Origin of the sequence: Bradyrhizobium sp. 35, from assembly GCF_023073215.1 — a bacterium.
Lineage (GTDB): Bacteria > Pseudomonadota > Alphaproteobacteria > Rhizobiales > Xanthobacteraceae > Bradyrhizobium > Bradyrhizobium canariense_D.
Genome location: NZ_JADPJC010000017.1, coordinates 282,241 through 337,893, shown reverse-complemented (window position 1 = coordinate 337,893; position 55,653 = coordinate 282,241). Strand labels below are relative to the sequence as shown.

Here is a 55,653-nt window from a genome sequence, read left to right as displayed (position 1 = left end):
GAGCAATCCATCTTCCGCCTGTTTGCCGAATGCTGCGCCGTCGCCACGGCCTCGGGTTTTGAGCCGCGAGCGCCTTTCATCGAGTTTGACCGCAAGCTGTTCACGACCCCGGATTCCCCGCTCAAGGCCTCGATGCTGCGTGATATCGAGCGCGGCTCGGTCACCGAGGCGGAGCATATCCTCGGCGATATGGCCAACCGGGCCCGTGCACTCGGCATCGACACGCCCCTGCTGGATCTCGCCCGGGCGCATGTGGCGGCTTATGAGATTGGGCGGCAACGAGCGGCCAGCTAACCCGCTCCGATCAGCGGGATCGCTTCATCCCGCTCATACAGATACAGCAGGCAGCGCAGTGCCTCGCCGCGCTCGCCCTTGAGTTTTGGATCGTCCTTCAGGATGCGCAGCGCCTCGTCGCGGGCCTGCGTGATGAGCTGGCCGTGCACCTCCGAGCGGGCGATGCGGTAGCCGGGCAGGCCGCTCTGGCGCACGCCGAGCACATCGCCTTCGCCGCGCAGCTTCAGATCTTCCTCGGCGATCCGAAAGCCGTCGGTGGTCTCGCGGATCACCTTCAGCCGTGCTTTCGACATCTCGCCGAGCGGCTCGGAGTAGAGCAGCAGACAGGTCGAGGCCTCCGAGCCGCGCCCGATGCGGCCGCGCAATTGATGAAGCTGGGCGAGGCCAAAGCGTTCGGCGTTCTCGATCACCATGATGGTCGCCGCCGGCACGTCGACACCGACCTCGACCACGGTGGTCGCGACCAGCAGACCGATCTCGTGGGCGGCGAACTGGCCCATGACGCGGTCCTTCTCGGTGCCCTTCATCTGGCCGTGGACGAGGCCGACACGGTCGCCGAAACGCTTTTGCAGGGTTTCGAAGCGCTTGGTCGCATTGGTCAGGTGCTCGGTACCCTCGGCCTCGGATTCCTCGACCAGCGGGCAGATCCAGTAGACCAGCTTGCCGGATTCGAGCGCGCGGCCGATGCTGTCGGTGACCTCGCCGAGGCGGCTCATCGATATGGTGCGAGTTTCGATCGGCTGGCGGCCGGCCGGCTTCTCCCTGAGCTCGCTGATGTCCATGTCGCCGAAATAGGTCAGCACCAGCGTGCGCGGAATCGGCGTGGCGCTCAGCACCAGCACGTCGACGGCCTCGCCCTTTGCCGTCAGCGCCAGCCGCTCGCGCACGCCAAAACGATGCTGCTCGTCGACGACGGCGAGGGCGAGATCGCTAAAGATCACGTCGTCCTGGATCAGCGCATGGGTGCCGACGAGCAGGTCGATCTCGCTGGCTTCGAGTTGTGCCAGCAGGTCACGCCGCTCCTTGCCCTTTTCGCGGCCGGTGAGGATCGCGACCCGCATGCCCGCGCGCTCGGCGAGCGGCGCGATGGTCTTGATATGCTGACGAGCCAGAATTTCGGTCGGCGCCATCAAGGCGGCCTGCTTGCCGACCTCAGTGACGGCAGCGGCGGCCAGCAGCGCGACCACGGTCTTGCCGGAGCCGACGTCGCCCTGGAGCAGGCGCAACATGCGCACCGGCTGTTGTAGATCATTGGCGATGGCGGCTGCTGCGTCGCGCTGGGAGGTTGTCAGCGCATAGGGCAGGGCATCGATGATTTTGTTGCGGAGGTGCCCGTCGCCGGCGTTGCGCACACCGGCCGGGCGTCGCAATTGGGCGCGGATCAGGGCAAGCGCAAGTTGCCCGGCCAGGAGTTCGTCGAAGGCGAGGCGCGACCAGAACGGCTGGTCGGGCAGAATGTCGGTGAGCTCGACCGGCTGGTGCACGCGGGTGAGCGCCTCGGCGATCGGCGGGAAGCCGCAGCGGCGCAGCACCTCCGGGCTGATCCATTCCGGCAGTGCCGGGAGCTTCTGCAGCGCCTGCGCGACCGCACGGCGCAGCGAGCCGAGTGCAAGGCCCTCGGTCAAGGGATAGACGGGATCGATGCCGGAGAGTTTGGAAATCGCCTCCTCGTCCAGCACCCGGTCGGGATGCACGATCTGCGGGATGGCGTCGTACATCTGGAGCGTGCCGGAGACGAAGCGCTTCTCGCCGATCGGCAGCAGCTTCTCGACATAGCCGGGCTTTGCGCGGAAGAACGTCAGCACGACGTCGCCGGTGTCGTCGCTGGCGTAAACGAGGTAGGGCGCGCGCGCATTGCGCGGCGGGGGCGGGCGGTGGCGGTCGACCGTGACCTCCAGCGTCACCATGGTTCCCTGCACGGCGTCGCGGATCTTCGGCCGGGCGCGACGGTCGATCACCTGGCTCGGCAAATGCAGCAACAGATCGACCAGCCGCGGCGTCTCATTGCGGCTGAGCAGATATTGCAGCAGCTTGTCCTGCTTCGGACCGACGCCGGGCAGGCTGGTCACGGGGGCAAACAGCGGGTTGAGCAGGCTGGGGCGCATCAGGCGAATCTAGGACCGTTTTCGCTCGTCATGCCCGGCTTTATGCCCGGCATCCACGTGTTTTTTCGTGCCCCTGCGGGGCAGCGGGCCATGACAAATCGAGGGCTGACAGGGCCCGCCCGAGTGGCTATATCACCCCGGCCCGGCACGTCCGGGCTTTTGGCGTTTGACTGGAATTGAGACATGACGGGAACGACACGATCGAGCAACGGGCTGGACGACCGCCGCAAGCGGCTTCTGTTCCGCTGCTGGCACCGCGGCACGCGCGAGATGGACCTGATCCTCGGCCGGTTCGCGGATGCCGAGATCGGCAATCTGTCCGATGACGAGCTGACGCAGCTCGAGACCCTGCTCGAAGAGGCCGATCCCGACCTCTATGCCGCCATCACCGGCGACAAGGTGCTTGCCGCCGACGTCATCGGCCCGCTGTTTGCGCGCATCAAGGGGTTTCCGATCGCGGACCGCGACGTATGAAGCAGGGGATGAAATCGCCGGCCGAGCTGCTCACGCCCGGCCGCGCGCTCACGCTTGCCAATGTTGCCGAGGGTGCCGAGGGCCTCGTCATCTCTGATCTCGCGCGCGCCATCGCGGCGCGGCCGAAGAAGCCGGCTGTCAGCCTCGCGGTGATCTGTCGCGACGGGCCGCGGATGCAGCAGCTCGAACGTGCTCTGCAATTCTTCGCGCCCGATTTGCCCGTGCTGACCTTCCCGGCCTGGGACTGCCAGCCCTATGACCGCGTCTCGCCGCATGGTGGCGTCCTCGCGCAGCGCCTGACGACGCTGGCGCGGCTGGCGTCACTGACCGGTAGCGACAAGCCGCTGATCGTGCTGACCACGGTGAACGCCGTGGTACAGCGCGTGCCGGCGCGCGAGCTCGTCGCGGCGCAGGCGCTGTCGGTCGCGCCCGGCAACGTCGTGCCGATGGATACCATCATCGCCTGGCTCGAGCACAACGGCTACAACCGCTCCTCGACCGTGCGCGAGCCCGGCGAATACGCGGTGCGCGGCGGCATTCTGGACCTGTTTCCGGCCGGCCTGGACCAGCCCGTCCGTTTCGATTTCTTCGGCGACAGCCTGGAATCGATCCGCACCTTCGATGCCGAGACCCAGCGCACGCTGCTCGACATGCGCGCGCTCGATCTCGTGCCGATCTCCGAATTCCAGCTCGTCACCGAGACCATCCGCCGCTTTCGCATGGGCTACGTCGCTGAGTTCGGCGCGCCCGAGCGCGACGATGCGCTCTACGAGGCCGTCAGCGAGGGCCGCCGCCATCCCGGCATGGAGCATTGGCTGCCGCTGTTCCAGGACCGGATGGACACGCTGTTCGACTATCTGCAAGGAGCTTGCGTCGCGATCGAGCCGCAGGCCGAGGACGCCATCCGCGAGCGTTTCAAGCAGATCCTCGATTATTACCAGGCCCGCCGCGATGCGATGGAGCATCCGGGCGGCGGCGCCATCTATAAGCCGCTGCCGCCTGACAGGCTCTATTTGACCGAGGAGGAATGGGGCAAGCGCGAGAGCGGGATGCCGTTGGTGCGGCTGACGCAGTTTTCGGTGCCTGCTGATGGTATCAGCGTGGTCGATGCCGGCGCACGCAAGGGACGAGACTTCGCCCCGGAGCGCAACGATAACAAGGTCAATGTCTTCGAAGCCGTCGTCGCACATGTGCATGGGCTACTGACAAACCGCAAGAAGGTGGTCATCGCGCTCTGGACGGAGGGCTCGAGGGACCGCATGACCTCGATGCTGCGCGATCACAAGCTCACCCCCGTGACCAGCGTCAACAGCTGGCGCACGGTGCAGGCGACCCCGCGCAACGAGACCATGCTGGCCGTGCTCGGCCTCGAAAGCGGATTCGAGACCGACGAGATCGCTGTCATCAGCGAGCAGGACATCCTTGGCGATCGCCTGGTCCGACCGCGCAAGGCGAGCCGCAAGCTCGACAATTTCATCTCGGAGGTGACGAGCCTCGCCGCCGGCGACATCGTGGTCCACGTTGATCACGGCATCGGCCGCTTCATCGGCCTGCAGACGCTGGACGTCGCCGGCGCGCCCCATGACTGCCTCGAGCTGCATTATGCCGCCGAGACCAAGCTGTTCCTGCCGGTCGAGAACATCGAGCTGCTGTCGCGCTATGGCTCCGACCAGACCACGGTCGAACTTGATCGTCTCGGCGGTTCGGGCTGGCAGACGCGCAAGGCCAAGCTCAAGAACCGCATCCGTGAGATCGCGGGCGAGCTGATCAAGATCGCCGCCGAGCGCCACCTCCATGAGGCGCCGAAGCTGCCGGTGCAGCCGGGCCTCTACGACGAGTTCTGCGCGCGCTTCCCCTATGACGAGACCGAGGATCAGCTTGGTGCGATCGAGTCCACGCTGAAGGACCTCGAGCTCGGCCGTCCCATGGACCGGCTGATCTGCGGCGACGTCGGCTTCGGCAAGACCGAGGTGGCGCTGCGCGCCGCCTTCGCGGTGGCGCTCGAAGGCAAGCAGGTCGCGGTCGTGGTGCCGACCACGCTGCTCGCCCGTCAGCATCACAAGACGTTCACCGACCGTTTCAAGGGTTTCCCGGTCCAGGTCGCCCAGGCCTCCCGGCTGGTGCCCGCCAAGCAGCTCAATCTGGTCAAGAAGGGCCTCGCCGACGGCTCGGTCGACATCGTCGTCGGCACCCATGCGCTGCTCAGCAAGTCGATCAAGTTCCGGGATCTCGGCCTGCTGATCGTCGACGAGGAGCAGCATTTTGGCGTGACCCACAAGGAGCGGCTGAAGCAGCTCCGCGCCGAGGTGCACGTGCTGACGCTGTCGGCCACGCCGATTCCACGCACACTTCAATTGGCGCTCACCGGCGTGCGCGAGCTCTCGATCATTGCCTCGCCCCCGGTCGACCGCCTCGCGGTCCGCACCTTCGTCGCCCCGCACGACCCCTTGATGATCCGCGAGGCGCTGCTGCGCGAGCGCTATCGCGGCGGCCAGGCGTTCTACGTGGTGCCGCGCATCGACGACCTCGCCGAGGTCAGGGATTTCCTCGACAAGAACGTGCCGGAGATGAAGGTCGCGGTCGCGCACGGGCAGATGCCGCCCGCCGTGATCGAGGACATCATGACCGCGTTCTACGACGGCAAGTTCGACATCCTGCTGTCGACCACGATCGTGGAATCCGGCCTCGACATCCCCAACGCCAACACGCTGATCGTGCATCGCGCCGACATGTTCGGCCTCGCCCAGCTGTATCAGCTCCGCGGCCGCGTCGGCCGTTCCAAGCTGCGGGCCTATGCGCTGTTCACGCTGCCGGCGCAGCAAAAGATCACGGCGCAGGCGGAACGCCGGCTCACCGTGCTGCAATCGCTGGAGACGCTGGGCGCGGGCTTCCAGCTCGCCTCGCACGACCTCGACATCCGCGGCGCGGGCAATATCCTGGGCGAGCAGCAGTCCGGCCATATCAAGGAGGTCGGCTTCGAGCTCTATCAATCGATGCTGGAGGAGGCGATCGTCAACCTCAAGGCTGGTGTGTCCGAGCCCGCGGCCGACCGCTGGTCGCCGACGATCACCATCGGCATGCCCGTGCTGATTCCGGAGGATTATGTCGGCGATCTCTCGGTGCGGCTGTCACTCTACCGCCGGCTCGCGGACCTCGACAGCGAGGAGGAGATCGAGAACTTCGGCGCCGAGATGCGCGACCGGTTCGGCGTGTTGCCGGACGAGGTGCGCTATTTGTTCAAGGTCGCCGCGATCAAGGCGTTCTGCCGCCAAGCCAATGTCGGCAAGATCGATGCCGGTCCGAAGGGCGCCGTCATCGCCTTCCGCGACAATTCCTTCGCCCATCCCGACCGGCTGGTGAGCTTCATCCGCAGCCACGGCCAGGCCGCGAAGGTGCGGCCCGACATGAAGGTGGTGTTCCTGCAGGACTGGGAAACGCCGGAAGAGCGTCTGGCCGGCACCACCGAGATCATGCGCCAGCTGGCGCAGCTCGCGCAGAGCAAGAAGGCGGCGTAGAGGTTTCCGGAGGCGGCGCGAAACGACGCGCCGCACTCGGATTCCCGAACAGCGACATATGATCACTTGCGCAATGATCGAACAGTTGCTAGGTTCGGTCTATCGAGTTTCGGCCGAACGACTTGGCCTCGCCGCTGAAAAGCGCGCCTGACTGACGACCCTCCCTCCAGATCTCGACGACACCCACCGCGCTTCTGAGCGCGGCTAAACGTTTATCTATCTTAAAGGACGATCCCCATGACGACGGGAACTGTGAAGTGGTTTAACAGCCAAAAGGGCTTCGGATTCATTCAGCCGGACGAGGGCAGCCAGGATGTCTTCGTTCACATCAGCGCCGTTGAACGCGCCGGCATGAATACCCTCAACGAAGGGCAGAAGGTTTCTTTTGAAATCGTTGCAGATCGCAAGACCGGCAAGTCTGCTGCTGAAGATCTGCGCGCCGCATAGGCTGTCGCAATCCCAATGACGTTGCTTTGACCACGGATGTACTGGCAGAGCTTCTGATTTTTTGACCCGCGACCGTTTACCGGCCGCGGGTTTTTTGCGCCAGCGGCCGGCCCTCGCGAATGAGAATGCGAACGGTGCGTTTCGCGTAAAGCTTCCACATGTGAGCAGTCGAGCTCCGACGGCAGCGAGCGCTCGCGGATGATTACGACGCCGCCCGCGATGCCTCGGCCGACAGCCGCCCAAGCAGCGACCTTGCCGTATCCGAGGGCGACAGCGAATCCACCGAAACGACGGGATCGCTGCGCATCTCGTGCTTGCCGTTCGACGTGTGCCGCATCACCGCGGAGAGGCGGCGGGCGATCATGTGGGCGGTGCGGAAGTCGGTCTCCGCGAACACAACGACGACCGAGCCGTCCTTCTGCGCCACGCCAAAATCCATCTGCCGCATCAGCCGGCTGAGAATGCGCGCGGCATCGAGCTGGGCTCGGGAATTGCCGGGATCGAAGGCAAAGCGTGCGACCGAGAGGCCGCCGCCGCGGGCCAGCGTCTGCTCGACCGCCTTGGCAAAATCACGCGCAAAAGCTTCCGCCGTGAGCAGGCCGCTGCGCGGGTCGAGCCAGCCGCCGGCATCGATCGAGCGCAGCGTACGGCTCAGCTGGGCTTCCATGGCGTGCTGGCGGATCAGGGGCAGCGCGTTGGCGGCGACCTTCGCCGACTCGCCAGGGATCAGTTCAAGATTGGGCAGGTCGTAAGTCTGCGTCAACTGATGCGCAGTGACGACCACGGGCAGGCTGCGGAACCGGGTGTCCTCGGCGAGCACCGTGAGAAAGGCATCGGTCACGCGGGGGGTAAAACCTTCGGCGAGCACGACGCCGTCGAGGTCGCGGGTGTTGAGATGCTTGGCCGCTGCCTCGATCGAGAGCGCCCCGATCACGCCGACGCGCTCGCCGAGCGCGACGGAAAGCGCGGGGTAAGCCGCGCCGCGGCCGATCAGAAGCACCGTGGCATCGCGAACGGGATCAGCCTCCGGCAGCGCGACTTTGACCTCTGGCAGCCGGCGCAGCACCGTGGCATGGAGCGTGCGAATCCGTAGAGCGGCGCGAAGCCGCGCGATCAGGCGTTCGGAATGGCCGGCGCGCGAGGAAGAGAAGGGCAGGACGTTGTGCGGGAGCGCGCCCGCCGCATCCAATGCCACGAAGGGAAGGTAAGGGGATTGCTCTGCGATCTTGCTGGCGAGCGGCGCCAGATGCGGCTCGTGCCCGGCATGCATCGCGGCGAGAACCGCGGCCGGCTGTACCTCTTCGACCGCGCGCGCAGCGCCGGCCCAGCCGGTGTCGATCACGGGAAAGAATCGCGCCTCGTCCAGCGCCGCAAGGAAGGTCGGCCGCTCGCCATTGGACACAAACAGGATCGGGCCGGCCTGGGACATCGAGAGACTCTGATCACGCGACAGGTGCCGCGCAATCTACTCCGGCCGCCTTAATGCAGCGTCAATGGAACGGTCGAAACTACGCTTAGACCGGCCCGGAGCGGTCGCGAAAAGCTTCGACCATCAGGGGGTTAAGCCCGAGTTCGCTGAGCGCCTCGCGGGCGCGGGCATTGTCCTGGGCGCGGCCCGCGAGCCGGTGACCAGAGAGCCGGTCAGGCAGCGCGGTCAGCAGGGCGCCCTGGCCGAGCCGTCGCGCCCATTCCTGGAGGTCGTTGGAGAGGAAGCGGTAGCCGCCGACGGCCATGATCCCGGAGGGCGGCGCGGTGATGCAGATCGCGCCGCTCGGACGATCGAGCCGCGCGGCATAGCCGGTATCGACATAGTCGCGTGGCGGTTGCGCGATCAGGGTGTCGCCGACCGGCGGCGGCGGGGCGTAGGCCGCGATCGGCACCATAGGGCCGCGCAGCCCGAGCGTGCCCTTCGGCGTCAGCAGAATCTCGCCGGCGATCGACGAACCCGACTGCTCGCGCGGCGCGCCGTGCGGTCCCGGCATCACCGGCACCGGCATGCCGTCCTCGCCACGCCGGGCGCCGAACAATCCGGCCTCGCCGAACAGATAGACGTCCGTGAAAGGCGCATGCGGCGCAATCCATGCCTCGCTCGCCGACACCTGCTCGGGGGCGCGCCACAGGCCGATGACGTTGCGCAAGCTCGGCATCCGCGCCGCCAGCTCGGAATCGCCGAGCCGCTGGGCGAACTGTGCCGGTGCGATCAGCACGTCGCATTCGTGCGCATTGATCTGCTGCTCCAGCACGTCGTTCTCGAAGGGGTGATGCAGCGCCAGCGTGCCGCCGCACAGCAGCCACACCGCGAGCGAGGAGGCGAGCCCTGCGAACGACATCGGCGTGAACGCCGCCATCACGGTTGCGCCTTGCCTGATGTCGGCTTCCAGCGACATCGCGAGCCCCCCGGCGATCAGGCTGAAATGCGGCCGCGGCACCGGACGAAAGCCTTCCGCGGTGACGTCGAAGGAGATCATCGCCGCCTTGCGGCCATCCTGAATCACGGCGCGCGCTGTGCCGGGCGGACGGGCCTGCACGTCGTCGAGCGAGGCCATGCCTTCGGGCAGGTTGGTGCCGAAGCCGCAGACATGGCGAATCGAGAAGGCTTCCGCGGCCGCGTGCATGGCGAGATCGGCATAGCTGACGCCGTCGACCGTGCTCATGGTGACGATGGCGCGCGCCGCGGTACGATTGAGAGCGGCGGTCAGTTCGGCATGGCGCCAGAGCAGCGGCAGCACGGCGACGACAAGACCGGCGCGATGGGCGGCGAGAACGGTGAGCACGAACTCGACCGTATTCGGCAGTTGGATGGCGATGACGGAATTGGCCGGCAGGCCTGATTCGACGAAATAGGCGGACAGCGCCTGGATGGCGATGTCAGCCTCGGCATAGCTCATCCGCCGCGGCTCGTGCCCGGTCACGCGGAACTTGTTCAGGGGGTCGAGCAGAGCGGTCGCGTGCGGCTGCCGCATCAGCGTGCGCTGAAACAGTGTGTCGAGCGTCGGCGATACGGCTGGCTGGTTCACGGCGTCACTTTGCTTGATGAGCTTGCGGCTGCCCCTTCGACCACCAGGTCTCCGGCAAATAGCCGGACAGCGAGGTGGCCTCTGGCCGTTCTATCCGATTCCAGCGCGCGATCCATTGCTCGGATACGTTAAACAGGGGGATTGTATAGAAACCGGAGATCAAAGCGCGGTCGAGCGCCCGCACCGCGGATACGAAATCCGTGTGTTCACGGGCTTCCAGCAGTGCGGCGATCATCGCATCGACCGCGGGATCCCGGGCCCCCATGTAGTTGCGGGTGCCCGGACTGTCGGCGGCAGCGCTCCCCCAGTAGAAATATTGCTCGTTGCCGGGCGACAGGGACTGGTCCCAGCGGTTCTGGATCATGTCGAATTCGTAGGCGAGCCGGCGCTGGTCGAACTGCACGGGATCGACCGATCGCACGCTGGGCTCGATGCCGGCGCGCCTGAGGTCGCGCTGAAAGGCAAGCGCGACGCGTTCCTGGTCGCGGGTCGTGACCAGGATCTCGAAGGTGAAGGGCGCCTTGGTCGCACGGTTGCGCAGCACGGTGCCGTCGAGATCGTAGCCGGCCTCCAACAACAGCTTCAGCGCCGCGCGCAGCGTGGTCCGGTCGCGGCCCGAACCGTCGGTCACCGGCAGGCGGTAGCTGCCGTCCATGATGTCAGGCGGGATCTGCGCGGCGAACGGCTTGAGCAACTCGCGCTCGCGCGCATCCGCAGGCTTGCCATACGCTGAGAGGTCCGAGCCGGCAAAATAGCCGGCGACGCGCGAGTAGAGGTTGAAGAAGTAGTTGCGGTTTACCAGCTCGAAATCGAACAGCAGCGTCAAGGCCTGGCGCACGCGGATGTCGGCGAATATGGGACGCCTCGTGTTGAACACCAGAAATTCGGAAGGTTGCGGCACGCCCGGCTTGAAGGTGTCGCGGATCACGTCGCCATTCTTCGCCGCGGGAAAGTCGTAGCCGTCGTGCCAGCGCAGCGGCTCGTGCTCGATGCGGAAATCATAGAGGCCGCGCTTGAAAGCTTCGAACTGGCCGTTGGCCTCGCGAAAATAGTCGAGCCTGATCTCCTCGAAATTGTAGAGCCCGCGATTGATGGCGAGGTCACGGCCCCAATAGTCGGGATTGCGGGTGAGCGTCACGCTGGCACCGGGCCTCACGGCGGTGACGCGATAGGGGCCGGAGCCGACCGGGCCCGACAGCGTCGTCTCCTCGAAAGCCGCGACGTCGACCGCATGTTTCGGCAGGATCGGCATCAGGCCGAGGATCAGCGGCAGTTCGCGGTCATTGGCTCCCGCAAGGTCGAAGCGGACGGTGAGGGGATCCGGCGCCTCGGCCCTTGCCACCTTGCCGTAATATTGCCGGTGGTTTGGGCGGCCGTGGTCGCGCAGCAACTGCCAGGAGAACAGCACGTCCTCGGCGCGGACCGGCTTGCCGTCGGAGAAGCGCGCGCGGGGATCGATGTGGAACGTGACAAAGCTCCGCTCGTCATCGGTCTCGACCGATCTGGCGAGCAGTCCGTAGAGCGTGAACGGCTCGTCATTGCCGCGCGCGAGCAGACTCTCGACCACGTAGTTCCGGACCGGCTGAACGGCCAGTCCCTTGACGATGAAGGGATTGAGGCTGTCGAAGGTGCCGAGAACGCCCCAGGTCAGCCGGCCGCCCTTGGGGGCGTCAGGGTTGACGTAAGGCATGTGGGTGAAATCGGCTGGCATCGCCGCCTTGCCGTGCATGGCGATGGCGTGGGCTTCCTCGGCCCCTGCGCCGCTGGCCGGGAGCCCAAAGGCGAACGGGAGCCCCAAGGCGAAAGCCAGGACACAGAGGCGGACGCAAAGACCTTCAGGACGGCCCTCGAGAAGGCGCTGGAACATGAACATGTGGACACGTTGATTCGAAGACCGCAGGCCTGAATCCTATCACAGGGATTTTCCCGGGGGCGCACGCCGACGCGCGGTCAAAGGCGCTTGTCGGCATTGATCTTTTCGTCGGCCACGTTAAGAAGGCACGCAATCGCGCAAGAGCGCCGAGCCCGTCACTTATCTGCCTCATTTGACGGGGAGAGAGCCGCGCCCAACGCGGCCAGGCTCGGTGCGTCGAAGCGGTTCGGGCACTTCCCGTTCAGAAAGGGTTTTCCGCAATGAATTTCCGTTACTTGGCCGCGTCCGTCCGGCCGCGCGGGCGACTTCTCGCCTTGTTGACGGCGACGGCGTTGGCCGTCCCGTTTGCCGCCGAGGCCCAGGCTCCCGCGCCAGCTCCGGGCACGCCCGCGCCCAAGGCGACCCCGAAGGCCGCTCCGAAGGCTGCCCCCAAGGCTCCGGCGCCGGCCGCTCAGGCACCGGCCCAGCCGGCACCCGCCCAGGGCGCTCCGGCGCAGGGCGCTCCAGCGCAGCAGGGCGCGGCCCAGCCGGCCGATCAGCAAATCCAGCTGATCTACGCCCCCTGGACCAAGTTCTGCCTCAAGGGCCAGGACGCCAATGCCAAGCAGGTCTGCTTCACCGGCAAGGACGGCCGTATCGAGTCGGGCCAGCCGGTCATCGCGGCCGTCATCATCGAGCCAGAAGGCGAGCCGAAAAAGATCCTGCGCGTGACGCTGCCGCTCGGCATGCAGTTGGTGCACGGCACCCGCATCATCGTGGACAACAATCCGCCGTTGCAGAGCCCGTATGTGATCTGCTTCCAGAACGGCTGCATGTCCGACTACGAAGCCACGCCCGAGTTCATCAACAACATGAAGAAGGGCCAGAACCTCGTTGTTCAGGCGATCAATGCCAACGGCGCACCGCTGACGCTGCCGCTGCCGCTCGCCGGCGAATTCCAGAAGGCCTATGACGGCCCGCCGACCGATCCGAAGGTGTTCGAGGAAACCCAGAGGAAGCTGCAGGAAGAGCTCCAGAAGAAGGCTGAAGAGCTGCAGAAGAAGCAGCAGCAAGCGCCTGGCGCCGCTCCGGCCGGACAGAAGTAATCAGGGATCAATCCCGCACATGAAAAAGGCGCTCGGTTCGAGCGCCTTTTTTGCTGGCCAGTTGATGGCTTCGAAACTCAGTTCAGCGAAGGATTGCGCGGGCGATAGCCGGTCTTGTCCTTGACGAAGATCTCGGCGACCTGGGAATGCCGGACCGGCTCGCCGGAATCGTCCGGCACGAGATTCTGCTCGGAGACATAGGCGACGTATTCCGACTCCGAGTTCTCCGCGAGCAGGTGATAGAACGGCTGGTCCTTGTGGGGCCGCACCTCCTCGGGGATCGACAGCCACCACTCTTCGGTGTTGTTGAATTCCGGATCGATGTCGAAGATCACGCCCCGGAACGAGAAGATCCGGTGGCGCACGACCTGTCCGATCTGGAATTTGGCGGTCCGCGCTTTAATCATTCCCCGTCGATAGACCAGGATTGTGGCCGATGCTAGTGCCCTGATCTGGAATTAACCCGCGGTTGCGGGGCAGATAGGCCCCCAATCTTCAGAAAACACTTCATCAATGGTCGATATCCTCAATCTGGCTCTACCATATTTCGGCTTGATCTTCGTTGGATTCGCCTGTGGCAAGGTCAAATCCCTGCCAGAATCGGGCCTCGCCTGGATGAACTTCTTCCTGCTCTATGTGTCGCTGCCGGCGCTGCTGTTTGCGATCATGTCGAAGACGCCGTTTTCGGAATTGAACAACCCGCCGTTCCTGGTCGCGACCACCCTGTCGACCGTTGCGGCGTTCACGCTCGCGCTGGTCGTCGGCAAGGTTTTGGGCGGGCTGACGCTGCGCGAGGCGACGCTCGCCGGGCTCTCCGGCGGCTACGGCAATATCGGCTACATGGGACCGGGGCTGGCGCTCGCCGTGCTCGGGCCGAAGGCCTCCGCCCCGACTGCGCTGATCTTCTGCTGCGACAGCATCTTCCTGTTCACGATCGTGCCGTTACTGATCGAGCTCTCCGACCGCGATCATCCCTCGATCGTGCATGCCTTCGGCGTCGTGCTGAAGCAGATCGTGCTCAACCCGCTGATCATGTCGGCCTGTTTTGGCGCGGCCTTCGCATCGCTGCATATCGAGATGCCCGTCGCACTCGATCGCACCATCACCTTCCTCCAGAACGCAGCCGCTCCGACCGCGCTGTTCGTGCTCGGCGTGACCGTGGCGCTCCGCCCGTTCGATCGGGTCCCGTGGGAAGTGCCGGGCGTGATCGCGATCAAGCTCCTGGTCCACCCGCTCGCAGCTTTGGGCCTGATGCTGGCGTTCGGCCCGTTCGCGCAGCCTTGGGCCGCCACCGCCGTGCTGATGGCCTCGCTGCCGCCGGCGCTGAACGTGTTCGTCATCGCCCGGCAGAACGACGCCTGGATCGAGTCTGCCTCCGTCGCGGTGCTGCTCGGGACGTTTGCGTCCGTGGTCACGCTGACCAGCGTGATGTGGGCGATCCAGACTGGCCGGCTGGCGTTTCCTTGAGCGGCGGTTACTTCCGCCAAGTCGGTGTGAGCCCCTCGCGCATCGCAAAACGCCGGAGCGGGCCGATCGCGCCGAGCAGGTGCATGCCGACCGCGCGGACGGGCTGGAGTGGCAGGAAATCGTTGAGCAGCGAGCGGTTGGCAATGTCGATCGCAAAGGTCCGGCTCAGGATGTCCGGACGCCGCGCCCGGTCATAACGCTTGAGCACGTCTGCTGCGCCGGGATCTTGGCCTGATGCGATGGCCTCGCCTGCAAGCCTCGCAATGTCGGCGGCATCGCGGAGGCCGAGATTGAGACCCTGGGCGCCGATCGGGGGAACCACATGGGCGGCTTCGCCGACCAGCGCAATGCGGTCGCCGCCGAAGGATTTGGGACGTTCGATCGCCAGCGGGAACAGATGGCGGCCCGGCTCCACCGTCATGCGCCCGAGGATTGAATGCGACTGCTTCTCGATCGCGGCGGACAATTCCTCATCGCTCAGGCCGCGAAGCCGCTCGGCGTCCGCAGGCGCCGAGACCCAGACGACGCTGGAACGATCGCCGGGCAGGGGCACGAACACGCAAGGACCATGCGGGGTGTGGAACTCGGTCGAGACGTTGCGGTGGGGCCGCGCGTGCCCGACGTTGAAAGTCAGTGCCGTCTGGGTCAGCTCGCGCCGCGTCACCGCGATGCCGGAGGCTTCGCGGCACAGCGAATGCCGGCCGTCGGCCCCGACCACGAGGCGGGCCGAGAGAAATTGCGCAGCGGCCGTGCGGATCGCGACGTCATCGGCTTCGATGACGACAGTTTCGGCCTCGTCGTCGAAACGGACGACACCGGGCAGTTCGGCCGCGCGCGCTTCCAGCGCCAGCATCAGCGAGCGGTTGTCGATGTTGTAGCCGAAGGCATCGAGGCCGATTTCGTGGCAGGAGAACCGGACCTCCGGCGCACGAAACAGCCGGCCGGTGTCGTCGACGAGCCGCATGATTTCGAGCGCGGCCGCCTTGTCCTTGCAGCGCGGCCAGACGTCGAGGCTCTCCAGCAGATCGACGGAGGCACCGAGTAGCGCCGTGGTTCGATTGTCGGCATAAGGCATGCGACGCGCCACCAGCGCGGTCCGTGCGCCCGCCTGCGCCAATGCGATGGCCGCGCTCAGTCCCGCCGGTCCGCCGCCGATCACGGCCGCGTCAAAGAGTGTCGATGCATCTGTCATGGAACGACATTGGACATGCCCTGCGGCAAATTCAAGCCCACTCATATTTCCCTGATTTTATGACGAATTGTGCGACCAGGCGCCGCAATGGCTTATGTGCAAACCGGTGTCATTCTGATAGCAGAAGTCATGGACAGCCAAGAGGATTCCCTGAAGCCCAGGCCCGCGATCCGCGCCGCTGCCTTCTCGGTGCACATCTTCACCGCGTTCGGTGCGGCGATCGCGCTGCTGGCGATGCTTGAGGCCGTGCGTGAGCACTGGGCGGCGATGTTTCAATGGCTGGGCGTCGCCCTCATCATCGACGCGATCGACGGGCCGATCGCGCGCCGGCTCAACGTCAAGGACGTGCAGCCGAACTGGTCGGGCGACGTGCTCGACCTCGTGGTCGATTTCGTCACTTACGTCTTCGTGCCGGCCTATGCGATCGTGGCCAGCGGCTTGCTGCTGCCGGTCGCAGCTCCCCTGCTCGGCGTCGCCATCATCGTCACCAGCGCATTATATTTCGCCGATCTGCGCATGAAAGCGGACGACAATCATTTCCGCGGTTTTCCGGCGCTGTGGAATGCGGCGGCGTTCTATCTGTTTCTGCTGCACTGGCCGCCTCTGCTCTCGACGCTGCTAGTAGCGGCCCTGGTGGTGCTGACCTTCGTGCCGTTCCACGTGCTGCATCCGGTGCGCGTCGTGCGGCTGCGCTGGCTGACGATGTCGCTGATCGCCATCTGGGCTCTGCTCTCCTTCTACACGCTGCAGATGGACTTTCGCGTCGGCACCGGTGTGACTGTCGCGCTCTGCGCGATCGCGCTCTGGATCAGCTTCAGCGACGCATTGATACGGCTGACAAGATCCTTCGCATGATGCACCTGTTGACCAGCCCCGAAGCCTGGGCCGCGCTCCTCACCTTGACCGCGCTCGAGATCGTGCTCGGCATCGACAACGTCATCTTCCTGTCGGTGATCGTCTCGCGCATTCCCGAGAAGCAGGCGCACCGCGCCCGCCAGATCGGGCTCGCGCTGGCGCTGATCTTCCGCATCATCCTGCTCAGCCTCCTGGTCTGGCTGATCGGCCTGACCGCGCCGGTGTTTTCGTTTTCCGGTTACGGCTTCTCCTGGCGCGACCTCATCCTGATCGGCGGCGGTCTGTTCCTGATTGCGAAGGCGACGCACGAGATTCATGGCGAGGTCGAAGCCGATGACGGCGAGGGCGGCGAGAAGTCACCTCGTAACGCTTTCTTCTGGGTCATCGTCCAGATCGTGATCATCGACATCGTGTTCTCGCTGGACTCGATCATCACGGCGATCGGCATGGCGCAGGACCTCGAAATCATGATCGCGGCCGTCGTGATCGCCTGTCTCATCATGTACATTTCGGCCGGACCGGTGTCGCGGTTCGTCGCGGAGCATCCGACCACGAAAATGCTGGCTCTGGCCTTCCTGGTGCTGATCGGCGTCGCGCTGGTTGCGGACGGATTCCAATTCCACATCCCGCGCGGCTACATCTATTTCGCGATTGCGTTCTCGGCAGCGGTCGAGTTTTTCAACGTGCTAGCGAAACGCAACCGCAGGAAGACCGGCAAGCCGTCGGTCTAGGCGTTCCAGCCCGCGTCGAGTTGACAAGGCGGGCGCGATGTCTTTCGCTGGCCCGCGAGAAAAGGAGGTCAGGTGATGACCAAAGCCGTCCGTGTGCACAAGGTCGGAGGCCCCGAAGCCCTGGTCTATGAGAGCGTCGATGTTCCGGCGCCCGGGCCCGGCGAGGTGCGCATCGTCCAGCATGCCGTCGGCCTGAACTTCATCGACGTCTATTACCGCACCGGCCTCTACAAGGCGCCGGGGCTGCCCTTCATCGCCGGCAACGAAGCCTCGGGCGAGGTCGTCGCGGTCGGGCCGGGCGTGACGAATTTCCATCCCGGCGACCGCGTCGCGTACTACCACAATCTCGGCGCCTATACCGGCGAGCGCAACATCCCCTGGGAGCGGCTGGTCAAGCTGCCCGACCACATCACCCACGAGCAGGGCGCCGTGCTGATGCTGAAGGGGCTGACGGTGTGGTATCTCCTGCACAAGACCTTCAAGGTCGAGCCGCATCATCGCGTGCTGATCCATGCCGCGGCCGGCGGCATCGGCCTGCTTGCCTGCCAATGGGCGAGGGCCATGGGTGCCCACGTCATCGGCACCGTCGGCTCGCGCGAGAAGGCTGCGCTTGCCGAGGCCAATGGCTGCGACCATGTGATCCTCTACAACGAGGAAGACTTCGTTGCGCGCGTCAAACAGATCAGCCGCAACGAGGGCTGCGACGTGGTTTATGACGGTGTCGGCAAGGCGACGTTCCCGGGCTCGCTGTCCTGCCTGAAGCCGCGCGGGATGTTCGTCTCCTTCGGCAATGCCTCAGGCCCGGTGCCGCCGTTCTCGATCGCCGAGCTCAACACCCACGGCTCGCTGTTTGCGACCCGGCCCAAGCTCAACGACTATATCGGAACGCGCAAGGAGTTGCTGGAAGGCGCTGACACGCTGTTCGCCGCCGTCATCAACGGCAAGCTGCACGTGCCGATCAACCATGCCTACGCGCTCAAAGACGCCGCCAAGGCGCATATCGATCTCGAAAGCCGCAAGACCACGGGTGCGTCGATCTTGAAGCCGTAAAGAACGTCTTGCCGAAGTCGTCATGCCCGGGCGTGTCCCGGGCATCCACGCTCTTCGTGCCGCGCCTCAAGGCGTAGATGGCCGGGACAAGCCCGGCCATGACGGAGAAGAGAGCGGGCCGTCTACGCCACCCGCCGTGCCGCGCCGGCTCTGGTCAAGATCCCGTCGAGACAATCGATCATCTCGGCGATCTCGGCCCGCGTGACGTTCAGCGCCGGCATGAAGCGCAACGTGTCGACCTGCGGCGCGTTGAGGAGCACGCCGGCCTCGAACGCCTGCGCGACGATGCCGGGCGCGATCGGCAGCTTGAGGTCGAGCGCGAGCAGGAGCCCGCGACCTCGCACTTCGCCGAGCCCATGCCGCGCCGAGACCTTCTGCAGCTCGCTTTCGAGCAGCAGCCCGGTTTCGGTCGCCGTCTTCAGGAACTCCGGCTTGCTGACCTCGTTGAGCACCGCAAGCCCCGCCGCGCACATGATCGGGTTGCCGTTGAACGTGCCGCCCTGGTCGCCGTGCTCGAAGCAGGCCGCGCGTTCGGTCGCGAGCAGCGCCGCGAGCGGCACGCCGCCGCCGATGCCCTTGCCGAGCGTCATGATGTCGGGCGCGATGCCGGTGTGCTCGTAGTGGAAGAGCTTGCCGGTCCGGCCCATCCCGGTCTGGATCTCGTCGAAGATCAGGAGGAGGCCGTGCGCGTCGGTGAGGGCGCGCAACTCCTGCAAGAACTGATCGGTCGCCGGCCATACGCCTGATTCCCCCTGGATCGGCTCGATCATCACAGCGACGGAGTTGTCGTTGATCAGCTTTTCGACCGAGGCGATGTCGTTGAGCTTCGCCTTCTTGAAGCCGGCGACCTTTGGCTCGAACAGCGGCTCAAAGGCCTTCTTGCCCGAGGCCGACATCGTCGCCAAGGTGCGGCCGTGAAAGCCGCCTTCGAAGCTGATGATCTCGTACGCGCCACCTCGATGCAGGCTGCCATATTTGCGCGCGAGCTTGATCGCGCCCTCGTTGGCTTCCGCGCCGGAATTGGCAAAGAACACCTGGTCGAACGCGCTGTCTGCAACCAGCGCCTGCGCGAGCTTCAGGCTTGGCTCGTTGTAGAAGGCGGGGCTTGGCGTCAGCAGCCGCTTGGCCTGCACGGCAAGCGCGTTGGCGATCGCGGGCGGGGAGTGGCCGAGGCAGTTGACCGCCCAGCCCTGTACGAAATCGAGATAGCGCTTGCGGCTGTCGTCCCAGAGGTAGGAGCCGGCGCCGCGAACGAACACGGCCTTGGGCCGAGCGGTGATGTCCATCAACGCGTCATACGGATGGGTGGCGGTGGTCATGTCGAACTCCTCTGGAGGCGGGTGGAAAAGGGGGCGCGAAAAGCAAGAAGGCCGCACCTTGCGGGTGCGGCCTTCTCGAAAACCTACGCTGAATTCAGTGCTTCAGCGGCGTCGTCGGACATGGCGCACCCTCTCATCGTCGCGGAAGCGACGGCGGAGCATTTCGGTGCGCTGATGGGTCCGAGCGTTGATCATGGGGCGCGGCAATACATGCGAATGGCCGGGCTTGTCAAGCGCCGCCTTGCAGACCACACGCCCAGCGTGCATGGGGCAGGAGAGAGATGCGCGCCGGGAAACCCATTACGTTTCTAGCGCGTTTGTGATCAGCGAACGCGAATTGGCTCGAACCGAACGCCTGACGGTTCGGACCAAGAGGGGCGGGACCAACCAGATAGTTTTAAGCCTTGTCCGACACGCCTTATTCGATCGACCTCGACAGCATTCGCGGCGCGTTTCCGCCAGGCATGGAGGCGCCGCCGCTGTTACTGGATTTTGCCGGCTGGCTGAAGGGACGGCCCTGGGGCAGTGTCGGGTGTTTCTCGCTGCAGGGCCAGTTTTCGGATCAGGCGCCTATTGTTGACGGCAGTCCCTTGCGCGACAGGTTTTCGCTGTTCATGCGGCTGCCGGATGGCTCGGCTGTTGGCGGCTGGTACGGCGCGGGTCTTGACCGCGACAATCCGCCGATCGTGGGGCTTGGCTCCGAGGGCGATTACGAGCTGCTGGCGCCGAGCCTCGATGGCCTGCTCGCGAAACTGACGTCGCAACAATTCGACAACGCTTGGAGCGATCTGAAGCCGCACGACGAAGTCGAATGTCAGACGGTCGAGCTCGCGCAATGGCTCACCGGACGGCTGGGCAGGGATATGGCGGCGTCCGATGACGATCCGTCGGAGCTGCCCGACTTTCGCGGCTTCATGGAAAGATGGAGCCGGGGTCGCGAAGACTATTGGGCCAATCATCGCCTGATGGCCGAGCTCGGCTGGCGCCTGGCCGCGCATCTCCCCAAGGGCAAGAACGCCTGGGACAAGACGCATTTCGAGGTCGCGATCGTCGGCAAGCAGTACGAGGCGCGCGTCCTCTCGCGCGGGCCGCAGCCGTTCGAGGAAGCCGCCTCGATCGAATCCCTGCTGCGCGATCTGCGTGAGGAGATGCGCCGCGCACAGCCCGAGCTCGGGCTGTGGTACGCCATGAAATTCGATCTCTATGCCGACGGCCGCGTCATGCCGAACTTCGAATATGATGTGCGCCCGACCATCGAGGGCGAGCCCGCGAAGCTGTCGGAGGCGCAAGCCGATCTTGCCCGCGCCCCGCGCCCGGAGCGCTGGGTGCCGAAATGGCTGGCGGAATCTTGAAGCTGGGCATCCAGCGATGCCGCCGCCCAGCCGGCGCCGAAATCTTCCGCTGTCGCGTCATCATGACCTCGCGGGAACGGCACCTTCGATCCCCCTTGACTTAGAGCGCGCTCGAAGGGGTATCTGTACGTGCGTCAGTACGAGAACGGGCACACATGAAGATCGGCGACCTCGCAAAACGGACCGGCCTGTCGACACACACGCTGCGCTACTATGAGCGCATCGGGCTGCTGCCATACGCCGACCGGGATCGCTCCGGCCAGCGCGACTTTGACGCATCGATCCTCACATGGATCGAATTTCTCGGTCGGCTCAAGACCACGGGAATGCCGATCCGGGGCATGTTGCGTTATGCGGCGCTTCGGGATGAAGGCGAAGCCACCGGGCCAGCCCGGCGGCAGATGCTGGAAGTCCACCGGGAACAGGTGCGCACGCAAATTGCCGAACTCCAGGAATGCCTGCTCGTCCTTGATACCAAGATCGCCGGCTATGCCAGCGACGAACAGAGGACGAAGGAAAATGACGCACGCCCAAACACAAGACGAAAGCCGCTTCGATCGCGGCCAGCGGGCCCTGTCGCGCATTGACGGCAGTGCCGGCGAAAAGGTCGTCGCCTCACTCGCCGACATAGCTCCGGATTTCGCACGATACGTGATCGAGTTTCCGTTCGGCGACATTTACTGCCGCCCGGACCTCGGCCTGCGCGATCGAGAGATCGCCACGATCGCCGCGCTGACGGCGCTCGGAAATGCCGCGCCTCAGCTCAAAGTGCATCTCGAGGCGGGTCTGAACGTCGGCCTGTCTCGCGACGAGATCGTGGAGATCATGATGCAGATGGCCGTCTATGCGGGCTTCCCGGCGGCGCTGAACGGGCTGTTCGCAGCCAAGGAAGTGTTCGCCGCACGCGACGAACAGCAGGCGTCGGGAGAAGCGACATGACCTCGTAGTTCGGGCACGCCCAGCCTGAACGCCGGCTGGTGGAAAATGCCTAAGGCGCGCCGGTCTTGCCGGCGTGCCGCGACCGGAATCTCAGAATCCCGCGACGCTGCCGTGGAGGTCGTACTGGTCCGCGCGCTCGATCTTGGCGGTGACGATCTCGCCGACGCGCAAGGGGCGGCGGCTCGACAGGTAGACGGCGCCGTCGATCTCGGGCGCATCGGCCTTGGAGCGGCCCCTTGCGACGGTCGGGCCGACCTCGTCGATGATGATCTGCTGGCGCGTGCCGACCTTGCGCTTCAGCCTGCGCGCAGAGATTTTCTGCTGGCGCGCCATCAGTGCATTGTAGCGCTCCTGCTTGATCTCTTCCGGCACGGGGTTCTCGATCGCATTCGCCGTGGCGCCGGCGACCGGCTCGTACTTGAAGCAGCCGAGCCGATCGATCTCGGCTTCGTCCAGCCAGTCGAGGAGATAGGCAAAGTCCGCATCGGTCTCGCCGGGGAAGCCGACGATGAAGGTCGAGCGCAAAGCGAGATCAGGACATTGCTCGCGCCAGCGCTTGATGCGCGCCAGCGTCTTGTCCTGCGCCGCCGGGCGCTTCATGGCCTTCAGTACTTCGGGGCTCGCATGCTGGAACGGGATGTCGAGATAGGGCAGCACCTTGCCCTCGTTCATCAGCGCGATGACCTCGTCGACATGCGGGTAGGGGTAGACATATTGCAGCCGGACCCAGGCGCCGAGCTCGCCGAGCTCGCGCGCGAGGTCGATGAATTTGGCGCGGACCTGGCGATCCTTCCACGGGCTCTCGGCGTATTTCAGATCGACGCCATAGGCCGAAGTGTCCTGCGAGATCACCAGCAGCTCTTTCACGCCGGCGTCGACCAGGCGCTCGGCCTCGCGCAGCACGTCGTTGGCCGGTCGCGAGACCAGGTCGCCGCGCAGCTTCGGGATGATGCAGAAGGTGCAGCGGTTGTTGCAGCCCTCGGAGATTTTCAGATAGGCATAGTGCCGCGGCGTCAGCTTGATGCCTTGCGGCGGCACCAGATCGAGATGCGGATTGTGGGCGGGCGGCAGCGCGCGATGCACGGCGTCCAGCACGCTCTCATATTGCTGCGGGCCGGTGATGGAGAGCACGCCGGGATAGGCCTGCTCGATCTGCTCGGGTTCCGCCCCCATGCAACCGGTCACGATCACCTTGCCGTTCTCGGCCATGGCCTCGCCGATCGCCGAGAGCGATTCCTGCTTGGCGCTGTCGAGGAAGCCGCAGGTGTTGACGATGACGATGTCGGCCCCGTCATGCTTGCGGGCGAGCTCGTAGCCCTCGGCGCGCAGACGCGTGATGATGCGCTCGGAATCCACCAAAGCCTTGGGGCACCCGAGCGACACGAAGCTGACCTTCGGCGCAGCCGTCTGATCCATATCCAAATCTGCCTGATTGACAGGGTTGAGCTAGTCCCAATTGCCCATAATTACAACCCTTTGCATGGCTCGCGGGCATGCTATGGATGAATCACTGGTGGTGAGTGAGCAATGAGCGCCGAACAGTCGCCCAAAATCGTGATCGTCGACGAAAGCCCGATCCGGGCTGCGATCCTCGAAGAAGGGTTGCGGGAGGCCGGATTTACGCAGATCGTCCATATCCGCGAGATGCAGAGCCTGCTCGCCCGGATTTATGCGGTCGATCCCGACATCATCCTGATCGATCTGGAAAACCCCAGCCGCGACGTGCTGGAAGCGATGTTCCAGGTCAGCCGCGCCGTGAAGCGGCCGATCGCGATGTTCGTCGACCAGAGCGATTCATCCTCGATCCAGGCCTCGGTCGAGGCGGGGGTCTCCGCCTATATCGTCGACGGGCTGAGGAAGGAGCGCATCAAGCCGATCCTCGACCTCTGCGTGTCGCGCTTCAATGCCTTCGCAAAACTCCAGGAGGAACTGGAGCGTACCAAGTCGCAGCTCGAGGATCGCAAGGTCATCGAGAAGGCCAAGGGCATCCTGATGAAGGTGAAAGGCCTCACCGAGGACGAGGCCTATGTGCTGCTGCGCTCCACTGCGATGCGCGAGAAGAAGAAAATCGGCGAGATCGCCCAGTCGATCATCACCGCGTCGGAGATGCTGAAATGACCGCTCCCCTCCGCATCGGGTTCATTCCGCTGGTCGATGCCGCAGCGCTGATCGTTGCCGTCGACAAGGGATTTGCCGCGGCTGAAGGGCTCGAGGTCGAACTGGTCCGCGAGGTCTCCTGGTCCAACGTCCGCGACAAGCTCAATATCGGCTTGTTCGACGCCGCGCATCTGCTCGCTCCCGTCGCGATTGCGTCCTCGCTCGGGCTCGGCCACGTCAAGGTGCCGATCGCGGCGCCCTTCAATCTCGGCATCAACGGCAACGCGATCACGGTCTCGCCGGCGCTTCATACCGCGCTGATGGAGGAGATCGACGGCGACCGCTTCGATCCGCTCGCCACGGCAAAAGCGTTGGCGCGCGTGGTCACCAAGCGGCGCAAGGCTGGGGCCGATCCGTTGACCTTCGGCATGACCTTCCCGTTCTCGACCCACAATTATCAATTGCGGTTCTGGATGGCGGCGGCCGGCGTCGATCCCGACGAGGACGTGCGGCTGGTCGTGCTGCCGCCGCCCTATATGGTCGGCAGTCTTGCCAATGGGCATGTCGATGCGTTCTGCGTCGGTGCGCCCTGGAATTCGATCGCGGTCGATCTCGGGATCGGCCACATCCTGCATTTCGTCTCCGACATCCTGGCCCATGCGGCCGAGAAGGTGCTGGCGCTCCGCCAGGTCTGGGCTGACAAGAATCCCGACGTGGTAGCCAGCCTGGTGCGCGCGGCGGTGAAAGCCGCCGAGTTCATCGAGCATCCCGAAAACCGGACCGAAGCGGCGCAGATCCTGGCGCAGCCGGAGCGGATCGGCGTCGATGCCGAAGTCATCCAGCGCACCCTCACGGGGCGCCTCAAGATTTCGCCGGACGGCACCTTTCGCGAGAGCGGCAGCTACCTCCTGGTGGGACGCGAGGAAGCAGGGCGCCCCGATCCGGTCCAGGCCGCCTGGCTCTATGCGCAGATGGTGCGCTGGGGGCAGACGACGCTGACGCCCGACGGCGTCAAGACGGCGATGGCCGTGTTCAGGCCCGATCTCTACGACGGCGCCCTCGGGCGCCGGCCGCCCGCCCAAGCCCCCGCGGCATTCGGCGCATTCGCCGGCCCCGCCTTCGATCCCGCCAATATTCGGGGGCATCTCGAGGCCTTCGAGGTGGGCCGCTGGAAGGTGTGATTCGGGTCTGCATCGTTTTTGAGCGCTGGAGATCCGAGTCTAAATTTTAGGCCGACTGCTCGAATTTCATAAGAGTTCCGGAGCCCAGAGTTCCCCGGCGCGCTCTTAATTACCTGATACCTCACACATTTTCATTTCATCGAAGCTGGCACGCAACTTGAATGTTGCAGTGCGGCCAGCCTGTCACAGATGCCTGCTGCGCCAGTCCCCAGCAACGAAGCTGTTCGGACCGCTGGGTGCGCAGCCGGCTCTCGAGCCAGCCGAGCTCCTCGCGGGTCGTGCACTTTCCGTCGAAACCACCCAGGTGGCCGCAGGAGCTTCGTTACTGACCATGAAACTCGACACCGTCTCAGTCGACTTTACCGACGACCAGAAACGCTACCTTGAAGGCTTCACGACCGGTCTGCAGATCAGCCGGGTCGGTCGCGGTCTCGGCGGCGGCGCCGGCAAGGCGAACGCCGAGCCGACCGGTCCCGATGCCGTGCACATCAAGGCGCAGGACAAGGTGATCGCCGCGGGCAAGAAGCTCGCCGACCAGGAGAAGGTCAAGCGCGACGAGCATCCCTTCGATGCCTATCCGCGTCTCCGCCAGCAGGCGCTCGACAATACGCCGCCGAGCCCGGCGGATAATTTCCGCTGGCGCTATTACGGCATCTTCTACGTCGCGCCGACGCAGGACTCCTACATGTGCCGTCTGCGCATTCCGAACGGCATCATGAAGCACTGGCAACTGTCCGGCCTTGCCGACCTCGCCGATGAAACCTGCGGGCCCTACAGCCACGTCACGACGCGTGCCAATCTCCAGCTTCGCGAGATCCCGCCGAAGAACGCCGTGAAGCTGATCGAGGGCATACAGGATCTCGGCCTGTGCTCGCGCGGCTCCGGCGCCGACAACATCCGCAACGTGACGGGAACGCCGACGGCGGGCATCGATCCGCAGGAGCTGATCGACACGCGGCCTTATGCGCGCGAGTGGCACTACCACATCCTGAACGATCGCTCGTTGTATGGCTTGCCGCGCAAGTTCAACGTCGCCTTCGACGGCGCCGGCAAGATCGCGGTGCTCGAGGAGACCAACGACATCGCCTTCACGGCGTATGAGGTGAAGGATGGGTTCGGCGTCGAACCCGGGATCTGGTTCCGCCTCGGCCTCGGCGGCATCACCGGCCACAAGGACTTTGCGAAATATTCCGGCATCGTCGTCAAGCCTGAAGACGCTACCGCCGTTGCCGACGCCATCGTGCGCGTCTTCATCGAGCACGGCGACCGCACCAACCGCAACAAGGCGCGGTTGAAATACGTGCTCGACGCCATGGGCCATGACGGCTTTCTCAAGCTGGTCGAAGAGCGGCTGAAGACGCCGTTCACGCGCGTGACGGAAGAGGCGTTTGCGCCGCGGCCGGCCGCGGACCGCATGGCGCATATCGGCGTGCACAAGCAGAAGCAGGACGGCTTGAACTGGATCGGCGTGTCGCTGACGCTCGGCAAGATCAGCTGCGATCAGATGCGGGGTCTCGCCAAGGTGGCGCTGGACCTCGGTGACGGCGAGATCCGTCTGACCGTCTGGCAGAACCTGCTGATATCAGGGGTGCGTGACGAGAATGTCGAGCTTGCCGTTGCGGCGATCAAGCAGATCGGGCTCGCGGCCGAGGCCTCGCACATCCGCGCCGGCCTGATCGCCTGCACCGGCAATGCCGGTTGCCGCTTTGCCGCCTCCAACACCAAGCGTCACGCCGCCGAGATCGGCGAATGGTGCGAGCCGCGCGTCGAGATGGACAAGCCGGTCAACATCCACGTCACCGGCTGCCACCATTCCTGTGCCCAGCACTACATCAGCGACATCGGTCTGATCGGGGCGCGCGTGCCTGTCAACGAGGAGGACACGGTGGAGGGCTATCATCTCTTCACCGGCGGCGGGTTCGGTCCTGACGCCGACGTCGGTCAGGAGGTCTATCACGACCTCAAGGCCGAGGACGCGCCGAAGACGGTCGAAGGGCTGCTCAAGGCCTATATCGCCCATCGCTCGTCTCCTGACGAAACCTTCCTGTCCTTTGCGCGCCGCCACGACGGCGAGACGCTGCGCAAGCTTGCCGATGCCGAGGTGTCCTCATGAACCAGATCAGCCCTCCACCCAAACTCGACATTATTCCCACGAGCGCCCCGTTCTCCGACGCGCAACGCTCCTGGCTGAACGGCTTCTTTGCCGGGCTGCTGTCGCCTGAGGCGGCCACGCCGCTGTCGGCGGAGCAGGGCGCCGCGGTCATGCAGGCTGGTGACGGTGACGACGGTGAAGCGCCGTGGCACGACCAGACCATGCCGATCGCCGATCGGATGAAGCTCGCCGAAGGCCGTCCCGTGCGGCGCAAGATGATGGCGGCGATGGCGCAGCAGGATTGCGGGCAGTGCGGCTACAATTGCCACGACTATTCGGAGGCGATCGCGAGCCGCAGTGAAGCGCGCCTCAACCTCTGCGTCCCCGGTGGCAAGGAAACCGCACGGATGCTGAAGTCGTTGCACGAAGAGCTGGACAAGGCGCCGGCGGCAAAGCCGGCTGACAAGCAAGACGCGGTGGCGGCCCCCGCCGTGACCGTGACGATCGCCGAGCCCGGCCGCTCGCGGGACAACCCCGTTGCGGCGACCTTCCTGTCGCGCCGTCTTCTCAACAAGGGAAAGTCCGAGAAGGAAACCTATCACGTCGAGTTCGATCTCTCCGAGAGCAAACTCGACTACGTCGTCGGTGACAGTTTTGGCGTGTTCGCGCGGAACGAGCTCGGCCTCGTCGACCAGGTCATCGCGTTGCTCGGTGCCTCCCACACCACGAAGGTCAACGGCAAGACGCTGCGCGAGGTGCTGATCGACGACGTCTCGTTGTCGCCGGCGCCCGACACGCTATTCGAACTGCTCTCCTTCATCACCGGCGGCGCGCAGCGCGAGAAGGCGCGGGCGCTGGCACAGGGCGAGGATCCCGATGGCGATGCCGCAACGCTCGACGTCATGGCGGCGCTGCAGAAGTTCTCGGGCACGCGGCCGCATCCCGAAGCCTTCGTGGAGGCGCTCGAGCCGCTGCAGCCGCGGCTCTATTCGATCTCGTCCTCGCACAATGCGACGCCTGGAAAGCTGTCGCTGACGGTCGATTCCGTGCGCTACGTGATCGGCAAACGCAAGCGCATCGGCGTTGCCTCGACCTTCCTCGGCGAGCGCATCGCTGAGGGCGAGAAGCTCAAGGTCTATGTGCAGAAGGCGCACAATTTCGGCCTGCCGCAGGATCCGAAGACGCCGATCATCATGATCGGCCCCGGCACCGGCATTGCGCCGTTCCGCGCCTTCCTGTTCGACCGCAAGGCGACCGGTGCGCCTGGCAAGAACTGGCTGTTCTTCGGCCATCAGCGCAGCGATTGCGACTTCTTCTACCAGGAGGAGCTCAACGCGATGAAGACCTCGGGCCTGCTCACGCGTATGTCGCTGGCCTGGTCGCGCGACGGCGAGAAGAAGTTCTATGTGCAGGACCGCATGCGCGAGGTCGGCCGCGAGGTGTGGACGTGGCTCGCCGAGGGGGCGCATTTCTACATCTGCGGCGATGCCAAACGCATGGCCAAGGACGTCGAGCGTGCACTGGTCGATATCGTCGCCCAATTCGGGGCGCGTTCGACCGACGAAGCCGTCAGTTTTGTCGCAGAACTCAAGAAGACGGGCCGCTTCCAGGCTGACGTCTACTAGATGTCATCCTACGGTCATCCGAGCCGGTTCCAACTGGCTCGGATTTGAGCGAATAAGATTCTCGGAAGTGGCGGGCGAGGAGAATTTGCTCCTGCGATGCGGGGTTTTCAGAGAACCCGCATCGCTATTTCCGCCGGTCTCTTGCCCGCCACCCCGGTTGATCCTTCATAATCGTCCGAATGGGGCGTTGGAGATCGACCATGCGCGAACTATCGGCGGAAGCCAGGCTGCACTTCTACGCGCGCTCGCTCTCGCGGCGGACCGGTGCGAGCGTGCATCATGCCGCAATGTACAGCGCCTTCGCCGTCATCGCCGCGATCGTGTTCGGCACGCTGTCGGTACACCCGTTCTGATCACGCTCCGCGCTTGAACGGCGCGACCTCGATCCCTGCATCCTTCAAAGCCTGCCGCAGACCGCGCGCGATGTCGACGGCGCCCGGCGTATCGCCGTGGATGCAGACCGTGTCGGTGCGCATCTTGATGACCTTGCCGGTGACCGAGACCACCGCGCCGTCCTGCACCATGCGCACCACGCGGTCGGCGATGGCCTTGGCGTCATGCAGCACTGCACCGGGCTTCTTGCGCGAGACGAGATTGCCGTCGTCCTCATAGGCGCGGTCGGCGAACACCTCGTGCACCATCGGCAGATTGGCGGCTTCGCCGGCCTTCACCAGCTTGGAATTGGCGAGCACGACGAAAATCAGGCTCGGGTCGACCGCCTTGATGCCGGCGGCGATCGCCTTCGCCGTCATGTCGTCCTCGCAGGCGACGTTGGAGAGCGCGCCATGCGCCTTCACATGCGTTACCTTGTGGCCGGCCGCGGTCGCGATCGCCTGCAGCGCGCCGATCTGGTAGGCGACGAGGTTCTCGATCTCGGAGGCCTTCAGGCCCGCGATCGGATGGCGGCCGAAGCCGTGCAGGTCGCGATAGCCAGGATGCGCGCCGACCGAGACGCCGCGCGCCTTCGCCAGCTCGACCGTTCGGCGCATGATGTCGGGGTCGCCCGCGTGGAAGCCGCAGGCGACGTTGACCGAGCTCGCCAGCTCGATCATGGCGGCATCATTGCCCATCTCCCAAGCGCCAAAACCTTCGCCGAGATCGCAATTCAGATCGATCGTCTTCATGGGTTGCTCTCCGTCTCTGGTCGTCTTGTCGTTTACGGCTCGGCCGCGACCTGCCAGGTCCCGGCGTCGACGGCACTGACAGCATAGCCCGCGACGTTGGCATCGCTGAGCGCTTCGATGTTGAGCGCCACGGTGTCGGCAGAACGCAGGCGATCGGGCAGGTTGCGGATCAGCTGCGCAAATTTCTTCGCCTCGTCCTGCGCCTCGGCCATGCTGACCGCCTTGAAGCGGAACGCCGTTCCCGCTGAGGTCTGCGCGAGACGGCCGACGTCGGCCGTGATCACGGTCGCGATCTTCGGGTAGCCGCCGGAGGTGCCGCGATCCATCATCAGCGCGATCGGCGCGCCGTTGCCGGGCACCTGGATGCTGCCGTTGACCGTGCCGTCGGAGACGATGTTGTGGCCGTGCAGATGCTTGATCGCGGGACCTTCCAGCCGGTAGCCCATGCGATCGGAGGTCGCCGAGATCTTCCACTCGCTGTCGAGGAACAGCGCCTTGTTGGCGTCGTCGAACTCGTCGTCCTGCGGACCCAGCAGGACGCGGATCGGACCGCTCGACGGCTTCGGCAGTTCGATGCGCTGTTCCGGTGCACCGCTTGCGGCATCGACGCTGAATTCGTCGTCGGCCTGCAGCGGGCGCGGGTAGGGGCTGCCGAGACCGGCACGGGCGTTGACTGCGAGACTGCCGAACACCGGCTCGCCCTTGATCCCGCCTTCGATCGCCAGATAGGTGAACGCACCGCCGCGAGCAAAACCCAGCGTCAGCGTCTCGCCGTCTTTCAGCGTCACCGATGTGTCCGTGGCGACCGGACTGCCGGCGATGTCCGCATTGCGCGGCGCGCCTGAGATCGCGACGCGCACGGCACCGTCGCGCGCGGTGAACGCGGCGCCGAACGGGCCGACCTCGACAGCGGCTGCGAACGGTTCGTTGCCGACAAGCGTGTTCGCCGCCGCGAGCGACAGGCGGTCCATCGCTCCGCTGACCGTCAGGCCATAGCGTTGCGCGCCATGGCGTCCGCCGTCCTGGACCGAGCTTGCGGGCCCGATGCTGGCGATCACGAGCCGGCTCATGCCACCACCTGCTCGGCAATGATCTCGCCGGCCTCGGCAGCGCGGTCCTGTTCCTCGAATGTCTTGTGGTCGATCGCGAAAAACGTCACGCGATCGCCGGGTTCGGTGAGGAAGGTCGGATTGCGGTGGAGCTGATAGGTCCGCACCGGCGTGCGGCCGAGCAGGTGCCAGCCGCTCGGGGCCGCCAGGCACTGGATTCCGGCCTGGATGCCGCCGATCGAGATCGTGCCGGCAGGCGTCAGCAGCCGTGGATTCTGCCGCCGCGACATCTGCAGGGATTTGTCGAGGCCGCTGAGATAGGACCAGCCCGGCGTGAAGCCGATCATGGCAACCTTGTAGTCGCCGGCGACGTGGCGCGCGACGATGTCGTCGGGTGTGGTGTTCAGCGCCTTCGCGACGTCCTCGAGGTCGATGCCGTGCTCGCCGCCATAGGCGACGGGAATTCGCCATCGGCGGGCCTTGGTGGCCGGCGGCAGCGGCTGGCTGGCGAGCGCGAGCAGCTTTTCGCCAAGTTCATCAAAGCCGATCTTGCCGGGATCGTAATGCACCAGCAGCGAGCGATAGGTCGGCACGGACTCGGTGATGCCATCGATCGGACTCGCTGCGAGCGCCTTGTCGAGCGCCAGCACGCGCTGGTTGGCGTCGTCGTCGATGGTACGGCTGAACTCGACCGTGACGGCGCTGTCGCCACTGGGCAGCAGGCGGGGCGGGGGAAGCGTCGCGGACATGGGCTGTCGAAATCGGGCTTCTGGAGATACGCGGGCTCGGCCTTGAGCTCCGCTTGTCCCTGCTTCGCGTAAATGCGCCCGCAAGTCCAATAAATTAATGCAGGGGGAGGCGATAAACCCTTGTTATCGCGACGCATAACTGCGCTGCGGCCCTGCATGATTGGTATCCTATTGGCCCTTGACGCAAGGCCCGCACCCCGCAAGATGCGCGCGTTCTTTCCCGCCCATCCGGAGCTCGTCTGTTTCCATGTCGCTGTCCCCCGAAGCCCGCAAGACCCTCGCCGGCATCACCACTGCCACCATCACCACGGTCCTGCTGAAGAAGGGCCTGCGCAACATCTGGATGCGCGGCGCGCGTCCGCTGCGTCCGGGTCTGCCGCGCCTGGTGGGACCGGCCTTCACGCTGCGCTTCGTGCCGGCGCGGGAGGATCTGGCGACGCCGGAGTCATGGTCGTCGCCGATCTCGACCCGCACCGCGATCGAGGCAATGCCGGAGGGCTGCATCGCCGTGGTCGACGCCATGGGCATCACCGACGCCGGCATCTTTGGCGACATCCTATGCGCGCGCATGATGAAGCGCGGCGTCACCGCACTCGTCACCGACGGTGTCGTGCGTGACGTCGAGGGCGTGCTCGGCACCAACCTGCCGGTCTGGTGCGACGGCTATGCCGCGCCGCCGTCAGTCGCCGGTCTGACCTTCGTCGGCTGGGGCGAGCCGATCGGCTGCGGCGGCGTTGCGGTGTTCCCGAACGACATCGTTGTTGCCGACCAGGACGGCTGCGTGCTGATCCCGCAGGCGATGCTCGAACAAGTGCTCAACGAGGGTGTCGAGCAGGAGCGGATGGAAGCCTGGATCGTCAACGAGGTGAACAATGGCGCGGTGCTCCCGGGCCTCTATCCCATGAACGCCGAGACCAAGGCGCGCTACGCAGCAAGCAAGAAGTAATCGGGAAAGAAGCGAGGTAATCCCAATGGAGATCACTGTTGCAGGCACGCGGCTGACCCGCCGCGCGCCCAAGGAAAATTTCACCGGCACCGTCTGGCAGGACCCGGTGATCATGGCGCCCGCGCCGGCACGGCTGAACTGCTCGCGTGTCTCGTTCGAGCCTGGCGCACGCACCAACTGGCATCATCATCCGCTCGGGCAGACCCTCTACGTCATCTCCGGTGTCGGCCGCGTTCAGACCAAAGGCGGGCCCGTCAGGGAGATCCGTCCCGGCGACACCGTCTGGATTCCGCCGGGTGAGGTGCACTGGCACGGCGGATCGCCGACCAACGGCATGTGCCATATCGCCATGCAAGAAGCGCTCGACGGCGTCTATTCGACGTGGCTGGAGCCGGTGAGCGACGCGGAGTATGGGGCCGCGTTGGGCTAGCTCTCGTGCCCCGGACAAGACGCATCGCCCCGCGGCGATGCGTCGCCGATCCGGGGCCCAAAACTTTTGACGGCATCAGGACTGCTGAGTCCCGGCTCTGCGCAGCAACGCTTCTCGTCGCTGCTTGTCCGGGGCACGACACCTTACATCCGCTCGGCGGTCCACGTTCCCGTGCACATGCTGCCGCGCCACGTGCCGGAGCCGGAGGTGCCGCTGAGGCGGCCGAAGCCGACGGCGCGCTTGATGCCGGTGCTCAAGGTGACATTGATGCTGCCGGCATCCGCGACGCGGCCCGACGCCGTCACCATTGCGCTGCTCGAGGCGATCTGACCGTTGTTGATGCCGATGGCGACGGTCGAGCCGTTGCCGCAGGTCTCGCTCGATGACGAGATGCGGACATTCCATGCGCCGTCGAATGTGCTGGCGCTGGCCTGCGCGGCCGGCAACGCGATGACTATGATTGTGGCGAAGAGAGCCTTGCGAAATCCGTTCATGACACGCCCCTAGGGTTGATCATGCGGGGATCGTGTCACGGACGCGGAACCGGCGATGTGAGGGCTGTCACGCGCGCGACGGGCTCTGTGATGTCGCGCACATCCCGGAAATCGAGGGGCAAAAGCAAAAGGGCCCGCATTGCGGGCCCTTTGTCTCGGTCAGAGTGTCGCGGGAAGTCAGTTCACCCGCGTCCAGGTCTGGCCGCCGCAGAACATGCCGCCGAAGGCGCAGCCCTGCACGCGCAGGCGATCGGTGCCCTTCAGCGCGATGGTTGAATCGTAGGTCGAGCCGGAGTTCGGATCGAGGATCCGGCCGGACCATTTTGGGTCCTTGTTCTGGTCCTTGCCGGGCTTCATGTTGATCAGAACCTGCTCGCCATTCTGGTTCGATTTCGAATCGACCGAGTAGCCGCAGAGATTGCTGCCGCATTGCTCGATGCGGACCTTGCCTTCCTTCTCCTCGGTGAGCCAGACGCCGAGCGGTGAATTGAGGTCGCGCGTGGCCGCGGTTGGGGTAGCCGGCGGCGCGACGGCGGCCGACTGAACGGGAGCAGGCGCCGGGACGGGAGGCGGAGATGGCGCCGGCGGCGCGACTGCGACCGTCGGGGCGGGCGGTGGAGGCGGGGCGGGCGGTACTGCGGCCACCGTCGGGGCAGCACTTGGGGCCGGCTGAGGCGGCGGCACAAGCGCCTCTTCGGCCGGAGCCTTGTTAGCCGTGGTGGCCGGAGGCGCTGGCGGGGCAGGAGGCGCCACGGCCACGGGGGCTTGGACGGGAGCTTGGACAGGGGCCTGCTCGGCCGCGGGCGGCGCCGTGACAGGTGTTGGGGCCGGCGCCGGATTGGCAGGCGGCTGCGGATCAGCCTTGGCCTGTTGCGGTGCCTGCGGGTCCGCTTTGGGAGCCCCCTTGGCATCGTTCTTGGCTTTCTTCGCCTTGCCCTGGCCGGTGTTGTCGTAGACGCCGGGGATTTGCACCGTGCCGCGGTCGGGATCAATGCGGATGGTGCGCCCGCCATAGTCGAAGGTGTACTGCGCCTGCGCAGCGGTGCTCGCCAAAAGGAATGCGGCCGTGGCCAACAGCTTCCTCATTTCGCATCTCCTGAAACAGGTGGTCCCCGCACCGACGCATACGCCCCGGTTCGATCGCAAAAAGTGATCTAGATCACTGTCACCGTATGAGTCGTGGCTTCTGCGTTTCGGGTTCAATAACACCGGAGCCGGTCCAAAGTTTGGCCGGCACAAGCGACAGGAGGACGCGGCCCTAATCGAACCAGGCGGCGTAGATCTTCTTGTAGCTGCCGTCCTGCATCGAAATATGCAGCCATTGATCGACGAAGGCCTTCAGCGCCATGTCGCGCTGGAGCCAATAGGCCTTCTCGGAAAAATCGAACGGCTTGTCGGGATGCACCGCGCAGAGCACGCCTTGATGCTGCTTCTGCTGGTAGCGCGTCTCCGAGGCGTCGGTCATCATCAGGTCGACATTGCCCTTGGCGATCTCGTCGAAGATCACGGTATTGTCCGGGAAGACGGTGATGTCGGCGTCCTTGATGTTGGCACGCGCGAAGCGCTCGTTGGTGCCGCCGGGATTGACGATCACGCGGGTGCCCTTCTTGTCGATGTCGGTGATGCTCTGGTATTTGCCGACATCGGCACAGCGCGCGATCGGCGTCTTGCCCTCGCGCATGATCGGCGTGGAGAAGAAGCCCTTCTTCTGCCGGTCGAGCGTGACCGAGACGCCGCCCATGGCGATGTCGAACTGATCGGCCTCGAAATCCTTCATCAGCTTCGGCCAGGCCGTCGGCACGAATTCGACCTTGACGCCGAGCGCCTTGCCGAGTGCCTCCGCCATGTCGACATCGAAGCCACTGAATTGCTGCGTCGTCTTGTCGAGATAGGTGAAGGGCTTGTAGTCGCCAGTCATGCCGACGCGCAAAGTGCCGCGCTTGACTATCTCGTCGAGGCGGGACGGCGCCGTCTGCTGTGCGTGGGCCGAAAGGTTTGCCAGCAGGACCACGGCCAAAGTCGCCAGAATTCGAATGGTCATTCGAACGATCATCTCTTTTCCACCCATGTCCAAGCTGTCATTGTGCAGCTCTCGAGGCCTGTCTTGAGGCCTGGATTTAGACCAGATGCCCGTCTCTGGCGAGGCGGAATTGAAGGGAATTTTGAAGTGACGATCTCAATGTATGACGCCTCGGTCGGACTCTTCGTGCCGTATCTGCGCAACCTCTCCGCATTGCTCGACAAGGGCGTTGCCTATGCCGAGGCCCGGAAGTTCAACCCGGCCGTCCTGCTCGGCATGCGCATGGCGCCCGACATGTACGATCTGGCGCAACAGATCGGCGAGGCCTGTCGCCACGCCACGGTCGCCGCGGCCTTGCTCGCCGACCGCGAGCCGGTGGCGCTGCCGGTGTTGGAGCACGACATGGCCGGGCTCCAGGCCCGCATCGCGACGTCAATCGAGTTCATCGAAAGCCTGCCGCGCGCAGAGATCAATGCTGCGGCGGAGCGGAATGTCTTCTTCAGGCTGAAGAACGGGACCGAGTTGCCCTTCACCGGGCGGACGCTGCTGCTGACCTTCAGCGTTCCGCAGTTCTTCTTTCACGTCACGACCGCCTACGACCTGTTACGGCACGCAGGCGTCGAGCTCGTGAAGAAGGATTATCTCGGACGACGATAAGCCGAACCGGCATCCACTTCGCGCGAGAGCGCGCTAGGCTTCGCCCTTGCGCTCGTAATCGGCGAGCGAGCTGCGGCCGGCGATCTCGCTGCGCAGCTCTTCGAAGCGCCGATGCGCCTCGTCCTCATGCGCGTCGACGAAATGCACCGCGGCTTCGCCGGTCATCGGGCCGCTGACCACGGGCACGGACTGCTCGCCGATGGTCTCGTGGACGTAGAACTGGCCGTCATCGCCGCGATGGACCGTCCATTTCAGACGGATCGCCACCATCGGCCCGGGGCCGACCTTGCTGTAGCCGTCGGCGTCGGCGTGCTCCGGCACCAGCGGCTGCTCCTCGACCACCGGATGCTCGTCGACCATCGGGTGCTCGTCCGCGACCCCATGCTCACCAGCAACCACCATTTCAGTCACGGTGACAGTCTCGGTCTCGCGCACAGTCTCGGTCTCGCGCACGACGAGGACGGGTTCAGGATGCTCCAGGATGCTGGCGATGGTCGCCAACGCGTGGTCGGTCGGGTCGATCTCTGACAAGGGTCCATCCTCCAGCTCGACGCGGCCGGCAAGTCTGTCCCACCGCCGCCGCGGCCGGACCTATTACGCGGGTTTGATTAAGGCTGAGTGAGGGCTCGATCTGCACCAAAATGGGACTCATTCTGGCGTTCCGAAGGCGGGGGGCAGCCGCCCGCCCAGGAGAACCGCCTAGCCCGGAGATGCGCTCAGCCCAGGACATCCTGATTGATGATGTTCTGCCGGATAGGATCGCCGTCCAGCACACTCAGGATGTTGCGCGCGGTCTGCTCGCTCATCCGGCTCACCGCCTCGACCGTCACGCCGGCGACGTGGGGAGCCATGATGACGTTGGGCAGCGCGAACAGCGCGTTGCTGACCGGTGGCGGCTCCACCTCGAACACGTCGATGCCGGCACCGGCGAGCTTGCCCGAGACCAGCGCGTCGTACAGCGCCGCCTCCTTCACGATGCCGCCGCGTGCGGTGTTGATGAGGTAGGATTTCGGCTTCATCCGGCCGATCCGCGCCGCATCGAACAGGCCGACTGTCTCCGGCGTCTTCGGGCAGTGGATGGTGACGAAATCGGCGTGAGGCAGCGCGGCATCGAGATCGGCGACCGGCTCGCAGCCTGCTGCCTTGATCTCTGCGGCTGCCTTGTAGGGATCATAGACCTGCACATTCATGTCCATCGCCAGGCAGCGCTTGGCGGTGCGGGTGCCGATGCGGCCGAAGCCGATGATGAGGACGGTCTTGCCGTAGAGATCGAACGGCAGCATGCCGAGACGGTCCGCCCATTTGCCGTCTTTCACGCAGGCGTGCATCTCCTGCGCGCGTTTTGCCAGTGTCAGCATCATGAACAGCGCCTGTTCGGCGACCGAGGGCGAGTTCGCGCTGCCGGCGACCATCAGCGGCACCTTGCGGCGGGAGAGGGCGGGGACGTCGACGGCGTCGTAACCGACGCCGATCCGGGTCACCACCTTCATGTCCTTCGAGGCTTCGAGCTCGGTCTCGCCGAAAGCGGTGGCGCCGAGCGCCACGCCATGGACCGGCGCGTGGCTCTTCAGCAAGGCCTCGAAATCCCTGGCGGAGATCAGGTTCGGAAACTCGATGAGCTCGATATCATCTCGCTGGGTGAGGAGGGCGCGCGCCCCTTGCGACAAAGTTTGCGTGACAAAAATTTTCTTCTTGTTGGTCGACATCGTCCCTACCTGCGCGAGTTTCTTGGCCGGCCGTCACAAGACGGCGCCGGTCGCCTCGTTTAGCAGGTGCATATTGTTGAGGTCCATCGCCAAACGCATGGGTGCTCCGTCCTTGGCGCCCGCATTGGGATCGACACGGCCGCAGACGGGCGTGCCTTCCAGTCCGAAATAGACCAGCGTCTCCATTCCCATCGGCTCGGTGACATCAAGCACGGTGTCGAAGGTCTCGACACCCGGCTCGAGATGCGCATGCGATTCCGTGAGATGTTCGGGACGGATGCCGAGCAACAGGTTTTCAGATCGGGGCAGCGCGCTGTAACGGGCGGCGCGGGCCGGCGGCAACGGGAATGAGATGCGATCCGTCAGGCGGACGTTGAGCTTGCCGCCGACGTCCTCGAGACGGCACGGAATGAAGTTCATCGCCGGCGAGCCAATGAAGCCCGCGACGAAGCGCGTCGCCGGCTTGTGGTAGAGCTCGTTCGGGGTGCCGATCTGCTCGATCCGACCCTTGTTCATCACCACGACGCGATCAGCCAGCGTCATCGCCTCGACCTGGTCGTGGGTGACGTAGACCGTCGTGGTGCGCACTTTCTGGTGCACCTTCTTGATCTCGATCCGCATCTGCACGCGCAGCTTGGCGTCGAGATTGGACAGCGGTTCGTCGAACAGGAAGACCTTTGGGTTGCGCACGATGGCCCGCCCCATGGCGACGCGCTGGCGCTGGCCGCCGGAGAGCTGCTTCGGCTTGCGGTCGATCAGGTCGGTGATGTCGAGGAGGCGGGCGGCTTCCGTCACCCGCGCCTTGATCTCGGCCTTGGGATAGTGCTTGAGCCGCAGCCCGAACGACATGTTCTCCGCGACCGTCATGTGCGGGTAGAGCGCGTAGTTCTGAAACACCATCGCGATGTCGCGGTCCTTCGGCGGCACGTCGTTGACGACGTCCCCGCCGATCATGATGTCGCCGTCGGTGATGTCCTCGAGTCCCGCGATCATCCGCAAGGTCGTCGACTTGCCGCAGCCGGAGGGGCCGACGAGCACGATGAACTCATGGTCAGAGATGTCGAGATCGATGCCGCGCACCGCCTCGACGTCGTCGTAACGCTTGACCACCTTCCGCAACGCAACCTCAGCCATAAGACATCAACCCTTTGTGGCGCCGGCGGTCAGGCCGGCAATGTAATAGTCCATCAGGAAGGCGTAGATGACCAGCGGCGGGGCAGCGCCAAGCAGCGCGCCGGTCATGATCTGCCCCCAGTTGAAGACGTCGCCCTTGATCAGCGTGGTGGTGATGCCGACCGGCAGCACGAGCTGGTCGATGGATGTCGTGAACACCAGCGGATAGAGGAACTGCGCCCAGGACACGGTGAAGGCGAAGATGGTCGCTGCGATCAGGCCAGGGAGGGCAACCGGAATGAAAATCCGCGTCAGGGTCTGGAGCCAGGAGGCGCCGTCGATGAGAGCCGCCTCGTCCAGCTCCTTCGGGATCGAGGCGAAATAACCGATCATGATCCAGGTGCAGAACGGCACGGTCAGCGTCGGATAGATGAACACCAGCACGTACCAGCGGTTGAGAAGGGTGATGCCGGTGACGTCCTGGACCACCGCGAGCATCTTGAACAAGGGAATGAACAGGAGGCTGTCCGGGATCAGATAGGTGAGAAAGACCCCGGTCGCGAGCGTCGCCGAGCCCCAGAACTTCATCCGCGCCAATGCAAACGCCGCCGGAATGCTGATCAGCATCGTCACGATCACGACCACGATCGAGATCATCGACGAATTCCAGAAGAATCGCAGGAACTGGTTCGAGGTCAATAGCTCCACATAGTTCGACAGCGTCGGATGAAATACCCACCACGGATTGGTGGCGGCCGAGATCTCCGCGCTGCTCTTGAGCGAGGTGATCAGCATGTAGATCGGCGGGATCAGGAAGAAGATCGCAAACAGCACCAGGAAAAAGTAGGACCAGCGCAGCGCCCAGGTGCGGTCGCGGCTCATGCTTCGAAGCTTGACCTTGCGTGTCGGTCCGGCCTTGTCGATTGCGAGCGTGCTCATCAGGCTTCGTTCCCACGTTTGTTGACATCGCGCAGGATGAAGACCGCTGCGACGGCGAGGATCGGCACCATGAACAGCGAGACGCAGGCGCCGAGCGGAATGTCGCTGCTCTGGATGCCGACCTGGAACGCCCAGGTGGCGAACAAATGCGTCCGGTCCAGCGGACCGCCGGAGGTGAGGATGCGCACGATGTCGAAATTGGCGAAAGTGACGATCAGCGAGAACAGCGTGGTGATGGCGATGATGTTGCGCATCATCGGCAGGGTGATGTGCCAGATCTTCTGCCACCAATTGGCGCCGTCGATCGCTGCGGCTTCGTAGAGCTGGTCGGGTACGGATTTCAAGGCGGCCAGGTACATGATCAGGAAGAACGGCGCGCCGTACCAGACGTTGACGAGGATGACGGAGAAACGCGCCCAGAAGGTGTCACCGAGCCACGGGATCGGACCGATGCCGAAGAACGACAGCGTATAGTTGAAGGCGCTGTAGGAGGGATCGAACAGCCACAGCCATGCCAGCGTGCTCATCGCCGGTGGGATCACCCAAGGCACCAGCAGCATGCCGCGCCATTTACGTTGCTTCTTGCCGGGAATGTTGTGGACGAAATGCGCGACGATGAAGCCGATCAGCGCCTTGAAGACCACGGCGGTAATCGCAAAAATGCAGGACTGTCTCACCACCATCCAGAACGTTTCGCGCTTGAACAGGAAGGTGAAGTTGCTGAGACCGACGAACTTCGTCATCGCCTTGTTCAGCGTCGCCAGGTAGACCGAATAGAAGGCGGGATAGAGCACGAGCAGGGCGATCAGGAGGATCAGCGGCAGCGTCAGGAAGAACGCGACGGTCGATTTCCGTCCCATTGCATTGCGCAGGCTCGCCCGTTTGCGCGGGCTCGCAGCTCGAGCGGGACGGCCTTGCTCAACGACGACATCGGCCATGACGTTAGCCTCTTTTGCAGGACACGTAGCAGGACATGTAGGACGGCGAAGCCGGCGCAGCCGTCGGCTTCATTCGGCAAGCGGATCGAGCGAGTGGGGCCTCGGCGGCTCACGCGCGAAGCGTGAACCGCCATGGCACATACCCGGCTCAGGTTCGCATGAAGCCTTCGCACTCGCCTTCGGCCCAGGCGAGCGCGGTTTCCAACTTCTCTCCTTGCGCAAAGCGCAGCGCCATCTTGGTCAGCGTCGCCTGGAAGTAGATCTGCTGGGCGATCTTCGGCGGCGCCGGAGACGCGGCGATCGACATCGTCTGCTGCTTGTAGGGATCCGGATAGTGGAAGAGCGTGCCCTTCGGCGGCCCTTCCTCGGCCCAGGTCTTGAACTTCGTCATGTTCGCGTAGGCCGGGAGATCGTACCCGCCGCTTGCCGCGACGAACTTCTCGATCGCCGCCGGCGAGGACAGGTGAACAAGCAAGCTCTTGGCCGCTTCCTTGTTCTTGCCAAAGGCCCAGACGCCCCAGAAGTACGGCAGGAAGGGCGCAAAACGTCCCTTCGGACCGGACGGGAAGCCGTGCGTCCAGCACTGTTCGGCGACTTGCGGTGCGTCGCGCTTGGCGACCGCCCAGGCACTCGGCGGATTCAGGATCATCGCCCCGCGGCCCGAGATCAGCCATTTGTTGTTGGAGGCATCGTCCCAGGACGGCGCGTCGGTGGGCAGGACGGCGATCAGCTTCTTGTAGAATTCGAGCGCCTGCCGCACTGCATCGGTCTTGACGGTGATATCGCCCTTGGCGTTGACGAGCTCGGCGCCGAACGACTGGAAGATCGCGCCGGCGGTGTCGACGCTGTCGGTGGTCTCGCCGAGACCGATGCCGAAGGGGAAGCCGGCCTTGTGGCAGGCCTCGGCCGCCTTCAGGAACGTCTCCATGGTCCAGTTGTCTGCTTTCGGCGGAGCGCCGACTGGATACATCTCCTGCACGTCGATGCCGGCGTGTTTCTTCATGAGATCTATGCGGGAGCAGGGGCCCTTGATCTGGCTTCCCGGCGTCGCGGGCACTGCGAGCCATTTGCCGCCCGACCGCCCGAGATATTTGACGGTGTCGTTCACCTCGCCGTTCTGCTTGATGAGCGGCTCCATGACGTCGTTGAGCGGTTCGAGATTCTCGGAATAGGCGTGCGGCCACCAGCTCGGCATCTGGAGAATGTCGTGACCGGACTTGGCCTGGGCTTCGGCCGCTGCCGTCAGCTCGATCTTCTTGTTGTTGCTGGTGATGTAGTCGATCGAGACTTCGACCTTCTCCTTCTCGCCCCATTCCTTGACGAGCGCGGTGGAGGCATCGTTGGCGCCGGGCACCCAGTGGTCCCAGAAGCCGATCGAGAGCTTGCCGGCGGCGTAAGCGCCTCGGACATAGGGCGCCGTGATCAGCGCCGCGGAGGACATTGCAGTGGCAGCCACAAATTGACGTCGCGTCAGTGTCTTGCGTGACATCTCGTTTCCTCGCTTGGGTGTTTTATTGTTCTGGCGTTCCTCTGAACTCTTCCGAGTTCTGCTTTTGATTTTCTTTTCGAAAGTTTCTTGTTCGACGTTTCTTGTTGATGCCGTCGGCTTCGAAGGCAAATTGGTAGCGCGATCAGATCATGATTGATTGCGTCTGTCGAGAAAACCGAACGGCTTGCGCCTAGAACTAACGTTGTGTCCGGGAACGCGGCAGCGCCCTCGACCTCATGCGCGGACCATGAACCACGGCCGGTTGTTTTGCGACGCACACTTGGCGCTGGCGCACCCGACCGACATGTGCGCAATTACGCCGCAGTTTCCAAGGAGCCTGCATAAGCACCTCGCGGCAAACACTTTTCGGGCGTGGATAGCATTTGTCGGCGCCTAGACCTCGAAGCGGTGAAAACGATAGAGTTGCAGCTGGCGGGTGGTTCTCATCCCCAAGAGCCTAATCAGATCGAGATGGAGACCAGAATGATCAACCCGGCGCCGCCCGCGCGGCTTTACCTGCGACGATGGTTCGCGCTGGGGTCCGTTTTCGTGTTGCTGCTCGGCGCAGCCGCGGTGGCGAACGCTCAAGGCCTGGTCAAAGGGGTTCAGGAAGGAGCGGCGGCCGGGAACAAGGCGGCGGGTCCGGTCGGCGGTGTGCTCGGCGGCGCGATCGGCGGTGTGGTCGGTGTGTTCACCGGCGTGCTCGGCGTTGGCAATAATGGCAATCAGGCGCCTGCCGCCAGAGATCCGAGCAAGGATGCAAGCAAGGATGCGGCCAAGGACGCCAAGCAGGGCGCCGGCAAGGACAAAGATGCCAAGAGCGCCAAGGCGGGCAAGGGCGCCAAGGCGAGCAAGGAGGCGAAGAACGCGCCGCAGGACAAGGATGTCACGGTCCTCACCCAGACCGGCGCGCCGCAATTGACCGCCGACCAGATCGTCACGAACAGCGACTCCTATATCGAGCGGATCAAGACCGAGCTGAACCTCACGCCCGAGCAGGAGAAGCACTGGTACGGTTTCTCGAGCGCCATGCACTACCTCGGGCATAACGGTGCCGAGCGGCTCAACCTGCGGGTTGCGCGCGCCAAGCGGGATCCTCCCGACGACATCGTCGAGCAGATGCGCAACGAGGCCCAATTCCTGATCGACCGCGCTGCCGACCAGCGCAATGTCGCCGACGCCGCCGAGCCCCTCTATTCGAGCCTCGATGACAAACAAAAGCAGGTGTTCGTGCAGGAGATGGTGCGGCTCAGCCACGAACGAGGATTGGATTGATCAAGTGGAATCGGATCGGGCGCGTCGAATTAACGGACCCCGCCACGAATTCGTGAATGCTCTTCGCAATTCGGTTATGATTAGCTTGGGAAGCTGATGGGCGGGGTTGATATGGCGGACGGACTCTCCGTTTTCCTGGTCGAAGACGAGACGTTGATCCGGATGATGATGACGGACATGGTGGAGGAACTCGGCCACCACGTCATCGCGGAAGCGGATAATGTTCGGGACGCCAGCGCTTTCGCCATGACCGCGCAGTACGATCTTGCGATCCTCGACATCAATCTCAAGGGCCTCTACGTCGATCCGGTCGCCGATCTGATCGAGCGTCGCGGGAAGCCGTTTTTGTTCGCCACGGGCTACGGTCCGGAGCTGCTGCCGTCCTTGCTCAGGCGCCGGCCGATCCTGCGCAAGCCGATTTCGATCGATCAGCTCAAGGCGATGATCGATTCGATGTTTCCGGAAGCGGCAGCGAAGACGCCGAACTGAGACCAAAATGAAAATGGCCGCCCATCAGGGGCGGCCATTTCGCGACGGAATTCGTCGCGGCTTCACATCAGGCCGGCGCCGAGATCGATGCCGCGCGCCATCAGGCCGAACGAGGCGACCAGGCCCGTGCAGCAAAACAGCAAGATGGTCTTGAACGAAGAAAACGAAGAATCAGCCAAACGCGTTTCGCTGGTGGCCGGCATCGCGGCGATCGAAATCATGCTCATGTTCATTCCCCCCTTTGTTGCCCCTGAATTGGATCAGGCCGGGAACTCCTAGAGCAAAAAGTTTGACGCGAGCTTTCGAGGGATCGTTAACGAAATCGCAATCGATACCGCATTTTCGGGCACTGAAGTGCGATCACGCGTTTCAGTGGCGCCCGTTCTTCAGCACCGTGGCGATGGTGTGGGCCGTCATGGCGGCGCGGTCCGAAGCGCGCTGGGCTGCGAGGCGGTCACGCGCCTTTTCCTCGATCAAGAGCTCGATCAGGGCCAGCCGCTTGCCCTCGTCGTCCGCCTCGAGCAGCAGGCGGTGATAGCGGTGATAGTCGAAACCCAGATCCTGCTTACGCATGTCACGCCCCCGCAACTACGCCACACACAAGCTAGGATTGTTTCTCATCCGGGACGTGCGCGCAAGCACGATCCCGCGTCGCGCGCGCGTGCCGCGCAATCAGCTGTGCATGACTGGAACCCGCGGACGGAGGCGCGCGCCGTTTAAGGCTGGTTGTGCTCCGCGAACATCGTCAGGCCGAGGAAACTCGCATCAGGTTTCGTGACCAGTCTGGTCGGGATGTCGCGCAGATAGTCCTGGAAGCGTCCCTTGGCTTCGAAGCGCGCCCGGAATGCGGAGGCTGCAAGGAAGTCGGGAAAGCGCGGCACGATTCCGCCGGCGATATAAACGCCGCCGCGTGCGCCGAAGGTCACCGCGAGATTGCCCGCGACCGAGCCGAGGATGGCGCAAAACATCTCCAGCGTCTTGCGGCTGAGCTCGCAACTGCCTTCCAGGGCGGCCTTCGTGATGGCAGCAGCATCGCGATGCGGCACCTGAGCGCCTTCCACCTCGGCCAGCGCCTCGTACAGGCTTTGCAGGCCGGAACCGGACAACGCGCCGCGCTCGATGGAGACATGGCCGAGGCGTCGGCGCAAGCACGCGATCACGCGTTCCTCGCGCTCGTCCTCCGCCGGCAGGGTCGCGTGGCCCGCCTCGGTGACGACGGCCAGCCGTGAGCCGTGGCGCTCGACCAGGCAGGACACGCCAAAGCCGGTTCCGGGTCCGACCACCAGCAACGGCTCTCCGGGAAGGCCATCCTGTCCGCCGAGCGGGATCAGGTCGGCGGGCTGCAGGGCGGGCAGGGACCAGGCCACCACCTCGAAATCGTTAAGAACATGGACGCTGTCGAAGCCGAGGGCCGGCTGAAGCTCGTTGCCGTCGATGACCCATGGGCTGTTGGTCATGACGCAGCGGTTGTTGGTCACCGGTCCTGCGACGGCCAGCACGGCCCTTGGGGGCGGTTGGCCGTGGCAGCGACGCGCGAGAACATCGGCAATGGCTTCCCGGACGGTCGGGAAGTCTGCCACTTTGACGTAGTCGATCGGTCCGGTCTGATCGCCCTGACTGAGCGCGAAGCGCGCATTGGTGCCGCCGATATCGGCGAGAAGAATCTGTCCTGTCTTGCCGATGGTCATGTGCGTATGGCTGCCGCAGCCTTTCCGGCTGCGGGAACCGCTTCCTCCGCTCTATCCGATCGCAAGACGCGAACGGCTGTCAGAATCCGTCCCCGGGTGGATCTAGTCAACACGCATCAGCCCAAACCGTTGCATCCCGGGACCGACGGGGCGCATTCGCGCAGATCGCCGCACCTTCTCGTTGGTTGCGAAGCAGCCCGGGAAGATCGACACTGCAGACGTGCCTTCGGCGCCGCTCGCGCGGATGGCCTGGAATGGACCTTGCGATGAAGATTTCCGACCGCGACGTGCTGCTGGTCATCGACGTGCAGAACGATTTTTGCACGGGCGGGGCGCTCGCCGTGCCCGGCGGCGAGAAGGTCGTCCCCGCCATCAATCGGATCGCCCAAAAATTCGCCAATGTGGTGCTGACCCAGGACTGGCATCCCCGCGATCATGTCTCCTTTGCGCCGAACCATGCGGGCAAACAGCCGTTCCAGACCATCGTGCTCGACTACGGCGTCCAGGTGCTGTGGCCGAGCCATTGCGTGCAGGGCACCGCAGGCGCCGAATTTCATCGCGATCTCGACGTCACCCGCGCAAATCTGGTGGTGCGGAAGGGATTTCGGCGCGGCATCGATTCCTATTCGGCGCTGTTCGAGAACGACAGGACAACGCCGACCGGCCTGCTCGGATATTTGCGCGAACGCGAGTTGAACACCGTCTTCGTCGCCGGCCTCGCGTTCGACTTCTGCGTTCGCTTCTCGGCGGACGATGCCCGCAAGGCCGGGTTCGAGGTCGCCGTCATCGAGGACGCCTGCCGCGGCATCGATCTCGACGGCTCGGTGGCCGCGACCCATCAGAGTTTTCGCGAGCGCGGTATTTCGCTCGTCAGCTTCGAGGCCTTCCTGTGAGGACCGTGGGATAGCCATGGCGGAGAAGACCGGCAAACAGCTGCGCGCACCGGAGCCGGTCCCGGATGACCCGCTGCTGTGGCCGTTCGCTGCGGCGCGGATTGCCATGGACGCCTGCTTTGGATGGCTCGAGCGCGGCCCGTCGGAGCTGGCCGACAGCAGCCTGCCTTGGACCACGCCCAACTCCGTCGCGCTGGAGCTTGCGACCATGCGCCTGCGTAATTGCGCGCGGACGGGGGCCGGCCAGCCGGCACTGGTCTGCGCGCCCTATGCGCTGCACCGGGCCCTGATCGCCGACTTCGCGCCCGGCCACAGCGTTGTGCAGTCCCTGCAAAATGGCGGCATCGACCGGGTCTATCTCACCGACTGGCGCTCGGCCGCACCCGACATGCGCTATCTCTCGATCGACAGCTATCTCGGTGATCTCAACGTCGCCATCGACGAAATCGGCGCGCCGGTCGATCTCGTCGGCCTGTGCCAGGGTGGCTGGCTCTCGCTGCTCTATGCGGCGCGCTTTCCCGCCAAGGTGCGGCGGCTGGTACTGGCTGGCGCGCCCGTCGACCTCTCCATTGACTCCAGGCTGTCGCAGCTCGCCCGCAACGCGCCGGAGATGGTCTACGACCAGCTCGTCGCCCGCGGCGGCGGCAATGTCAGCGGCGAAGAGATGCTGCGGCTCTGGTCGAAGGCACCGAGCCGCGACGACATCGCGACGGCGCTGCAGAGCGACCTCTCCGGCGAGGACGGTGCGGCGCTGCTGGCACGCTTCGAGCGCTGGAATGCCGAGCCCCTCAATCTGCCCGGCACCTATTATCTCGAGATCGTCAACTGGATTTTCCGGGAGAACCGGATCGCGCGCGGCCAGTTCACGGCACTCGGCCGCGGGATTGATCTGAAGGACGTCAAGGCGCCGGTCTTCCTTTTGGCCGGACTCGATGACGACGTCGTGCCGGCTGCGCAGGCGCTCGCCACCGCCGGCTTGCTCGGCACACCGCCGGCGTTCATTGCGGCGGCCTCCCAGCCCAGCAACCATCTTGGCCTGTTCATGGGCGCGCGGACCCACGCCCATGCCTGGCCCCGGATCGCCGAGTGGCTGCGCGACGATCTGCCCGGCATGCTGGCGCGCAGAGCCTGAGACTGCCTCAAGGGCACGGCCGGGCAGCGAAGCTGCAAATCCGTTATGCATGCCGTTGAATGGCCTGCACGGGGCCATGTCGATGGGTTAAATGGAGTCCAGAGCCGGCGGAGGCCGGTCGCGACGAGACAAAGGGACTGTGCTCGATGAGTTTCCACTCGATCTATGCCCACGGATTTGCGCGCGTGGCGGCCTGCGTCACCACCTCTCATGTGGCTGATCCCACGGCCAACGCAGCTGCGGTTCTGGCGGCGGCGAAGGACTGCCACGCGCAGTCGGTGGCGGTTGCCGTGTTCCCCGAGCTCTGCCTGTCCGGCTATGCAATCGAAGATCTCGTGAAGCAGGATCCGCTGCTCGATGCGGTCGAGCGCGGGCTTGTGACCATCGTCGAGGCATCCTCGTCCCTGATGACCGTCCTGATCGTTGGCGCGCCGCTGCGCTTTGGCAATCGGATCTACAATTGCGCGGTCGTCATCCATCGCGGCAAGATCCTCGGCGTGGTGCCCAAGAGCTACCTGCCGACCTATCGCGAATTCTACGAGGGGCGGCATTTCGCCTCCGGCGCCGGCATCGTCGGAGAGATGGTCGCCTTTGGCGGGCTGCATGCCCCGTTCGGCGTCGACCTCCTGTTCGCAGCCGAGGACGTTCCGGGCCTGACCATCGGCGTCGAGATCTGCGAGGACATGTGGATCCCGGTAACGCCGGCCTCCGAGCTCGCGCTTGCGGGCGCGAGCGTGCTGATCAATCTCTCGGGCAGCCCGATCACGATCGGCCGCGCCCGCTCGCGCGCGCTCTTGTGCCAATCGACGTCGGCCCGCTGCCTCGCGGCTTACGTCTATTCCGCGGCCGGGGCAGGGGAATCGACCACGGATTTGGCCTGGGACGGCCAGACCTCGATCTACGAGAACGGCGTGCTGCTGGCCGAGGGCGAGCGGTTCCGCCAGGGCGGCCAGATCACGCTGGCCGACGTCGATCTCGACCTGCTCAGGCAGGAACGCGCGCTGATGGGTACGTTCGACGACAATCGCCGGCAGCGCGAAGCCTTCTTCCGAAAAGTCGGCTTCGCCCTGAAGGCGCCGGCCGCCGATATCGGCTTCCTGCGCAAGGTCGAGCGCTTTCCGTTCGTGCCGAGCGACGAGAGCCTGCTCGAGCAGGACTGCTATGAGGCCTACAACATTCAGGTCGCGGGCCTCGTCCAGCGCATGCGTGCGACCGGTACCAAGCGCGTCGTTATCGGCGTCTCGGGCGGACTCGATTCCACCCATGCTTTGATCGTCGCCGCCAAGGCCGTCGACCTTCTTGGCCTGCCGCGAGAGAACATTCTCGCCTACACCATGCCGGGCTTTGCCACCGGCAGCGACAGCAAGACCAATGCGCTGGCGCTGATGAAGGCGTTGCAGACGAGTTGGCAGGAGCTCGACATTCGCACCACGGCGACGCAGATGTTGAAGGACATCGGCCATCCCTTCGGCAAGGGCGAGAAGGTCTACGACGTCACATTCGAGAATGTGCAGGCGGGTCTGCGCACGGACTATCTGTTCCGGCTCGCCAACCATCATGGCGGCCTCGTGATTGGCACCGGCGATCTCTCCGAGCTCGCGCTTGGCTGGTGCACCTACGGCGTCGGCGACCAGATGGCGCACTATAACGTCAATGCCGGGGTGCCGAAGACGCTGATCCAGCATCTGATCCGCTGGGTGATTGCTTCCAAGCAGTTCAGCGACGACGTCAACCAAACGCTTGGATCGATCCTGTCGGCCGAAATCTCGCCGGAGCTGGTTCCGGCTGAGCCGGGCGAGAAGCCGCAGAGCACGGAAGCTTCGGTCGGCCCCTACGAGCTCCAGGATTTCAACCTGTTCTACACGCTGCGGTTCGGCATGCGGCCGTCCAAGATCGCGTTCATGGCGCTGCAGGCGTGGAAGGACGTCGCCGAGGGCGAGTGGCCGCCGGCATTTCCGACCGACAAGCGCAAGGCCTACGATCTCAAGGAAATACGCCGCTGGCTGGAGGTGTTCTTGCGCCGCTTCTTCGCTTTCAGCCAGTTCAAGCGCTCGGCGATGCCGAACGGACCCAAGGTTTCGGCCGGCGGCTCGTTGTCGCCGCGCGGCGACTGGCGTGCGCCGTCGGATTCGAGCGCTGCGGCGTGGCTAGAAGATCTCGAGCGGAATGTGCCGGTTTGAACGGGAGATGAGCGATGTCGGCCGGCGATGGGCCCGAGCAGGGCGGCAACCCACAGAAGGTCCTCAACGGCCTCAACATCTTTGAGATCGAGATGCGCGACGGCAAGCGCGGCCAGGCCAAAGGCGTCGTCGTGCTCTGCGATGGCCGCATCATGGGCGGCGACAGCTATTTCTACTACACCGGCAGCTACACCTTCCGGAACGGGAAATGGCGCGGCGACATGACCGTCAATCAGCACACCGAGGCCGTCGGCAAGCCGCTCGCGTTCGGCGGCAGGGAAGTGACCTGCGGCTTTTCCGGCGACTATTCCGCCGACGGCGCCGAAGTCGAAGGCATGGCGCTGGTTGGCAAGACCAGCGTGACATTCACGGCGCGGCTCACGCTGAAGGACCCGATGTGAGACCCGCGTGATCAGCCCTCGTTCCTGATCAGGAACCTTCGCACCCACAGAACGTTCGCGTCTGTCGTTGCGAATTTTCCAGGAGAGGGACCATGCGCAAGCACTTGATGTTATCGACCGCGGCTATCGGACTGATGCTTGCTTCCGGCTTCGCCTACGCCCAGGCGCCCGGTGAGCGAAGGGACGAGCCGAGACGGACCGAGGAGCCGGCGAAAGGTGCCGGGCCGCAACGCGGCGGCGCCCAAGAACGGGTTCAAGAGCGCGCGCAGGGCGCCCAGGAGCGATTGCAGGGTGCGGGCCGCGAGGAGAAGGGCGGCGCTGCCAAGCAGGACGCGAGTGACGACAAGCGCCAGCCGGCCAGTTCTGCCGAGCGCAGCCAGCCGAAGTCGAAGGATCAGGCCCAGGAATCTCGTGAGCCTTCGCGCGATCGCAACCGTGAGGCGGAGAGCCCGAAACCCGGACGCGACGGCAAGAACAGCGCCGAGACGAAGCAGGACAAGTCCGCGCCGCAGAAATCAACGGCCGAGTCCGAGAAGTCCAAGTCCGGCACGTCTGGCCAGCAGAACGAGCGCACGGGAGCTGCGGCCAACCAGAACGAGCGCAACCAGACCCAGCCGCCGCGCAACGCGGCCGAGCAGCAGCAGCCGGCGCAACAGAACAACCGACCGGCCACAGCGACCGACACGAACCGGACGGCCCCGACCAACAATGCGCAGACCGCGCCTGCCACTTCAGGCACGCAGACCAATCAAGCCAATCAGACGCCCCAGACCAACACGCAGGCCAATCAGCAGACCCAGGTGACGTCCGAGAAGCAGGTGCGGATCTCCGAAACGGTGAGCCGCGCACGCCTGGCGGAGCCGGAGCGCAATCTGAACATCTCGATCCGGGTCGGCGAGACCATTCCCTCGCGCGTGCGCCTCCACAGGCTTCCGCCCGAGATCGTCGCGATCGAGCCCGAATATCGAGATTACGAATATTTCGCGACCGGCGACGACGTCGTCATCGTGGAGCCGCGGACGCATCGCATCGTCAGCCAGGTGCCCCGCGATCCCTCACGAGCCCGCGCCCAGATGAGTGGCGGCACCTCATCGAGCATGGCGGCCGCCGGGGGCGGCAATCTGAACTGCCAGATCATGCGGCGTGACGCCTCGGGTAATGTGGCCCAGGCAGAACCCTCGACCGTAGGCTCGACCGCGCGAGCGGACTCCCTGAGCGTGACTGTCCAGATGCCCGGCGGCGGCTCATCCGCGCCGATCGCCCTCGGCGCTCCCGCGGGCAACATCGTGGTCGCGACGCAAGGGCAGGGCGACTGCACGGTGACGATCGAGCCGCAGACACGCTAGCGCCGTGTCGGCATAACGACGCCAAAACGACTTCGCGCCGCACGGCTGATCAAGCCGGCGGCGCGAAATCACGTTCAAACTAGAAAGTCCCGAGGTCCGGAGTGCCTAGGAGTCCGGACCTCGTAACCTTGCCCCAGCCTTTGATCCCCCGCCCCATGTGGTCCCCCAACCCCGTGGTGCGCGATCAGAGGGTGATGCCCTTGGAAGGCCGCCGATCGATGTCCCGCGATGTACGCGACATCGGAATAGGATTCCATTCCGGATCACTACGGATTTCATCGCGCTTGAATTTTCGCGGCGCATGCGCCTGCACGCGCGATTGCCCGAAACCAATGCAAGCGCGCGAGCGCATGTGGCCCTGATCATGCCGGCACCGGCGACCACCATCGTCGTGACCACGCTGCCGGTCTCCGTGATCGGCGACCGGCTCGATCCCGAGCTGCAATAATTCCGTCAGGGCGGGGCTTGTCCCGGCCATCCACGACCTTTCCGCATGAAGAACGTGGATGCCCGGGACAAGCCCGGGCATGACGGCTGAGACCGCCGGTGCCCACGCGCCGGGAGCAGGGGAGCCCTGTCCGGCCCAAGTTCCCGTTGCGCGCGTTCCCCCCGTGCGCTATCCGGCCGGAAAGGCCTGAGGCGGCTTCGAAATTTTGCCGCGCCCGGCCAGCCAAACCCGAGGACGGAAACCGCCATGCCAGCCTATCGCTCCCGCACCACCACCCACGGCCGCAACATGGCGGGCGCCCGCGGCCTCTGGCGCGCGACCGGCATGAAGGACGGCGATTTCGGCAAGCCGATCATCGCGGTGGTCAATTCCTTCACCCAGTTCGTGCCCGGCCACGTCCATCTCAAGGACCTCGGCCAGCTCGTCGCCCGCGAGATCGAGCAGGCCGGCGGCGTGGCGAAGGAGTTCAACACCATCGCGGTCGACGACGGCATCGCCATGGGCCATGACGGCATGCTCTACAGCCTGCCGTCGCGCGAGCTGATCGCCGACAGCGTCGAGTACATGGTCAATGCCCATTGCGCCGACGGCATGGTCTGCATTTCGAACTGCGACAAGATCACCCCCGGCATGCTGATGGCGGCGCTGCGGCTCAACATCCCCGCCGTGTTCGTCTCGGGCGGACCGATGGAGGCCGGCAAGGTCACGCTGCAGGGCAAGACCAAGGCGGTCGACCTGATCGATGCCATGGTCGCAGCCGCCGACTCCAAGGTCAGCGACGAGGACGTCAAGGTGATCGAGCGCTCGGCGTGCCCGACCTGCGGCTCGTGCTCGGGCATGTTCACGGCCAATTCGATGAACTGCCTCACTGAAGCCCTTGGCCTTGCGCTCCCCGGCAACGGCACGGTGGTCGCAACCCACGCCGATCGCAAACGCTTGTTCGTCGAGGCCGGCCACACCATCGTCGATATCGTGCGCCGCCACTACGAGCAGGACGACGCTAGCGTGCTGCCGCGCAATGTCGCGAACTTCAAGGCGTTCGAGAACGCGATGACGCTCGACATCGCGATGGGCGGTTCGACCAACACGGTGCTGCATCTGCTCGCCGCCGCCCATGAAGGCGAGGTCAAGTTCACCATGCAGGATATCGACCGGCTGTCGCGCCGCGTGCCTGTCCTTTGCAAGGTCGCGCCGTCGGTTGCCGACGTGCATGTCGAGGACGTGCATCGTGCCGGCGGCATCATGGGCATCCTGGGCGAGCTCGACCGCGCCGGCCTGATCGACACGTCGGTCTCGACCGTGCACGCGCCGACCATGAGCGACGCGCTGGAGCGCTGGGACATCAAGCGCTCCAGGAGCGAGTCTGTCCGCACCTTCTTCCGGGCGTCGCCCGGCGGCATCCCGACCCAGGTCGCCTTCAGCCAGGAGCGCCGCTACGACGAGCTCGATACCGACCGCGAGAAGGGCGTGGTCCGCAACCTCGAGCACGCCTTCAGCAAGGACGGCGGCCTCGCCGTGCTCTACGGCAATCTCGCGCAGGACGGCTGCATTGTGAAGACCGCCGGCGTCGACGCCTCGATCCTGAAATTCTCCGGCCCCGCCCGCGTATTCGAAAGCCAGGACGCCGCCGTGGAAGGCATTCTAGGCGGCAAGGTCGTTGCCGGCGAGGTCGTGGTCATCATCTATGAAGGCCCGCGCGGCGGCCCCGGCATGCAGGAGATGCTGTATCCGACCAGCTACCTGAAATCGATGGGCCTCGGCAAAGCCTGCGCGCTGGTCACCGACGGACGCTTCTCGGGCGGCTCGTCGGGCCTGTCGATCGGCCATCTGTCGCCGGAAGCGGCCGAAGGCGGCAACATCGGTCTGGTCAGGACCGGCGATCGCATCGCCATCGACATCCCGAACCGCAGCATCACGCTGGAGGTCTCCGACGAGGAGCTGGCCAAGCGCCGCGCCGCGGAAGAGGCGAAGGGCGATGCCGCATGGCAGGCGATCGGCCGCAAGCGCAACGTCTCGACCGCGCTTCAGGCCTACGCCGCGCTCACCACCAGCGCCGCGCGCGGCGCGGTGCGCGAGGTGAAGCGGCGCTCGAAGTAAGTGCGTCACGTGCGGGTGTGATCGCAAGCATCACGCATCGCGCATGGTCAACAAGTTCTGAACGGCCGGCGCAAGCCGGCCGTTTGCATTAAGGATGCCCCGATGAACTTCGGCAGCTCAGAATTTTGCGGCGTATACTGCCATCGATCTTCGCAAATCCGTTTCGGGCAATTGGGGCACCACAATAATGTCTCGCACTCTCGCTGTCGTTTTCTCAACAGTCGTCGCTGCGATTTCAATGACCGGCGCGGCTTCCGCCGGCTGCTACAATTGCTACACGCCGCCGCCGTGCACGACCTGCTACCAGCAGCAATACGTGCAGCCGCAATACCGCACCGTCGACGAGACCGTGATGGTGTCGCCCGGCTCCGTCGTGGCGCACCGCGCACCGGCGCAGTACCGCACCGTGATGGTGCCGCAGACCGTGATGGTGGCGCCGCCGAGCGTCCAGTACGAGCGCATCCCGCCGCAATACGCCACGCGCCAGCGCGTCGAGATGGTCCAGCCGGGCTATTCCTATTACGCCCCGGTGCAGATGAACTGTGCCTCCTGCGGGTACTGAGCCAAGCTAGCTTACGAAGAATTCAAGCGGCGCTCCCAACGGGAGCGCCGCTTTTCTTTGCAGCCAGCAAACGAGGCCCGGAAACGGAGGCGACTCCAAACCGGGCCTCGCAACCGGCGACGCCCTGGGAGATGTCGCCAGTGTCCGGGATCGCCGAGAGGGCATAGGGTAAGGGAACAGGCTGACGCTCGCCTGACAGATCCGATGCCGGGGAAGGGGCGGGCGCCAACTTCGCGTTGCCATGCGCCGTCGACTGCGTTAAGCGACAGCAATTCCGAACTTGGAAGGGTGGCCGAGTGGTTTAAGGCACCGGTCTTGAAAACCGGCGTGCCCGCAAGGGTACCGTGGGTTCGAATCCCACCCCTTCCGCCAAAACACCAGCAAAATCAGCTACTTAGACTTGTAGATTGGCTCCAGCGCACAATCGAACGTACAATCAGCGCGCGCTATCGCGAGCCCGACATCGAGTCAATCTGCCGCACGTTGGCGGCCCAGACTGACGATCCGGTAGAGCGCGCGGCGCTGCTGGAGATCGCCGGCAACTACAGGAAAGCCCCGCCATGTTGAGGCGGCGCGAAGGGCCGCCAGGTGAGGCAACAGGGGTCCTCTGAAGGGCCGAGAACCTACGGCGAATTGACTATCTATTCTTGCGGAACCGGCGCCTAGTAATTCCATCACCGGCCCATCACGGCATATATCGGTGACTGAGAGCCACGTGCTCCCGCCAAATACGCGGAGCCATCTATGGTCAAGCTCATCCCTTCTCTCACTGAACGCC

At 64.8% G+C, this 55,653-nt stretch carries 51 protein-coding genes, 1 tRNA gene and 2 pseudogenes (1 of these 54 only partly in view); 31 read left to right on the top strand and 23 right to left on the bottom strand.

Annotated features, from left to right (window positions below; translation table 11 throughout):
- A pseudogene (panE, locus tag IVB36_RS40345) lies at window positions 1-294 on the top strand (2-dehydropantoate 2-reductase) (it extends 629 nt beyond the left edge of the window).
- On the opposite strand, the gene recG reads toward panE, so the two are convergent.
- On the bottom strand, window positions 291-2,399 hold the full coding sequence (gene recG / locus IVB36_RS03955; RefSeq protein ID WP_247390713.1) for an ATP-dependent DNA helicase RecG: 2,109 nt from the start codon (window positions 2,397-2,399) through the stop codon (window positions 291-293). The pseudogene panE and the gene recG sit on opposite strands and share 4 nt — an antisense overlap.
- A 183-nt stretch (window positions 2,400-2,582) precedes the next feature.
- On the opposite strand from recG, the gene IVB36_RS03950 reads away from it, so the two are divergent.
- The 3 genes from IVB36_RS03950 to IVB36_RS03940 all read left to right on the top strand — a co-directional run bounded on the left by IVB36_RS03950 (window position 2,583) and on the right by IVB36_RS03940 (window position 6,835).
- Window positions 2,583-2,873 carry a succinate dehydrogenase assembly factor 2 gene (locus IVB36_RS03950; RefSeq protein WP_018457934.1) on the top strand — a complete coding sequence of 97 codons (291 nt, stop codon included), beginning with the start codon at window positions 2,583-2,585 and terminating at the stop codon, window positions 2,871-2,873.
- The gene (gene mfd, locus IVB36_RS03945) at window positions 2,870-6,388 is read left to right on the top strand and encodes a transcription-repair coupling factor (RefSeq protein ID WP_247390711.1); all 3,519 of its coding nucleotides are present in this window, start codon (window positions 2,870-2,872) and stop codon (window positions 6,386-6,388) included. Before IVB36_RS03950 ends, mfd begins: the two co-directional genes overlap by 4 nt.
- Before the next feature lie 237 nt (window positions 6,389-6,625).
- Complete coding sequence (locus IVB36_RS03940; RefSeq protein WP_018457932.1) at window positions 6,626-6,835, top strand: cold-shock protein; 210 nt, start codon at window positions 6,626-6,628, stop codon at window positions 6,833-6,835.
- 202 nt (window positions 6,836-7,037) lie between these two features.
- Here the strand turns inward: IVB36_RS03940 and IVB36_RS03935 are convergent, their stop codons facing one another.
- The 3 genes from IVB36_RS03935 to IVB36_RS03925 form a co-directional block, all read right to left on the bottom strand.
- Window positions 7,038-8,264: a GGDEF domain-containing protein gene (locus IVB36_RS03935; protein WP_247369964.1), complete on the bottom strand. Its 1,227-nt coding sequence runs from the start codon at window positions 8,262-8,264 to the stop codon at window positions 7,038-7,040.
- 85 nt (window positions 8,265-8,349) lie between these two features.
- The gene (locus tag IVB36_RS03930) at window positions 8,350-9,852 is read right to left on the bottom strand and encodes an AMP-binding protein (protein WP_247390710.1); all 1,503 of its coding nucleotides are present in this window, start codon (window positions 9,850-9,852) and stop codon (window positions 8,350-8,352) included.
- Between the two features lie 4 nt (window positions 9,853-9,856).
- Window positions 9,857-11,725 (bottom strand): extracellular solute-binding protein, encoded by a 1,869-nt coding sequence (locus IVB36_RS03925; RefSeq protein WP_085353101.1) that lies wholly within the window; start codon window positions 11,723-11,725, stop codon window positions 9,857-9,859.
- Between the two features lie 260 nt (window positions 11,726-11,985).
- On the opposite strand from IVB36_RS03925, the gene IVB36_RS03920 reads away from it, so the two are divergent.
- Window positions 11,986-12,810 carry an invasion associated locus B family protein gene (locus IVB36_RS03920; RefSeq protein ID WP_018457928.1) on the top strand — a complete coding sequence of 275 codons (825 nt, stop codon included), beginning with the start codon at window positions 11,986-11,988 and terminating at the stop codon, window positions 12,808-12,810.
- Window positions 12,811-12,887: 77 nt separating this feature from the next.
- On the opposite strand, the gene hspQ is transcribed toward IVB36_RS03920, so the two are convergent.
- A complete protein-coding gene (gene hspQ / locus IVB36_RS03915; protein ID WP_018457927.1) occupies window positions 12,888-13,217 on the bottom strand; it encodes a heat shock protein HspQ in 330 nt (109 codons plus the stop codon).
- A gap of 106 nt (window positions 13,218-13,323) precedes the next feature.
- Between hspQ and IVB36_RS03910 the strand changes: the two genes are divergently transcribed.
- Window positions 13,324-14,277: an AEC family transporter gene (locus IVB36_RS03910; RefSeq protein WP_085353099.1), complete on the top strand. Its 954-nt coding sequence runs from the start codon at window positions 13,324-13,326 to the stop codon at window positions 14,275-14,277.
- A 7-nt stretch (window positions 14,278-14,284) separates the two neighbouring features.
- On the opposite strand, the gene IVB36_RS03905 is transcribed toward IVB36_RS03910, so the two are convergent.
- Window positions 14,285-15,469 (bottom strand): UbiH/UbiF family hydroxylase, encoded by a 1,185-nt coding sequence (locus IVB36_RS03905; RefSeq protein ID WP_247390709.1) that lies wholly within the window; start codon window positions 15,467-15,469, stop codon window positions 14,285-14,287.
- An 87-nt stretch (window positions 15,470-15,556) separates the two neighbouring features.
- On the opposite strand from IVB36_RS03905, the gene pcsA reads away from it, so the two are divergent.
- The 3 genes from pcsA to IVB36_RS03890 all read left to right on the top strand — a co-directional run bounded on the left by pcsA (window position 15,557) and on the right by IVB36_RS03890 (window position 18,105).
- Entirely contained in the window at window positions 15,557-16,324 is a 768-nt protein-coding gene (gene pcsA / locus IVB36_RS03900) for a phosphatidylcholine synthase (protein WP_085353096.1), read from the top strand.
- Window positions 16,321-17,055 (top strand): TerC family protein, encoded by a 735-nt coding sequence (locus IVB36_RS03895; protein WP_018457923.1) that lies wholly within the window; start codon window positions 16,321-16,323, stop codon window positions 17,053-17,055. The genes pcsA and IVB36_RS03895 overlap by 4 nt, the downstream gene beginning before the upstream one ends.
- A 75-nt stretch (window positions 17,056-17,130) precedes the next feature.
- Window positions 17,131-18,105, top strand: a complete 975-nt coding sequence (locus IVB36_RS03890; RefSeq protein ID WP_018457922.1) for a quinone oxidoreductase — start codon at window positions 17,131-17,133, stop codon at window positions 18,103-18,105.
- Between the two features lie 122 nt (window positions 18,106-18,227).
- Here IVB36_RS03890 and IVB36_RS03885 read toward each other — a convergent pair whose 3' ends face one another.
- Window positions 18,228-19,424, bottom strand: a complete 1,197-nt coding sequence (locus tag IVB36_RS03885; RefSeq protein WP_085353094.1) for an acetylornithine transaminase — start codon at window positions 19,422-19,424, stop codon at window positions 18,228-18,230.
- Between the two features lie 404 nt (window positions 19,425-19,828).
- On the opposite strand from IVB36_RS03885, the gene IVB36_RS03880 reads away from it, so the two are divergent.
- The 3 genes from IVB36_RS03880 to IVB36_RS03870 all read left to right on the top strand — a co-directional run bounded on the left by IVB36_RS03880 (window position 19,829) and on the right by IVB36_RS03870 (window position 21,715).
- Entirely contained in the window at window positions 19,829-20,776 is a 948-nt protein-coding gene (locus IVB36_RS03880; RefSeq protein WP_085384083.1) for a hypothetical protein, read from the top strand.
- A gap of 155 nt (window positions 20,777-20,931) precedes the next feature.
- Window positions 20,932-21,363 (top strand): MerR family transcriptional regulator, encoded by a 432-nt coding sequence (locus IVB36_RS03875; protein WP_085353092.1) that lies wholly within the window; start codon window positions 20,932-20,934, stop codon window positions 21,361-21,363.
- A complete protein-coding gene (locus IVB36_RS03870) occupies window positions 21,296-21,715 on the top strand; it encodes a carboxymuconolactone decarboxylase family protein (protein ID WP_026233462.1) in 420 nt (139 codons plus the stop codon). The genes IVB36_RS03875 and IVB36_RS03870 overlap by 68 nt, the downstream gene beginning before the upstream one ends.
- Before the next feature lie 90 nt (window positions 21,716-21,805).
- Here the strand turns inward: IVB36_RS03870 and rimO are convergent, their stop codons facing one another.
- Window positions 21,806-23,131, bottom strand: coding sequence for a 30S ribosomal protein S12 methylthiotransferase RimO (gene rimO, locus IVB36_RS03865; RefSeq protein ID WP_018457917.1), 1,326 nt, complete (start codon window positions 23,129-23,131; stop codon window positions 21,806-21,808).
- A 111-nt stretch (window positions 23,132-23,242) separates the two neighbouring features.
- Here rimO and IVB36_RS03860 point away from each other — a divergent pair, with 111 nt between their 5' ends.
- From IVB36_RS03860 to IVB36_RS03840, 5 genes are all read left to right on the top strand, one after another.
- Window positions 23,243-23,833, top strand: coding sequence for an ANTAR domain-containing protein (locus tag IVB36_RS03860; RefSeq protein ID WP_007590901.1), 591 nt, complete (start codon window positions 23,243-23,245; stop codon window positions 23,831-23,833).
- Window positions 23,830-24,993 carry a CmpA/NrtA family ABC transporter substrate-binding protein gene (locus tag IVB36_RS03855; protein WP_247390707.1) on the top strand — a complete coding sequence of 388 codons (1,164 nt, stop codon included), beginning with the start codon at window positions 23,830-23,832 and terminating at the stop codon, window positions 24,991-24,993. The genes IVB36_RS03860 and IVB36_RS03855 overlap by 4 nt, the downstream gene beginning before the upstream one ends.
- A gap of 331 nt (window positions 24,994-25,324) precedes the next feature.
- Window positions 25,325-27,106, top strand: a complete 1,782-nt coding sequence (locus tag IVB36_RS03850; protein ID WP_018457915.1) for a NirA family protein — start codon at window positions 25,325-25,327, stop codon at window positions 27,104-27,106.
- Window positions 27,103-28,710, top strand: coding sequence for a sulfite reductase subunit alpha (locus IVB36_RS03845; RefSeq protein WP_018457914.1), 1,608 nt, complete (start codon window positions 27,103-27,105; stop codon window positions 28,708-28,710). Before IVB36_RS03850 ends, IVB36_RS03845 begins: the two co-directional genes overlap by 4 nt.
- Before the next feature lie 200 nt (window positions 28,711-28,910).
- Complete coding sequence (locus IVB36_RS03840; RefSeq protein ID WP_007590908.1) at window positions 28,911-29,063, top strand: hypothetical protein; 153 nt, start codon at window positions 28,911-28,913, stop codon at window positions 29,061-29,063.
- On the opposite strand, the gene IVB36_RS03835 is transcribed toward IVB36_RS03840, so the two are convergent.
- The 3 genes from IVB36_RS03835 to pxpB are packed head-to-tail and all read right to left on the bottom strand — an operon-like array spanning window position 29,064 to window position 31,632.
- Window positions 29,064-29,834 (bottom strand): 5-oxoprolinase subunit PxpA, encoded by a 771-nt coding sequence (locus IVB36_RS03835; protein WP_018457913.1) that lies wholly within the window; start codon window positions 29,832-29,834, stop codon window positions 29,064-29,066. It abuts the gene before it with no gap.
- Window positions 29,835-29,866: 32 nt separating this feature from the next.
- On the bottom strand, window positions 29,867-30,904 hold the full coding sequence (locus tag IVB36_RS03830; RefSeq protein ID WP_018457912.1) for a biotin-dependent carboxyltransferase family protein: 1,038 nt from the start codon (window positions 30,902-30,904) through the stop codon (window positions 29,867-29,869).
- Window positions 30,901-31,632: a 5-oxoprolinase subunit PxpB gene (gene pxpB / locus IVB36_RS03825; protein WP_085353084.1), complete on the bottom strand. Its 732-nt coding sequence runs from the start codon at window positions 31,630-31,632 to the stop codon at window positions 30,901-30,903. The genes IVB36_RS03830 and pxpB overlap by 4 nt, the downstream gene beginning before the upstream one ends.
- 247 nt (window positions 31,633-31,879) lie before the next feature.
- Here pxpB and IVB36_RS03820 point away from each other — a divergent pair, with 247 nt between their 5' ends.
- Window positions 31,880-32,578 (top strand): ribonuclease activity regulator RraA, encoded by a 699-nt coding sequence (locus IVB36_RS03820; protein WP_018457910.1) that lies wholly within the window; start codon window positions 31,880-31,882, stop codon window positions 32,576-32,578.
- A gap of 25 nt (window positions 32,579-32,603) precedes the next feature.
- Complete coding sequence (locus tag IVB36_RS03815; protein WP_018457909.1) at window positions 32,604-33,008, top strand: cupin domain-containing protein; 405 nt, start codon at window positions 32,604-32,606, stop codon at window positions 33,006-33,008.
- A gap of 143 nt (window positions 33,009-33,151) precedes the next feature.
- Here the strand turns inward: IVB36_RS03815 and IVB36_RS03810 are convergent, their stop codons facing one another.
- The 3 genes from IVB36_RS03810 to IVB36_RS03800 form a co-directional block, all read right to left on the bottom strand.
- Window positions 33,152-33,502: a hypothetical protein gene (locus tag IVB36_RS03810; RefSeq protein ID WP_007590916.1), complete on the bottom strand. Its 351-nt coding sequence runs from the start codon at window positions 33,500-33,502 to the stop codon at window positions 33,152-33,154.
- 177 nt (window positions 33,503-33,679) lie between these two features.
- Window positions 33,680-34,588, bottom strand: coding sequence for a DUF2147 domain-containing protein (locus IVB36_RS03805; protein WP_247390706.1), 909 nt, complete (start codon window positions 34,586-34,588; stop codon window positions 33,680-33,682).
- Between the two features lie 172 nt (window positions 34,589-34,760).
- Window positions 34,761-35,543, bottom strand: a complete 783-nt coding sequence (locus tag IVB36_RS03800; protein ID WP_247390705.1) for a transporter substrate-binding domain-containing protein — start codon at window positions 35,541-35,543, stop codon at window positions 34,761-34,763.
- A gap of 138 nt (window positions 35,544-35,681) precedes the next feature.
- Here IVB36_RS03800 and IVB36_RS03795 point away from each other — a divergent pair, with 138 nt between their 5' ends.
- The gene (locus tag IVB36_RS03795; RefSeq protein ID WP_018457906.1) at window positions 35,682-36,179 is read left to right on the top strand and encodes a DUF1993 domain-containing protein; all 498 of its coding nucleotides are present in this window, start codon (window positions 35,682-35,684) and stop codon (window positions 36,177-36,179) included.
- A 33-nt stretch (window positions 36,180-36,212) separates the two neighbouring features.
- On the opposite strand, the gene IVB36_RS03790 is transcribed toward IVB36_RS03795, so the two are convergent.
- The 6 genes from IVB36_RS03790 to IVB36_RS03765 form a co-directional block, all read right to left on the bottom strand.
- The gene (locus tag IVB36_RS03790) at window positions 36,213-36,710 is read right to left on the bottom strand and encodes a hypothetical protein (RefSeq protein ID WP_085385225.1); all 498 of its coding nucleotides are present in this window, start codon (window positions 36,708-36,710) and stop codon (window positions 36,213-36,215) included.
- Window positions 36,711-36,895: 185 nt separating this feature from the next.
- Complete coding sequence (locus tag IVB36_RS03785; RefSeq protein WP_018457904.1) at window positions 36,896-37,885, bottom strand: hydroxyacid dehydrogenase; 990 nt, start codon at window positions 37,883-37,885, stop codon at window positions 36,896-36,898.
- 33 nt (window positions 37,886-37,918) lie between these two features.
- Window positions 37,919-39,019, bottom strand: coding sequence for a sn-glycerol-3-phosphate ABC transporter ATP-binding protein UgpC (ugpC, locus tag IVB36_RS03780; protein WP_247336700.1), 1,101 nt, complete (start codon window positions 39,017-39,019; stop codon window positions 37,919-37,921).
- Between the two features lie 6 nt (window positions 39,020-39,025).
- The gene (locus IVB36_RS03775; protein ID WP_018457902.1) at window positions 39,026-39,937 is read right to left on the bottom strand and encodes a carbohydrate ABC transporter permease; all 912 of its coding nucleotides are present in this window, start codon (window positions 39,935-39,937) and stop codon (window positions 39,026-39,028) included.
- The gene (locus IVB36_RS03770) at window positions 39,937-40,875 is read right to left on the bottom strand and encodes a sugar ABC transporter permease (RefSeq protein WP_007590928.1); all 939 of its coding nucleotides are present in this window, start codon (window positions 40,873-40,875) and stop codon (window positions 39,937-39,939) included. The genes IVB36_RS03775 and IVB36_RS03770 overlap by 1 nt, the downstream gene beginning before the upstream one ends.
- Window positions 40,876-41,023: 148 nt before the next feature.
- Window positions 41,024-42,364: an extracellular solute-binding protein gene (locus IVB36_RS03765; protein ID WP_026233460.1), complete on the bottom strand. Its 1,341-nt coding sequence runs from the start codon at window positions 42,362-42,364 to the stop codon at window positions 41,024-41,026.
- A 483-nt stretch (window positions 42,365-42,847) separates the two neighbouring features.
- Here IVB36_RS03765 and IVB36_RS03760 point away from each other — a divergent pair, with 483 nt between their 5' ends.
- Window positions 42,848-43,639 (top strand): Spy/CpxP family protein refolding chaperone, encoded by a 792-nt coding sequence (locus tag IVB36_RS03760; RefSeq protein WP_018457899.1) that lies wholly within the window; start codon window positions 42,848-42,850, stop codon window positions 43,637-43,639.
- A 111-nt stretch (window positions 43,640-43,750) separates the two neighbouring features.
- Entirely contained in the window at window positions 43,751-44,128 is a 378-nt protein-coding gene (locus IVB36_RS03755; RefSeq protein ID WP_026233459.1) for a response regulator, read from the top strand.
- A 62-nt stretch (window positions 44,129-44,190) separates the two neighbouring features.
- Here IVB36_RS03755 and IVB36_RS03750 read toward each other — a convergent pair whose 3' ends face one another.
- The 3 genes from IVB36_RS03750 to glk all read right to left on the bottom strand — a co-directional run bounded on the left by IVB36_RS03750 (window position 44,191) and on the right by glk (window position 45,816).
- Window positions 44,191-44,349 carry a hypothetical protein gene (locus IVB36_RS03750; protein WP_247390704.1) on the bottom strand — a complete coding sequence of 53 codons (159 nt, stop codon included), beginning with the start codon at window positions 44,347-44,349 and terminating at the stop codon, window positions 44,191-44,193.
- A gap of 148 nt (window positions 44,350-44,497) precedes the next feature.
- A complete protein-coding gene (locus IVB36_RS03745) occupies window positions 44,498-44,701 on the bottom strand; it encodes a hypothetical protein (RefSeq protein ID WP_018457896.1) in 204 nt (67 codons plus the stop codon).
- A gap of 143 nt (window positions 44,702-44,844) precedes the next feature.
- Window positions 44,845-45,816, bottom strand: coding sequence for a glucokinase (gene glk, locus IVB36_RS03740; RefSeq protein WP_204511248.1), 972 nt, complete (start codon window positions 45,814-45,816; stop codon window positions 44,845-44,847).
- A gap of 254 nt (window positions 45,817-46,070) precedes the next feature.
- Between glk and pncA the strand changes: the two genes are divergently transcribed.
- The 9 genes and pseudogenes from pncA (at window position 46,071) to IVB36_RS03700 (ending at window position 55,247) form a co-directional block, all read left to right on the top strand.
- On the top strand, window positions 46,071-46,709 hold the full coding sequence (gene pncA, locus IVB36_RS03735; RefSeq protein WP_018457894.1) for a bifunctional nicotinamidase/pyrazinamidase: 639 nt from the start codon (window positions 46,071-46,073) through the stop codon (window positions 46,707-46,709).
- Window positions 46,710-46,725: 16 nt separating this feature from the next.
- A complete protein-coding gene (locus IVB36_RS03730) occupies window positions 46,726-47,841 on the top strand; it encodes an alpha/beta fold hydrolase (protein WP_018457893.1) in 1,116 nt (371 codons plus the stop codon).
- Between the two features lie 146 nt (window positions 47,842-47,987).
- Window positions 47,988-50,021 (top strand): NAD(+) synthase, encoded by a 2,034-nt coding sequence (locus tag IVB36_RS03725; RefSeq protein WP_247390703.1) that lies wholly within the window; start codon window positions 47,988-47,990, stop codon window positions 50,019-50,021.
- Between the two features lie 14 nt (window positions 50,022-50,035).
- Window positions 50,036-50,422, top strand: coding sequence for a GrlR family regulatory protein (locus tag IVB36_RS03720; RefSeq protein ID WP_247390702.1), 387 nt, complete (start codon window positions 50,036-50,038; stop codon window positions 50,420-50,422).
- A gap of 92 nt (window positions 50,423-50,514) precedes the next feature.
- The gene (locus tag IVB36_RS03715) at window positions 50,515-51,768 is read left to right on the top strand and encodes a DUF1236 domain-containing protein (RefSeq protein WP_247390701.1); all 1,254 of its coding nucleotides are present in this window, start codon (window positions 50,515-50,517) and stop codon (window positions 51,766-51,768) included.
- A gap of 361 nt (window positions 51,769-52,129) precedes the next feature.
- Window positions 52,130-52,216 (top strand): annotated as a pseudogene (locus IVB36_RS40340) (ABC transporter permease); the annotation flags it as partial.
- Between the two features lie 246 nt (window positions 52,217-52,462).
- Window positions 52,463-54,313, top strand: a complete 1,851-nt coding sequence (gene ilvD, locus IVB36_RS03710) for a dihydroxy-acid dehydratase (protein ID WP_247390700.1) — start codon at window positions 52,463-52,465, stop codon at window positions 54,311-54,313.
- Between the two features lie 238 nt (window positions 54,314-54,551).
- Window positions 54,552-54,875, top strand: a complete 324-nt coding sequence (locus IVB36_RS03705; RefSeq protein ID WP_085385228.1) for a hypothetical protein — start codon at window positions 54,552-54,554, stop codon at window positions 54,873-54,875.
- Between the two features lie 282 nt (window positions 54,876-55,157).
- Window positions 55,158-55,247: transfer RNA gene (locus IVB36_RS03700), tRNA-Ser, on the top strand.
- Window positions 55,248-55,653 lie beyond the last annotated feature (406 nt).

What these genes read in the sequence shown, in the direction of transcription:
- recG (WP_247390713.1), bottom strand. Translation starts at nt 2,399, where the DNA reads ATGCGCCCCAGCCTGCTCAACCCGCTGTTTGCCCCCGTGACCAGCCTG.
- IVB36_RS03950 (WP_018457934.1), top strand. Translation starts at nt 2,583, where the DNA reads ATGACGGGAACGACACGATCGAGCAACGGGCTGGACGACCGCCGCAAG.
- mfd (WP_247390711.1), top strand. Translation starts at nt 2,870, where the DNA reads ATGAAGCAGGGGATGAAATCGCCGGCCGAGCTGCTCACGCCCGGCCGC.
- IVB36_RS03940 (WP_018457932.1), top strand. Translation starts at nt 6,626, where the DNA reads ATGACGACGGGAACTGTGAAGTGGTTTAACAGCCAAAAGGGCTTCGGA.
- IVB36_RS03935 (WP_247369964.1), bottom strand. Translation starts at nt 8,264, where the DNA reads ATGTCCCAGGCCGGCCCGATCCTGTTTGTGTCCAATGGCGAGCGGCCG.
- IVB36_RS03925 (WP_085353101.1), bottom strand. Translation starts at nt 11,725, where the DNA reads ATGTTCATGTTCCAGCGCCTTCTCGAGGGCCGTCCTGAAGGTCTTTGC.
- IVB36_RS03920 (WP_018457928.1), top strand. Translation starts at nt 11,986, where the DNA reads ATGAATTTCCGTTACTTGGCCGCGTCCGTCCGGCCGCGCGGGCGACTT.
- hspQ (WP_018457927.1), bottom strand. Translation starts at nt 13,217, where the DNA reads ATGATTAAAGCGCGGACCGCCAAATTCCAGATCGGACAGGTCGTGCGC.
- IVB36_RS03910 (WP_085353099.1), top strand. Translation starts at nt 13,324, where the DNA reads ATGGTCGATATCCTCAATCTGGCTCTACCATATTTCGGCTTGATCTTC.
- IVB36_RS03905 (WP_247390709.1), bottom strand. Translation starts at nt 15,469, where the DNA reads ATGACAGATGCATCGACACTCTTTGACGCGGCCGTGATCGGCGGCGGA.
- pcsA (WP_085353096.1), top strand. Translation starts at nt 15,557, where the DNA reads ATGGCTTATGTGCAAACCGGTGTCATTCTGATAGCAGAAGTCATGGAC.
- IVB36_RS03895 (WP_018457923.1), top strand. Translation starts at nt 16,321, where the DNA reads ATGATGCACCTGTTGACCAGCCCCGAAGCCTGGGCCGCGCTCCTCACC.
- IVB36_RS03890 (WP_018457922.1), top strand. Translation starts at nt 17,131, where the DNA reads ATGACCAAAGCCGTCCGTGTGCACAAGGTCGGAGGCCCCGAAGCCCTG.
- IVB36_RS03885 (WP_085353094.1), bottom strand. Translation starts at nt 19,424, where the DNA reads ATGACCACCGCCACCCATCCGTATGACGCGTTGATGGACATCACCGCT.
- IVB36_RS03875 (WP_085353092.1), top strand. Translation starts at nt 20,932, where the DNA reads ATGAAGATCGGCGACCTCGCAAAACGGACCGGCCTGTCGACACACACG.
- IVB36_RS03870 (WP_026233462.1), top strand. Translation starts at nt 21,296, where the DNA reads ATGACGCACGCCCAAACACAAGACGAAAGCCGCTTCGATCGCGGCCAG.
- rimO (WP_018457917.1), bottom strand. Translation starts at nt 23,131, where the DNA reads ATGGATCAGACGGCTGCGCCGAAGGTCAGCTTCGTGTCGCTCGGGTGC.
- IVB36_RS03860 (WP_007590901.1), top strand. Translation starts at nt 23,243, where the DNA reads ATGAGCGCCGAACAGTCGCCCAAAATCGTGATCGTCGACGAAAGCCCG.
- IVB36_RS03855 (WP_247390707.1), top strand. Translation starts at nt 23,830, where the DNA reads ATGACCGCTCCCCTCCGCATCGGGTTCATTCCGCTGGTCGATGCCGCA.
- IVB36_RS03850 (WP_018457915.1), top strand. Translation starts at nt 25,325, where the DNA reads ATGAAACTCGACACCGTCTCAGTCGACTTTACCGACGACCAGAAACGC.
- IVB36_RS03845 (WP_018457914.1), top strand. Translation starts at nt 27,103, where the DNA reads ATGAACCAGATCAGCCCTCCACCCAAACTCGACATTATTCCCACGAGC.
- IVB36_RS03840 (WP_007590908.1), top strand. Translation starts at nt 28,911, where the DNA reads ATGCGCGAACTATCGGCGGAAGCCAGGCTGCACTTCTACGCGCGCTCG.
- IVB36_RS03835 (WP_018457913.1), bottom strand. Translation starts at nt 29,834, where the DNA reads ATGAAGACGATCGATCTGAATTGCGATCTCGGCGAAGGTTTTGGCGCT.
- IVB36_RS03830 (WP_018457912.1), bottom strand. Translation starts at nt 30,904, where the DNA reads ATGAGCCGGCTCGTGATCGCCAGCATCGGGCCCGCAAGCTCGGTCCAG.
- pxpB (WP_085353084.1), bottom strand. Translation starts at nt 31,632, where the DNA reads ATGTCCGCGACGCTTCCCCCGCCCCGCCTGCTGCCCAGTGGCGACAGC.
- IVB36_RS03820 (WP_018457910.1), top strand. Translation starts at nt 31,880, where the DNA reads ATGTCGCTGTCCCCCGAAGCCCGCAAGACCCTCGCCGGCATCACCACT.
- IVB36_RS03815 (WP_018457909.1), top strand. Translation starts at nt 32,604, where the DNA reads ATGGAGATCACTGTTGCAGGCACGCGGCTGACCCGCCGCGCGCCCAAG.
- IVB36_RS03810 (WP_007590916.1), bottom strand. Translation starts at nt 33,502, where the DNA reads ATGAACGGATTTCGCAAGGCTCTCTTCGCCACAATCATAGTCATCGCG.
- IVB36_RS03805 (WP_247390706.1), bottom strand. Translation starts at nt 34,588, where the DNA reads ATGAGGAAGCTGTTGGCCACGGCCGCATTCCTTTTGGCGAGCACCGCT.
- IVB36_RS03800 (WP_247390705.1), bottom strand. Translation starts at nt 35,543, where the DNA reads ATGACCATTCGAATTCTGGCGACTTTGGCCGTGGTCCTGCTGGCAAAC.
- IVB36_RS03795 (WP_018457906.1), top strand. Translation starts at nt 35,682, where the DNA reads ATGTATGACGCCTCGGTCGGACTCTTCGTGCCGTATCTGCGCAACCTC.
- IVB36_RS03785 (WP_018457904.1), bottom strand. Translation starts at nt 37,885, where the DNA reads ATGTCGACCAACAAGAAGAAAATTTTTGTCACGCAAACTTTGTCGCAA.
- ugpC (WP_247336700.1), bottom strand. Translation starts at nt 39,019, where the DNA reads ATGGCTGAGGTTGCGTTGCGGAAGGTGGTCAAGCGTTACGACGACGTC.
- IVB36_RS03775 (WP_018457902.1), bottom strand. Translation starts at nt 39,937, where the DNA reads ATGAGCACGCTCGCAATCGACAAGGCCGGACCGACACGCAAGGTCAAG.
- IVB36_RS03770 (WP_007590928.1), bottom strand. Translation starts at nt 40,875, where the DNA reads ATGGCCGATGTCGTCGTTGAGCAAGGCCGTCCCGCTCGAGCTGCGAGC.
- IVB36_RS03765 (WP_026233460.1), bottom strand. Translation starts at nt 42,364, where the DNA reads ATGTCACGCAAGACACTGACGCGACGTCAATTTGTGGCTGCCACTGCA.
- IVB36_RS03760 (WP_018457899.1), top strand. Translation starts at nt 42,848, where the DNA reads ATGATCAACCCGGCGCCGCCCGCGCGGCTTTACCTGCGACGATGGTTC.
- IVB36_RS03755 (WP_026233459.1), top strand. Translation starts at nt 43,751, where the DNA reads ATGGCGGACGGACTCTCCGTTTTCCTGGTCGAAGACGAGACGTTGATC.
- IVB36_RS03750 (WP_247390704.1), bottom strand. Translation starts at nt 44,349, where the DNA reads ATGATTTCGATCGCCGCGATGCCGGCCACCAGCGAAACGCGTTTGGCT.
- IVB36_RS03745 (WP_018457896.1), bottom strand. Translation starts at nt 44,701, where the DNA reads ATGCGTAAGCAGGATCTGGGTTTCGACTATCACCGCTATCACCGCCTG.
- glk (WP_204511248.1), bottom strand. Translation starts at nt 45,816, where the DNA reads ATGACCATCGGCAAGACAGGACAGATTCTTCTCGCCGATATCGGCGGC.
- pncA (WP_018457894.1), top strand. Translation starts at nt 46,071, where the DNA reads ATGGACCTTGCGATGAAGATTTCCGACCGCGACGTGCTGCTGGTCATC.
- IVB36_RS03730 (WP_018457893.1), top strand. Translation starts at nt 46,726, where the DNA reads ATGGCGGAGAAGACCGGCAAACAGCTGCGCGCACCGGAGCCGGTCCCG.
- IVB36_RS03725 (WP_247390703.1), top strand. Translation starts at nt 47,988, where the DNA reads ATGAGTTTCCACTCGATCTATGCCCACGGATTTGCGCGCGTGGCGGCC.
- IVB36_RS03720 (WP_247390702.1), top strand. Translation starts at nt 50,036, where the DNA reads ATGTCGGCCGGCGATGGGCCCGAGCAGGGCGGCAACCCACAGAAGGTC.
- IVB36_RS03715 (WP_247390701.1), top strand. Translation starts at nt 50,515, where the DNA reads ATGCGCAAGCACTTGATGTTATCGACCGCGGCTATCGGACTGATGCTT.
- ilvD (WP_247390700.1), top strand. Translation starts at nt 52,463, where the DNA reads ATGCCAGCCTATCGCTCCCGCACCACCACCCACGGCCGCAACATGGCG.
- IVB36_RS03705 (WP_085385228.1), top strand. Translation starts at nt 54,552, where the DNA reads ATGACCGGCGCGGCTTCCGCCGGCTGCTACAATTGCTACACGCCGCCG.